The sequence below is a fragment of the Cryobacterium inferilacus genome, assembly GCF_019599185.1.
GTDB lineage: Bacteria > Actinomycetota > Actinomycetes > Actinomycetales > Microbacteriaceae > Cryobacterium > Cryobacterium inferilacus.
In genome coordinates this window covers 1-56,857 of record NZ_JAIEUL010000002.1, presented here as the reverse complement: position 1 = coordinate 56,857, position 56,857 = coordinate 1, and the positions used below count along the sequence as shown (strand labels likewise).

Here is a 56,857-nt window from a genome sequence, read left to right as displayed (position 1 = left end):
ACCGGGCTCGTCGACCTGCAGACCATGGGCTGGCCGGCGCTCACCGTCACGGCCGACGGGCTCGAGATCGCCGCGACCTGCACCCTCGCCGAGCTCTCCCGGATGCCCGCCGAGCCCGGCTGGGTCGCCCACCCCGTCTTCCACCAGGCCTGCACGGCCCTGTTCGGCTCGTTCAAGATCTGGAACGTCGCCACGGTCGGCGGCAACCTGTGCACCGCGCTGCCCGCCGGACCGATGATCTGCCTGACCGCCGCGCTCGACGCCGAGGTGCTGATCTGGCGCGCAGACGGCACCGATGAGCGCATGCGCGCGGTGGACTTCGTCACCGGCAACACCACCACGGTGCTGCACCCCGGTGACGTGCTGCGCTCCATCCACGTACCCGCCGCGGCGATGGCCGCCCGCACGGCGTACCGCAAGATCGCTCTGTCCCCGCTCGGCCGCTCCGGCGCGGTGCTGATCGGCCGGCTCGACACCGACGGCGCCGTCGTTCTCACCGTCACCGGCGGTACCGTGCGGCCGGTGCAGTTGCGGTACCCCGCGCTGCCGGAGGCGGCCGTGCTGGCCGCAGACATCGACGCCATCGACGCCTGGTTCACGGATGCGCACGGCGCGGCCGATTGGCGCCGCGCGGTGAGCGGGCTGCTCGCGGAGGAGATCCGTCTGGAGCTGGCCGAACCCGCGGACCCACCCCGGGGCTCGAGCGGTAACGGACCCGCGAACCCGACCCAGGACGGGAGCCGGGCATGAGACTCACCGTGAACGGCAGCCAGGTCGACGCGCCCGCCGCGGCCGGCCAGGCCCTGCGTACCTATCTGCGCGAGCAGGAGCACTTCGAGGTGAAGAAGGGCTGCGACACCGGCGACTGCGGGGCCTGCTCGGTGCTCGTGGACGGCACCCCTGTGCACTCCTGCATCTACCCGGCGTACCGGGCCGCGGATCGCGAGGTCACCACGGCGACCGGCATCGGCTCCCCTGCGAACCTGGCCCCGATCCAGCAACGCTTCATCGATGCCGCCGGGTTCCAGTGCGGTTTCTGTACGCCCGGCATGATCGTGACGGCGTCGACCATCCAGGAGCACCAGCTGCACGACCTGCCCCGCCTGCTCAAGGGCAACCTCTGCCGATGCACGGGCTACCGGGCCATCGACGACGCCATCCGCGACCGGCACACCCCGGCCGAAGGCTGCGGGCACGACCATGACCACAATCCCGACCAGACGGTCGGGGCTGCGGATGCGCCGGCACCGGTCTCCGGCCTGGGCCCGGTGCGACCCACCCGGCCGCGCGCGCCCCGCACCTCTGCCGTCGACGGCCGCGTCGGCGGGTCCCTGCGCGCGCCAGCGGCCGCCAGGGTGGTGAGCGGCCAGGAGCCGTACACGCTCGACGTGGCGGTGCCGGGTCTGCTGCACCTGTCGGTGCTCCGCAGCCCGCACGCGCACGCCCGCATCACGGCCATCGACGACAGCGCCGCCCTGGCCTTGCCCGGGGTGCACGCCGTGCTCAGCCACCTCGACTCCCCCGGCACCCTGTTCTCCTCGGCCAGGCACGAGAGCCGGCTCGACGACCCGGACGACAGCCTGGTCTTCGACACCGTGCTGCGGCACCGCGGCCAGCGGGTCGCGGCCGTGGTCGCCGATTCCGTCGCCATCGCCGAGCACGCCTGCCGGCTGCTCGAGGTGCAGTACGAGCTGCTGCCCGCCGTGTTCGACCCGGCCGAGGCTCTCAAGCCCGGCGCGCCCCTCGTGCACGGCGACAAGGATGCGGCCGCGAGCCGCCTGGCCGACCCCGGCCGTAACCTGGTCGCCGAGCTGCACGGCGAGTACGGCGACGTGACCGCGGGCCTCGCGGCCGCGGACACCGTGGTCACCGGCAGCTGGCAGACCCAGCGGGTGGCGCACACCCAGTTGGAGACCCACGCCACCATCGGCTGGCTCGAGGACGAGCGGCTCGTGCTGCGCACCAGCTCGCAGGTGCCGTTCCTGGTGCAGCGGGAGATCAGCCGCATCTTCGATCTCGATCTCGACGCGGTGCGCGTCTTCACCGCCAGGGTCGGCGGCGGCTTCGGCGGCAAGCAGGAGATCCTCACCGAGGACGTCGTCACCCTCGCCGTGCTCAGAACCGGGCGGCCGGTGCAGTACGAGTTCACCCGCACCGACGAGCTCGCCGCCTCCCCCGCCCGGCATCCGATGCGGGTGGGCGTCACCGTGGGCGCCACCGCCGACGGCCGGCTCACCGCCCTGGCCGTCGACGTGCTCTCCGACACCGGCTCGTACGGCAACCACGCCCCCGGCGTCATGTTCCACGGCACCAGCGAGTCCGTGGCCCTGTACAACGTGCCCAACAAGCGGGTGGATGCGCAGGCCGTGTACACGAACAACCCGCCCTCCGGTGCCTTCCGCGGGTACGGTCTGGGGCAGGTCATCTACGGCATCGAGTGCGCCCTCGATGAACTCGCGCACGAGCTGGGCCTGAACCCGTTCGACATTCGCCGGATCAACTCGGTGCGCCCCGGAGACCCGCTCGTGGTGACCCACGAGGAGGGCGATGACATCGGCTTCGCCAGCTACGGCCTTGACCAGTGCCTCGACCTGGCCCAGGACGCCCTGGCCAGGGGCAACGGCGTGCACGCACCGGTGGGCGACGAGTGGCGGGTGGGCGAGGGCATGGCGTCGGCCATGATCGCCACGATCCCGCCGCGCGGTCACTTCTCGCAGGCGACCATCACCGTGCACGGCGACGGGCGCTACCTGGTGCGGGTGGGCACCGCCGAATTCGGCAACGGCACCACCACCGTGCACACCCAGATCGCCGCGACGGCGCTGAACACCAGCCCGGCCAACATCGAGATCCGGCAGTCGGACACCGACGCGGCCGCCTACGACACCGGCGCGTTCGGCTCGGCCGGCGTGGTGGTGGCCGGCAAGGCCGTGCACGGCGCGGCACTCGACCTGGCCACTCAGCTGCGCGAGGCGGCCGCCCGGCGCTCCGGCCTGCCGGCGGCGGACTTCACGCTGGAGTCCGCAGGGCTCCGCGCCGGCGAGCTCTTCCTGCCGCTGGCCGAGCTGGTCGGCCAGGCGGGCCTGACCGGCACCGGCCGCCAGGACGGGTCCCGCCGCTCCCTGGCCTTCAACGTGCACGCCTTCAGGGTGGCGGTGAACACCGCCACCGGTGAGGTGCGGATGCTGCAATCGATCCAGTCGGCGGATGCCGGTTTCGTGATGAACCCCGAGCAGTGCCGCGGCCAGATCGAGGGTGGTGTGGCGCAGGCCATCGGCACCGCGCTCTACGAGGAGCTGATCCTCGACGGTGCCGGTACGGTGCAGACCCGGGTACTGCGCAACTATCACATCCCCCAGTTGGCGGACCTGCCGGTGACCGAGGTCTACTTCGCCGACACCGCAGACGACCTGGGCCCGTACGGGGCCAAGTCGATGAGCGAGTCGCCGTACAACCCGGTCGCACCGGCGCTGGCCAACGCGGTGCGCGCAGCCCTGGGCATCCGCTCGTATGAGCTGCCGATGTCGCGTGACCGGCTGTGGCGGCTGGCCAACGCTGCTCCGGGACACCCCCAGGGCACGCCCCCCGCGGTACCCGAGTTAGCCGCCCAGGCTCAGCCGTAGCGGCCTGGGCAGAGCGGACACCACGATGGCGTGCGAGTCCGCGATCAGTTCACGCACGTGGCCGCCGGGCACGGTGCCGTCCAGGCGCACCGTCACCCAGTGTTTTTTGCTCATGTGGTAGCCGGGGTCGATGCCGACGACGCTCCGGATGAGCCTGGGTACGTCTTCGGGTAGCGCCTTGACGGTGATCGACGCTGTCGGTTCGGTCAGCGACCGGTGCACCGGGGTGTTGTCGATGGCGAACACCTTGCCGGCCACCTTGAACACCCGGGCCTCAGGGCCGAAGGGATAGCTCTCTTCGGCCCCGTTGAGGTCGAGGAGGAAGGCGGTGAGGCCGCCCGCCGAGAGCGGCTCTGCCGCTGCGTCGTCGGGCAGCCGGTTCGTCATTCCTCGACAGTAGTAGCTCGCGACGCCGTCATCGGCTTCATCTCCTTGCCGTGTACGGTGACCGCCCAGATCACCAGCACGTCGATCGCGATCATCATCAACGACCAGAGCGGGTAGGCCCCGAGGAAGGCGATGTTCACGAGCGCGCTGCCGAAGGCGAGGATCACCGCGATCACGCGTGCCCACATCTGCCCGGCGAGGAGGGCGACACCGGCGAGCACGACGACGGTGCCGAGGACCAGGTGTACCCAGCCCCAGGTGGTGTAGTCGACCTGCACGACGAGTCCCTCTTCCGCGACGAGGTAGTAGGTGTCCTGGAACAGGGCGACGAGGCCTTGGATGGCGTGGAACGCGCCCATCATCAGCATCATCACGCCGGCGAAGACAATCCAGCCCGTCCAGCCGGAGGGTTCGTCGTAGCCCGAGTACTGTGACCCTCTGCTCGGCATCGTGGTGGTCCCGGATTGGGTGCGAGACGAACCTTGTGTGGCGGTCATGATGGTTCCTCCATTCGATCCATGAGATGGTCTCGACAGGAACGCTACTGCTGGGTGGGCACCGTTTCGTCGCCCGAATCGGGTGAGGAAGGGTGGTGGATCGGCCCGGTGCCCTGACGCAGTTCGGCAGCGGAGGAGCCCGTGCGGGTGGCCAGCACCTCGGCGAGGATCGACACCGCGGTTTCCTCCGGGGTGCTCGCGCCCAGGTCCAGGCCGATCGGCGAGTGCAGGCGGTCGAGCTGGGCCGCGCTGAGACCGGCATCCCGCAACCGGGGCAGGCGACGCTCGTGGGTGCGCCGGGATCCCATGGCGCCCACGTAGGCGACCGGCAGGGCGAGCGCGGTGGTCAGCAACGGAATGTCGAACTTCTCGTCGTGGGTGAGGACGCAGAGCACGGTGCGCGCATCCGTCGCGGTGTCGGCCAGATAGTCGCTCGGCCAGGCCACCACGACCTCTGCGGCGGTGGGGAACCGCTCGGCCGTGGCGAACACGGCGCGGGCGTCGCAGACGGTGACGCGGTAGCCGAGCAGGCTCGCGGCCGCCGAGAGCGCGGCGGCGAAGTCGACGGCGCCGAAGATGATGAACCGCGGCGGCGGGGCGGCGACGAGGAAGAGCACCCTGGCCTCGGCGGCAGCCGGGTCGACGGCGCCGCCGGCGCAAGCCACGGTGCCCAGCGCGGTCTGGCCGGCACTCATGCGGGCGCGCAGCTCGGAACGGATGCGCCGCACGCTGTCTGGGTCGAGCCCCTGCACAGCGTCGAGCCCGTGCACAGCGTCGAGCCCGTGCACAGCGTCGAGCCCGTGCACAGCGTCGAGCACCCCGTCGACGTCGTCGTGCGGGCCGACGACCAGACCGGCGCCGGGTCCGGCGACGATCACCGCGAGGCCGGCGGCCTTACCGGCGACGGCGGCGCGCAACTGCCGCAGGACCGGCTCCGGCACGGCATTGCGGGCGCCCGCCGGGGCCAGTTCGGTGAGGTAGACCTCGATGCTTCCGCCACAGCTGAGCCCCGCCGCGAAGGCGTCGTCGTCGGTCACGCCGAATTCGGTCACCTGACGCCGCCCGTCGGCGAGGACCTCCGTGGCGGCCTCGTACAGGGCGCCCTCCACACAGCCGCCGGAGATGCTCCCGATCACGGTGCCGGTGTCGGTCACGGCCATCGAGGTGCCCAGGGTGCGCGGCGCGCTGCCCAGCACCCGGGTGACCGTCGCGACCGCCAGCCGATGCCCCCGGTCGAGGGCATCGAGCAGCGACCCGGCGATTTCGAGCACGGTCAGCTGCCCGCGCTCTGGCCCATGCCCATCCGTCGCAGCACCAGGTTCTCGGCGAACTGCGCCACACCGTAGAGCACCATGGAGACGATCGTGATGACGACCACGGACGACCACACCTCGAAGTTCTTCACCTGGGCGACGGCAACGACGATGCCGTAGCCGAGACCCTGGCCGGTGGCGAGCCACTCGGCCAGCAGGGCACCGGTGATGGCGCCCGGGATGGAGATCTTGATGGCTGCGAAGAACGACGGCAGCGAGCTGGGCAGCGCCACCTTGCGGAGCGCCGTGAACGGGGTGCCGCCGTAGACCGCGATGACGTCGCTCACCTGGGGGGACGCCGACCGCAGCCCGAAGGCGATGTTCACCAGCGCCGGGAAGAGCACCACGATGGCTCCGGTGACCACGGCGATGCTGGGGCCGCGACCGGTGATGAGGATCAGTACCGGTACGAATGCCACCAGCGGCACGCTGCGCAGCAGCAGGGCGATGGGCATCAGGGCGTGCTCGATGCCCTTGGAGAGCGTGAACAGGGTGGCCAGGACCAGGGCGAGCACCATACCGGCGACGAAGCCGAGGAAAGCGTCGGTGAGGGTGATGCCGAGGTTGGTGAGGATCAGCGCCCGGTTCTCGGCGGCCGCCGGAACCGTGAAGAGCCAGTTGAAGACGTCCAGCGGACCCTTGGCGATGAACGGGGAGACACCGAGCGCCAGGATCAGGCCCTGCCAGGCCAGGAGCACGATCACCAGGGTCAGCAGACCCGTCGTCACCGCCCGGCCGACGTAGCCGCCGAGGCCGCGCACCTGCGCACCGGTGCTCTTGGTGCTCACTCCGGTGTGCACAACTACTGTTGGGGCGCTCACGAGGTGCTCCGTCCGGTGGTCCAGGGGGTGGCGAAGCGGGAGATCATGGCGAACAGCAGGTAGCCCAGGCCGGCGAGGAGGCCGGCCACCAGGGCCAGGCTCCACACCCGTTCCACGTTCGCGGCGTTGCCCGCGGCGAGCATGGCCAGGCCGAGGCCGCGCTCGGCGCCGCCGAGGTACTCGCCGAGGATGGCGCCGAGCAGGGCGGCCGGGGCCGCGATCTGCAGGGCGTTGAGCACGCTGGGCATGCCTGCGATGAGCCGGACCTTGCGCAGTTGAGTGAACTTGCTGCCGCCGTAGACGGTGACGAGGTCGAGGCTGGCGGCATCGGCGGCCTTGAGGCCGACCAGGGAGCCGACCACGGTGGTGAAGAACACCGACAGGGCGGCCAGGAAGACCGCGGTGCCGGAGGGGTCGCCGCGCGGCGGGCCGATCACGATGTAGGCGATCGGGCCGATGGCCACGATCGGCACGCAGTAGGTGATCACGGCGATCTGCAGGGCGATCTTCTCGATACGGGGCACGACCAGGACGAGACCGGCCAGCAGCAGGGCGAGGCCGTTGCCCCAGAGGAAGCCAATCGCGGCCTCGCTGAGGGTCATGGTGATGTGCGGCCAGTAGAAGCCCACACCGTCGTTGACGAATTGACCGACGACTTCGGCCGGGGTCGGAATGGCGCCGCCTGGCACTGACCCGGAATTCTGGAAGATGGTCAACGCGCTCACCCACCAGAGCGCGACCACGACGACGATGCCGATCAGGCCGGTCGCCCAGCCGGGCAGGCCCCTGGTGACCGGCATCAGTGTGCGCCGGCCGCGGCCGGGGTGTCGCTGCCGAAGAGCAGTTCGGAGGCGCGGTCGTGCAGGGCGTGGAACTCCGGGGTGCGCATCATCTCGGGCAGGCGCGGTCGGGGCAGGTCGATCTCGATGACCTCCTTGACGCGGCCGGGCCTGGGGCTCATCACGGCCACCTGGTCGCTGAGGAAGATGGCCTCGGAGATGCCGTGCGTGACCATCAGGGTGGTCGCGGGCTTCTCGGTCCAGATGCGCAGCAGTTCGATGTTGAGGCGCTGCCTGGTCATGTCGTCGAGCGCGCCGAACGGTTCGTCGAGCAGCAGGACCGACGGCTTGAGCACGAGGGAACGGGCGATCGATACGCGTTGGCGCATGCCACCGGACAGCTGCGCGGGCTTGGCCTTCTCAAAACCGGTGAGGCCGACGAGCTGGATGAGTTCGGTGACGTAGTCCTCGTCGACGGGCAGCCTGGCGACCTCGAAGGGCAACTTGATGTTGCTGCGCACGCTCCGCCACGGCAGCAGGGCCGAGTCCTGGAAGGCGATGCCGAGTTCGTGGCCGCTGCGCAGCTCCGTGGGGCTCTTGCCGTCCACCCGGGTGGTACCGCTGGTGGGGTTCTCGAGGCCGGCGAGGATGCGCAGGATGGTGGACTTGCCGCAGCCGGAGGGGCCGAGCAGGGAGAGGAAGCTGCCCTTGTCGGTGTGCAGGTTCGCGTTGTCGAGGGCGACGACCTCCTTGCGGCCCACCGTGAAGGTCTTGTGCAGCTCTGAGATGTGCAGGCCGGTCCCCGAGCTGGTGGCGGGTACAGCGGTGTCGATCGTGCTCACGTCGTACATTCCTTACTGGGCGTCGTCGGGTACCTGGTCCAGTATCGCCGACGGCACCCGCCTGTTCAGACGGGTGCCGCGGCGATGCCGATGGGTGGAGCGACGTGCGGGTGATGAGGTAGTGGGTTACTCGCCGTAGGCGACGAGGTCCGGGTTCTCTTCGTAGACCTCGGCCAGCAGGCTCATGTCGAACAGGGTCTCCGCGTCGATCTCGACACCGGCAGCGGCCAGGGTCTCGATGGACTGTTCCTGCAGTTCGTCGCTGATGGTGAAGAGGCCGTTTTCCTCGGTGTCGGAGCTGACGACGAGGTCGGTGGCCTGGATCTCCGCCTGGCGGGTCTCCTTCTCCATGGTCAGGCCGAGCTCGCTGCCGTAGGTGTCGACGGTGAGGGTGGCGGCGGCGGCGGGATCGTTGATCGCATCCGACCAGCCCTTGATCTCGGCGACCAGGAGGGCCTTGAGCATCTCGCGGTCGTTCGCGATGGCTTCGTCAGAGGCGGTGAAGGTCTCGGCGACGAACGGCAGGCCGTTGTCGGCCAGCGGCAGGTTGACCGGGTCGAGGCTGGCCAGTTCGGCGTCGATCGACTCGTTGGTGAGGTAGGCGAACCAGCCGTCGACCTCGCCGTTGAAGAGCGGGGTCGGGTCGTACTCGACGGGAACGACGGTGAGGCTGGCGGGGTCGATCTCGTTGACGGCGAGGAACGCCTCCCACAGGCTCTGGTTGCTGGCCTGCACACCGATGGTCTTGCCCGCGAGGTCGTCGAGGGTGGCGATGTTGCCGACGCCGGCCAGCGAGAGGATGGTGAACGGGTTCTTCTGGTAGGTCGCGCCGATGATCTTCAGCGGGGCGCCCTCCTCGGCGATGACGGTGCCGGTGGAGATGGCGTTGCCGATGCCCAGGTCGACGTTGCCGGAGAGCACGCCGGCCTCTGCCGATGCGGGACCGGGGATGAGGTCGACGGAGTCGAAGCCGGCCTCGGTGAAGTAGCCGGCGTCATCGGCGACGAACTCGCCCATGAACTCGGCGTTCTTGATCCAGGAGAGCTGGATGCTCGCGTCGCCGAACGAGGCGTCCTCGCCGGAGCCTGAGTCGGAGGAGCCGGCGTCGCCGGCGCAGGAGGACAGCACCAGGGTGAGGGCGGCGGCCACGGCGACGCCGGTACCGATCCTCTTCACCGATCGGCGGCTGAACGGGGAAAGTGGGGTCTGCGTCATGACGCTGGTCCTCTCGATGGTGCTCGGGGGTTGCCGTGGAACTCAACGGCGTGCTGGGGCGGATTGCCGGATTGCTGATCGAAAACGTGCTGTACTGCTGGGTGCTGTGCTGCTGGGTGATTGCGGTGTTTCAACACGTCGCATCCGCTGCAACGAATGTTCGATCTCTCGAACACTAGGTGCTCTGTGTGACGCCCCGAAGACCGAAACATTTCCGGCTCATTACGACCCGCACAGCGCGGCTGAAACGCGGGATTCCTCCCCGGCGGACCCGGAACCCTGGCGTGATAGCGTCACGGGGTCCACTCAGAAAGGAACCCCAATGTCTTCCGCTATCGTACCCACCGCCGCGTTCGTCAGCGGACTGCCGAAGGCAGAACTGCACCTGCACCTCGAAGGAACCCTCGAGCCCGAGCTCAAGCTCGAGCTGGCCAGGCGCAACGGCGTGGACATCGGCCAGGACACCGTGGACGAGGTGCGCGCCACCTACGCCTTCGACTCGCTCGCCAGTTTTCTCGCCGTGTACTACCCGGCGATGGACGTTCTGGTCACAGAGGCGGACTTCTACGACCTGGCCAGCGCCTATTTCCGTCGCGCCGCCGCCGACGGGGTGCGCAGGGTGGAGGCGTTCTTCGATCCGCAGGCGCACACCTCCCGCGGTGTTCCGATCGAGACCGTCATCGTGGGGTATCACCGGGCCGCGGTGGACGCGGCCGAGCTGGGCATCTCCGCCGAACTGATCCTCTGCTTTTTGCGCGATTTCTCGGCGGAGAGCGCGCTGGAGACCCTCACCGCCGCTCTGCCGTATCGCGACCGGTTCATCGGGGTGGGCCTGGACTCCGACGAGCGGGAGAACCCGCCGGCGAAGTTCGCCGAGGTCTTCGCGCTGGCTCGGGCGAACGGGCTCAAGCTCACCATGCACTGCGACATCGATCAGGTCGGCAGCATCGAGAACATCCGTCAGGTGCTCGAAGACATTCAGGTGGACCGGATCGACCACGGCACCAACATCGTGGAGAACCCCGAACTGGTCACGCTGGTGCGCGAGCGCGGTCTGGGCCTGACCTGCTGCCCGGTGTCGAACAGTTTTGTGACCGCGGACATGAAGGCCGTCGAGATGGTGGCTCTGATGAACTTCGGTGTGCTGGTCACGGTCAACTCCGACGACCCGGCCTATTTCGGCGCCTACGTGGCCGACAACTACCTGGCGCTGGCGGAGAAGGCCGGCCTCGACGCCGACGAGCTGGTGCTGCTGGCCAAGAACTCGTTCACGGCCTCCTGGCTGCCGGATGCCGAGAAGCAGGCTCAGCTGGACGCCATCGACGCCTACGTCGCCGGGTTCGCGTCCGAATAGCGGCTACTCGGTGCTCCGGGCGCCGACGGCCTCCCTCGAGGTTTCCCTGGCGGCCTGACGGATGAGGTCGGCCACGGCATCCGGCCTGGACACGGCGACGGCGTGGGAGGCATCGATCTCAACGGTGGTCGAGTTCGCGCGGGCGGCCATGAACCTCATCGACTCCGCCGGGATATTGAGGTCCTGCGTGGTGATCAGTGTCCACGACGGGATCGATGTCCACGCGGCCTTCTCCGCGCGGTCGTCCAGTGCGCTGGCGGTGATGGGTCGCTGTGTCGCGGCCATGAGTTCGGTCGTCGCGGCAGGGACGTCGGCGGCGAAGACCGCCCGGAACATGTCCTGCCGGATGTACAGGTCGGTTCCGCTGGCGGCACCGGTGGAGAACGGCACCGGGTTGAGAGCGGGGCCGAGTTCTCCACCCGGGTACTTCCCGGCGAGCTCGGCCGTGCTCTCCCCCACCTCGAGGAGGAAGCTGGCGATGTAGACCAGAGCCCGCACCTGGTCGGCGCCGTCGGCCGCCTCGCTCAGCACACTGCCGCCGTAGGAGTGACCGGCGAGAACGATCGGTCCGTCGACGCTGGCGATGACACTCGTTCCTTTCTCTGTTGGAGCGGCTCGGTGTCAGGCGACATCGTGGACGGCAACGGGTGCGCGCTGTGCAGCGCGTCCGAGACCGATCGACGAACACCGATACAGTGCAACGCCACCGGTGGACTGTCAAGATCCGTCGGCCCATCGAGACCGGCGGGGTGACACATCCGTGTTTCATCACGGCAGGTTTCGTGTGTCGGGCAGATTTCAGAACCCCGGAACAGGGCGCGAATGACTTCACTAGGGTGACAGATATGTCACCATACGAGGCCGCTCGAGCCGCCGGAACCGAGGAGGAGATCCCGATGTACGACCTGGTCATCCGCTCGTCCCGAGTGCTCATCGAGCACGGTGCGACGCCCGGCTTCGCACCCGCAGCGGTCGCGATCACCGCCGGTGTCATCCGGGCGATCGAGCCGCTGGATGCTGCGCTCGAGGCCACGCTCGACCTCACCCTGCCGGCCGACCAGGTGCTGCAGCCGGGCATCGTCGACACGCACGTGCACGTGAACGAACCAGGCCGCACCGACTGGGAGGGCTTTGCCAGCGCCACCCGCGCCGCCGCCGCCGGCGGGGTCACGACGATCATCGACATGCCGTTGAACAGCATCCCGCCCACCACCACGGCGGCCGCACTCGAGCTGAAGCGGGCCGCCGCAGGTCCCCAGGCCAGCGTGAACGTGGGGTTCTGGGGCGGGGCGATCCCGGCCAACCTCGGTGCGCTCCAGCCGCTGCACGACGCGGGTGCGTTCGGTTTCAAGGCCTTCCTCTCCCCCTCAGGGGTGGACGAGTTCCCGCACCTGACCCCGGAACAGCTCGAGGCCGCTGCCGCCGAGATCGCCGGCTTCGGCGGGCTGCTCGTGGTGCACGCCGAGGACCCGGCGGTGCTCGAGCGCTCACAGAACGCCGGCGGCACCGACTACCTGGACTTCGTGGCCAGCCGCCCTGATGCCGCGGAGGACGCCGCGATCGCCAGGGTGATCGACGTGGTGCGACGCACCGGGGTGCGCGCGCATATCCTGCACCTCTCCTCGGCGCAGGTGCTGCCCCGGCTGGCGGCCGCCCGTGCCGAGGGGCTGCCGATCACGGTGGAGACCTGCCCGCACTACCTGAGCTTCGCCGCCGAGAGCATCGCCGACGGCGCCACGGCGTTCAAGTGCTGCCCGCCGATCCGCGGTGAGGACAACCGCGACCTGCTCTGGCAGGGCCTGGTCGACGGCGTGATCGACCTGATCGCCTCCGACCACTCCCCCGCCACCCGCGAACTCAAGCTCGGTCACGGCGGCGACTTCGGCCTGGCCTGGGGCGGTATTTCCGGCCTGCAGCTGAGCCTGCCCGCGGTCTGGACCGCCGCCAGGGACCGTGGCATCAACCTCGCGCAGGTGCTGCACTGGATGGCCCGCGCCACGGCCGGCTTCGTCGGTCTGCCCGCCGGCGCCATCACGGTCGGCGCCGAGGCCGATCTGGTGGCCTTCGCCCCCGAAGAGCACTTCACCGTCACGGTCGACGCGCTGCGGCACAAGAACCGGGTGAGCGCCTTCGACGGCAGCACCCTGTTCGGCCGGGTGCACACCACCTGGCTGGCCGGCGTCGTGGTGTACGCGGCCGGTGATGACGCGGCCGGCGCGCCCGGCGCATCCGCCCGGCAACCCGCAGGGCGCCTTCTCAGCGCCCGCTGACCCTCGACGAGCACAGCATCATGCCTAACCAGAAGGAGCACCCCATGTCGATCGTTCTCGGACCCAACCGCTACGGCAAGGCGGAGAACCGCATCGTGCGCATCTACCGCGACACGCCTCGCCACGAAATCCACGACATCAGCGTCTCCACCGCCCTGCACGGCGACTTCGCTCAGGCCCACCTCGCCGGCGACCAACTGCAGGTGTTGCCCACCGATACCCAGAAGCAGACCGCGTACTCCTTCGCCAAGGAAAAGGGCCTGCTCTCGATCGAGAGCTACGGTCTCGACCTGGCTCGCCACTTCGTCGACCACATCAACTCGGTGGCCGGTGCCAGGGTGGAGATCGAGGAGTTCGCCTGGGAGCGGGTCGTCGTGGACGGCACGGAGCACGACCACACCTGGGTGCGGCGCGGCCAGGAGGTGCGCACCGCGGCGATCTCGGTGGAGGGCACCGGCGAGAACCAGCAGGTCTGGGTGGTCGGCGGTCTCAAGGATCTGATCCTGCTCAAGTCCACCGGGTCGGAGTTCTCCGGTTTCATGCAGGACCCGTACACGCTGCTGCAGCCCACCCACGACCGGGTGATGGCCACCTCGCTGACGGCGGGCTGGCGCTTCACCGACCACACCGACGTGGACTGGGAGGCCAGCTACGCCGGCATCGCCGCGATCCTCAAGACCCAGTTCGCCGTCGTGCACTCGCTCGCGCTGCAGCAGACCCTGTACAAGATGGGCGAGGCCGTGCTCGAGGCCTACCCGAACATCGCCGAAATCCGGCTCTCCGCACCCAACAAGCACCACTTCCTCTATGACCTGTCACCATTCGGTGTGGAGAACAACAACGAGGTCTATCACGCCGCCGACCGCCCATACGGGCTCATCCAGGCCACCGTGATGCACGATGACGCCACGGATGCCGGGCCCGCCTGGGATTCGTACACCGGGCTGGTCTGAGGGTGACGAGCACCCCGCCCGCCGGCTCACCCGGCAGTTCCGGCCTGGCCGGGGTCTACCTCGGCCACGTCTTCCACGTGGCCGGATCCCCCGCCCTGGCCGAGGCGCCGGCTCACCTGGTGTCGCTGCCGCAGGGCGCGCTGGTCACCGCCGGCGACGGCACCATCGCCTGGGTCGGCCGCGCGGTCGACCTGCCCGCCGGGTACTCCTCCCTGCCGGTCACCGACACCGGGGGCGGGTTCATCCTGCCCGGCTTCGTCGATACCCACGTGCACTTTCCGCAGACCTACTCCACGGATGCGTACGGCGGCGGCCAGCTGCTCGAATGGTTGGACAACTGCGTGTTCCCGGCCGAGACCCGGCTGCAGGACGACGAGTTCGCCGCGAACATCGCCCGCGACTTCACCCGGCGGCGCAGCATGGCCGGCACCACGAGCGCCCTGGTGTTCGGCTCGGCCTTCCCGCACGCCCAGGACGCGCTGTTCGCGGAGTCGGAACGGGCCGGGCTGCGCCTGGTCAGCGGGCGCGGCATCCAGACCGTCGGCCCGGACTCGGCCAGGGCCCTGGTCACCTCGGAGGCCGTGGCGCTGGAGCTGGTCAGCGACGAGATCTCCCGCTGGCACGCCCGCGACACCGGGGACTCGCGCACGGCGCTGCTGCAGGTGGCGGTCGTGCCCCGGTTCAGCCTGTCGGTGACGCCGCACAGTCTCGCCGCGCTCGGCGAACTCTACGACGGGGTGCGCGGCGACGGGGTCTACTTCCACAGTCACCTCAACGAGAACAACCGCCCGGAGACCGGCGAGATCGACGTGGTCAAGTCGATCTACCAGGTCGAGAACTACCTCGACACCTACGACGGCAAGTTCCTGCCTGGCTCGGCCGTCGGCGGGTCGAGTCTGCTCGGCCGGCGCAGCATCCTGGCGCACGCCGTGCACTGTGAGGATGGTGAGCTGGCTCGCCTGGCCGAGACCGGGTCGTCGATCGCGCACTGCCCCACCTCGCAGCAGTTCCTCGGCTCCGGCACCATGCCGTGGACCCGCACGACCGGTTTCGGCGCGAACGTGTCGCTCGGCTCCGACATCGGTGCGGGCGACGAGTGGCTGATGAGCCGGGTGCTCAACGACTGCTTCAAGGTGCACCTGTCAGAGCCGGGCGACGCCGGCCTGTCGATCAGCCCGGCCGAGCTGCTCTTCACGGCGACCCTGGCCGGTGCCAGGGCCCTGGACATGGAGGAGCGCTACGGCAATCTCGACGTGGGCAAGGACGCCGACTTCCTGCTGATCGAGCCAGACAAGTGGGAGCCGCTCGCGGCGGTGCTGGCCAACGGCATCCGTGCCGACGACGAGGCCATGGCCACCGACCAGACCCTGTTCGCCCTGCTGATGGCCCTGCGTCAGCCGGCGATCACCGGCGTCTTCGTGCGCGGACGCCGGGTCACCGCTCCCTAGCCACCCGCGATCGTCGGCCCGAACTGTTCCCCGTGCGGACACAGTTGCGGGCGCTTGCGGCGCGGGCGGTCAGGCAGGGCGGGTGGCCTGCAGCAGCCGGGCGGAGGCGGCGAAGCCGGCCCGCTCGTACGCGGTGACCGCGCCGGGGGTGGACTGCACGGTCACCCGTTCGAGGCCGGCCTCGAACGCGTGCGCCAGCACCGCGGCGATCATCCGCCCGCCGATGCCGGAGTCTCGCTCAGTGGGAACGACGTAGACACACTGCAGGTCGCCGGAGGCCCGTACGGGGGCGCGTGAACTCGGCACCCGGGGCACGGTGGCTAGCCAGGCCATGCCGATCACGGTCTCACCGCGGGTCACCACGGTGCAGTGGTGTGACGTGTCGTGGGCAGCAGCCCAGTCGGCGAAGATCGCCAGGAACTCGGCGTGGCCGACCGAGGGGGTGCCGTCGTTCTCCAGCACCCACTGCCAGCGGAGTTCTGCCACCGCCAGCAGGTCTGCCGGTTCGAGGTGACGGATGTGGATGGGGCGGTCCGATTCGGCGGTCATGAGTCGATTGTGCTGCACCCGGTCTGGTCAGGGTGCGGGCGACGCGGCTGTGGCGGTCATACTGGGACGCATGACTGCAGTGGCACCGGATGGCGGTAGCGGGGTACGCGACGAGCCATCGGTACGACCGGAGCCGGTGTTCTTCCCGGATCTCGTACCCGAGCTCCTGGTTGAAGATCTCGCCGCCAGCCTCGCCTTCTGGGTGGGACTCTGCGACTTCGAGGTGCTCTACGACCGGCCGGACGACGGCTTCGCGTACCTGCGGAGCGGCACCGCGCATCTGATGCTCGAACAGGTCGGCATCGGCCGCAACTGGATCCCCGCCGCCCTGGAGCGGCCGCTGGGTCGCGGCATCAACTTTCAGATCATGCTGCCCGACATCGCGCCGCTGCTCGGGCGACTGGCTGCCGCCGAGTGGCCACTCTTCATGCCCGCCGAAACCAAGTGGTACACCACCGGTGAGACGCGGGCCGGGGTCGCCCAGTTCCTGGTGCAGGACCCGGATGGGTATCTCGTACGGTTCTCGTCGCGGGTGGGCGCCGAGGACTGAACCCGGCATCCGCGTGACTCTGTCGCACGCGCGGAGTACTGTCGCCCTCATGTGCGGGAGATTTGCGATGAACGAAGATGTCGACGACCTGATCCAGGAGTTCGTCGCGGCCGGCGGCCGGCCAGGCGACTGGCGGCCCAGCTACAGCATCGCGCCCACGGACCCGGCGCCCATCGTGCGCGAATGGCGGCCGGAGGGAGCCGACTCCCCCACCCGGGAGGTGACGCTGGCCCGCTGGGACTGGCCGCAACCGGCCGGGACGCCGCGGCGCGGGCCGATCATCAACGCCAGGCTGGAGAAGCTCGACCAGCGCTTTTGGGTGGGCGCGTTCTCCAACGCCCGCTGCATCGTGCCCATGCTCGGCTACTACGAGTGGACCGGCGAGAAGGGCGCGAAGCAGCCGCACTTCATCCACGGCGACGGCCTGCTCGCGGCCGCCGGGGTCAGCTGGGCGTCGAAGGATGACGACGGCGAGTGGTCGCGGGTCTTCGCCGTCATCACCAGGGAGGCCAAGGATGCATCCGGCGAGGTACACGACCGGATGCCGGCCTTCCTCGAACCAGACACCTGGGCCACCTGGCTGAACCCGCAGTCCATCACCACCGACGACCCGACGGTGTCAGCCCGAAACCGCCGCGACATGATCGACCTGCTGGATGGCACGTCGACGGCCGTGGCGGCCACCATGCGCACCCGTCTGGTGGACCGCAGGGTGAACAGCGTGCGGGCGATCGACCCGCAGGATGCGACCCTGATCGAGCCGGTCACGGGGTAGCCGCCGCGCGACCGATTCGGCCCGGAGCACTCCTCCACAATCAGGCTGCGCACGGTCCTTTCCACACCTGACTTTTCCGGGCCTGGAGTGTCGGTGGTGGGTGCGACTATGAGGGTATGAGCAGCCCCGCAGAGCAGTTCTCAGAAGACCCGGACGACCAGCCCGGCGACCCGAACGCGTCCGCCCGGGAGCAGGTACACAGGCGGCGGCGGTCGCTGCAGGAACAGGCGCGGGCCACTCTGGCGAAAAAGATGGCCAGGGTGGCGAAGTCGCATCGGAAGATCGCGAGAGCGACCGCGCAACGTGCCCGGGACCTCGACGACCTACGGGAGTGGAGCTCGGACCCGGTGACGGCGAAACTGCTCAGCCCGGCCTACGCCGGCGACGACGGCGGTGGCGCGGCCGGGCCGGTGCTGACGGATGCCGACGCGAGCCCACGGAAGGTGGCGGCGTGGGAGGACCAGGAGATCGCCCGGCGCACCGTCATCAGCGAGGTCGCCTGCACCCTGCGACTGGCGGAGCGCACCGCGGAGGGCCTGATCGGGGAGGCGGCCATGTTCGCCGGGCCAATGACAGCCACGTTGACGGCGATGAGTCGTGGCGAGATCAGCTACCGGCACGGCCAGGTACTGATGGAGCAACTCAGCTTCCTGCCGTTGGAGGAGGTCGCGGACCTGGAAACCCAGCTGCTGCCGGTCGCGAAGGACCTCACCGTCGGCAAACTCGCGGCAAAGGCCCGCCGGATCCGGGAGCGGGCGCACCCGAAAACCATCACCAAGCGCGCCACCGAGGCGGTGAAGGAACGCGGCGTGTGGTGGGAGGGCCGCCCGGACGGGATGGGCACCCTGACCTGGTACGGCACCGCGCAACAGACGCAGGCCGCCCATGACCGGTTGACCAGCATCGCCGAAGCCACCCGCAGCCGCGAGTACCAGGTCGAGTCGATCCCGGAGGAGCAGCGGCGCACGATCGGTCAGATCTGCGCCGATGCGATCGCCGACCTGCTGCTGGACGGGGTCACCCCGACCGGCACCGGCGGCGGCATCCGCGGCAGCGTGATGGTCACCGTTCCGGTGCTCACCGCCATGGGAGCAAGCGACGCCCCCGGCTTTCTGGAGGGGTACGGGCCGATCCCGGCCGCAGCGGCCCGGGAGATCGCCGCGGGGGCGCCGAGCTTCACCCGGTTACTGACCAATCCCGAGACCGGGGTGGTGCTTTCCGTCGGCAGCGAGCAGTACAAAGTCCCCGCCGACCTCCGCCGGTGGCTGCGGTTGCGGGACGGCACCTGCCGGTTCCCCGGTTGTAACCGGCCCGCCTCCCGCAGCGATATCGACCACACCCGGCCCTGGGAAGACGGCGGACCGACGGACTACGACAATCTCGCGCACCTCTGCGCCGCCCACCACCGATTGAAACACCAATCGCACTGGGCGGTCGTGCAGGAACCCGGCGGCATCCTGGTCTGGACCTCCCCGGCCGGGCTGGTCCACCGCACCTACCCGGAAACCGCTCTCGGCCCACCTGTCACCCAGGCACCAGAGCCGGAATCAGCCCCGGCCCCGGCCGTCCCACGGCCGAGCGACCTGCCCGAAGACCCACCCTTCTGAGAGCCGCCCGCTATCGGGGCGTGGCGGCGTCCGGGATGCAGGGAGCCGGATACGGGGAGCGGGACTGCACAGCCGTGCGCGGTCAGTCGGCGGCAGGGGATGAGATCGCCCGGCGAGCCGCCTCCTGCAGCTCCAACCGGTCGAGACCCAACCGCCTGAACGCCAGGCTCACCGTGCCGTGCTCGACCTCCGACACCGCCCGGACCACGTGGGCCGCGCGGAGTGTGTGCCCCCGGCTCCCGCCTTCCTTCGACAGGGCGACGGCGCGTTGGAAGACCTCCTGCAATCCCCCGGTGCTCCGGTAGGGTCCGGTCGGCGCTGCCGCCGCCCCGGTACGATCTGCCCCAGCGCGATCCGCCAGGGTGGGATCGATTCCCACCGACTGGAGGGCCAGCGTGTGCGTGTCAGCGATGGCCGTCCGAACCTGTGCCGCCGTCACCCCGAACGTGGCGAACGCGCGTCGCCCGGAGTCATCCGGCCCGGCCAGCACGGCCAGCAGCAGGTGCTCGGCGCCCGGCAGCTCGTCGCCGAGCTCCGCGGCCTGCGCCTCGGCCGTGGTGAACAGCGAGTTCATCATGCGGATGTCTGTGATCGCCTGTCGAATTCCCATGTCAGTTGTCCTTCGTCGTTGTCGGTGGTGCGCGTCGGGAGGTTCTACGGTGCGGTGGGCGGAGCTCGCGGTGCTGGTGGTGCTGGTGGTGCTGGTGCTGGTGGTGCTGGTGGTGCTGGTGGTGCTAGTCGAGCAGCCCGCGACGGTGCGGCGCGAGTCGCTTGTGCGCGGCCTGGGCCGTCATGCCCAACGCCTGACCGATCTGGCTCCAGGTCCAGCCCTGCTCCAGCGCATGGTCCACCGCGGACCGCTCCAACCGAGCCGACAAGCGGCGCAGTGCGACGACGGCCGCGAAGGCCTCCTCAGGATGGTCCGGTGTCGGGATCTCGGTGGGCTCGAACATGCATCAACTTTAGTTGATGGCCGCACCGCCGTCAACAAAAGTTGATGCCCGATGCCGGACCGACCAAGACGCAGACCGTGAGGTCGGCACATCCGGCGACGTTCGCTCGGGCTCGCCCCGCTGTCGAGTCAGTGCTGATGACGACGCTCGAGTCACGGCCAGCGCGCGAGCCCGCCGGTCAGCCGACGCGGAACCGGCTCGGTCAGCTGCCGCGGTAGGTGGAGTACGCGTACGGGCTGAGCAGCAGCGGCACGTGGTAGTGGGCAGACTCGTCGTCCAGCTCGAAGACGATGGTGACGTGCGGGTAGAAGGTCGCTTGGCTGCGGGCGGCGAAGTAGGTGCCGGTATCGAAGGTGATGCGGTAGCGGCCGGCCGGCACGGCCTCGGGGCCGAGATCGCTCACTCGCCCGTCGGCATCCGTGCGGGCGGTCGCGATCTCGCGCCAGCTGCCGTGGATGTGGTGTTCGAGCACCACGCCGATGAGGGCTGCGGGGCGGCCGGTCACCGCATCGAGCACGTGCGTGGTGATGTGACTGCGCGCGCTCATCGCCGGGTGTCCTGCGCTGCGGTGGAGTCGGGGTCGGGGGAATCGTGCACCGGGTCATCCTGCCACTGCCGAGCCAGAACTCCCAAACGCAGCAGCGTGATGTCCCGTAGCTCCGAGCCGACGATCGCTGCCTCGGTGTCATCGTCGAGGGCGAGCCGACGCTGCAGTTCGGCGAGGATCTCGCGGCGACTGCGGCCGGCGGCACGGATGAGGAACACCCGGTCGAAGCGGGCTTCGTAAACCCGGTTACCCTCGGCCAGGGCCACAGCCAGGTCGGCATCATCGGCGTCGACCGAGTTCTGCTCCGAGCGGGAGAAGGTCGCGGCCTGCGAGGCGCCGGTGGGCCTGTCGCCGATCCGCGGATGCTCGGCCATGGCCGCATCGATCTCGGCCCGCGGCAGCGGCGTGGCGGCGGCACGGGCGGCGTCGATGAGGGACTCCGCCGAAGCGAATGGTGCCAGGGCGACCACCTCGTCGGCCCAGCGCGGCACGGCCAGGCAGGCCAGCAGCGCGGTGCGGAGGTCGTCACCGACGGGAATGGTGGTCATGGGGTCCTCCGGGTGGCTATCGACGATGTGGGCGGGTGGGCGGAAGCGAGTGGGGCAGCTGCCCGTACGATGGCTGGCATGCACTCCGACGACGTCGCCACGCCGGTAGCCTCGCCCCGGGTGGCCGGGCTGGTTCTGGCGGCCGGTGCGGGGAGCCGGTATGGCAGGCCGAAGGCAACCGTCGTGGACGCCGCCGGCGAACCGTGGCTGGTGCGCGCGGTCCTGGCTCTGGAGGCCGCCGGATGCGATCCGGTGCTGCTGGTGCTCGGTGCCGGCGCGGCCCAGGCCGAGACGCTGCTGCGCGCGGCGACCGACCGGTTCGAGCGGCCGGATCGGCTGTGCGTGGTGCATGCCGACGACTGGGCCACTGGGCTGTCGGCGTCGCTGGACGCGGGTCTGACCCGGTTGCAGGCCGACCCGGCGTTCGGCGACAACCTCGCCGCCGTGGCCGTGGTTCCGGTGGATGTGCCCGACCTCACCGCCGCCGCCGTGCGACGGGTCATCGCCGACGCAACCGTGGACTCGCTCCGGCAGGCACACTTCGACGGCCGGCCCGGGCATCCGGTGGTCATCGGCCGCGCGCACTGGGCGCCGCTGCGGGCCGGTCTGACCGGGGACACCGGGGCTCGCCCGTACCTGCTGGCGCACCGGGTGGTGCCGGTGGCCTGTGACGATCTGGGCACCGGGCTGGATGTCGACAGGGACGCCGAGGTGGATGTCGACGGGGACGCCGATCTGGACGTCGACGGGCAGGTCGACCGGCCGACGGCGGAGTGACCCGCGCCGGCCGCAGCCCGAACCGTGCCGCTCACCTGGCCGCTCACGGAGCCGCTCACCAGGGCGCTTCGAGCTCGTCGAGGTCTTCGTACACGCTGGTGATGGCCGCGATCCGGGTGCGGCTCTCGCGCACCTGCGCGCCCATCGCCCCGGTGGCGAGCAGATTGACCAGGCTCATGGCGGTGGCGTAGCTGTCGAAGGCCGACACCGAGTCCACCGGGCATTCCAGCCAGTTGGTGGCCTGGTCGGAGTATTTGCGGGCCGAGGAATCGGCGATGAGCACCAACGGGATCTCGCGGCGCCGGATGGCCGCGACGATGTCACCGAAGCCGGATACCCGGCGGCGGAAGCCCATCAGCACCACCACGTCCCGCGGACCGAGACCGGCCAGCTCCTCGCCGAGCGACTGGCCAGGCAGCGGGGCCAGGCGCACGTTGCCGCGCGCCTGCACCAGCTGTTGACGCAGGTGCAGTGCCAGCGGGTAGCTGTTGCGCAGCCCCACGATCACCACGTTCTGGGCCGACTGCACCAGCCGTGCCGCGACATCCAGCCGGCCGTCCTCCAGGGTGACCAGCAGGCGGCGCAGGTTCTCCTGTTCGGCCTCGGCGTGCGCGGCTAGCCGCGACGGGGTGCCGGCGGATGCTCCCGGCCCGCCGAGCGGTGCACCCAGGCTGCGAAGGGCCCTGGCGTGCTCGCGCACCTCCGCGGAGTCCTGGAAACCGAGCCGACGGAACAACCGGGACACCGTGGCCTTGGACACCCCGCTGAGCCGGGCGAGCTCGGACGCGTTGTAGACGGCGAGGTCGCTCATGTGGTCGAGGATGAAGTCGGCCGCGCGCTGTTCCTGCGGCGACAGCTCGCCGTAGCGGCCGTCGATGCGCTGGCCGATGTTCAGGGTCACGCCGAGTCCTCTGCTGCACGGTCTGCCGCGCTGCCTGCTGCGCTGCCTGCTGCCAGGGCGAGCACCGCGGCCTCGAACGCATCCAGCGCCTGGGCCACATCGGCCTCAGTGACGGACTCGTCTGGGTGGTGGCTCACTCCCCCGGCGCAGCGCACGAAGAGCATGCCGATCTCGGTGAGGTGCGCCACGGCCATGGCGTCGTGGCCGGCCATCGAGAGCAGCTCCACCGGCTCTGGCGCGGGGTCGGGCTCGTCGTCTTCGGCGGCACGGATGCTCGCAGCCTCCAGACCGGCCACCTCGATGCCCGCCGCGATCACGCCCCGCAGCCGGTCGCTGCAGTGTGCCGCCGGGGCGGCGTGGGTCTGGTGCACCGCCACGTGCAGGCCGCGCGCGGCGCAGATCTCCTCGAGCATGGCCTCGATCTGCTGCCACACGGCGTCACGGTCGGCATCAAAACGGCCGCGCAGGTCGAGGCTGAACTCGGCCCGGCCGGCGATCACGTTCACGGCATCGGGGAAGACCTCGAGGTGCCCGACCGTGGCGATCAGGTCGGCGTCGCGGGCGAGTCGCTCGATGGCCACGATGGCCTCGCTGGCGCCGGCGAGGGCGTCGCGGCGATGGCTCCACGGGGTACCGGAGTGGCCGGCCTTGCCCGTGATGGTGATCTGGAAACGCCGGGCGCCGGCGATCGAGGAGACGACGCCGAGCGGCAGGTCGCGCTCCTCGAGCACGGGTCCCTGCTCGATGTGCACCTCGAGGTAACCGACGAAGTCGTTGGAGCTGCGGGCCGCTGCCGTGATCGCGGCCGGGTCGAGACCGAAGTCGGTGAACGCGTCGTGCAGGGTGGTGCCGGCGTCATCGGTCAGTTCCCACCAGGCATCCAGCCAGGTGCCGGCCAGCGCCCGGCTGCCCAGCAGTGCGGTGCCGAACCTGGTGCCTTCCTCGTCACCGAAGGCGACGACCTCCAGTGCGAACGGCAACGAGCAACCGCCGGCGGCGATGCGCTCCACGACGGCGATGGCACTGAGCACCCCGAGGATGCCGTCGTACCGGCCGGCCGACGGCACGGTGTCCAGGTGCGAGCCGAGCAGCAGGGCGGGCAGGCCGGGGGTGGCGCCCTCGAGCCGGCCGCACTGGTTGCCCGCGGCATCCTGCCAGGTGGTCATGCCGGCGTCCCGCATCCAACCGGCGGCGAGGGCGTTCACCGCCGCGTGCTCCGGTGACAGGTAGACCCGTTCGATCAGGCCGTCGGGCGCGCTGCTGTGGGTGGCGAGCTCGTCGCACCGGTCGAGCACGGCGGATGCCGTGGTGCGGCCGCTCCCGGTCGTCTCAGCTGGCAGCGTCATGCGCCCGCGGCATCCTGATAGATCTCGTAGGCGGCACCGACGCCGCCCCCGCCGGTCACCCTCGCGCCGGCCCGACGCAGCACGGCCTCGAGCGCAGCCAGGGTGGTGAGCACGGTGTCCTTACGGGCGTTGTAGCCCATGGTGCCGATGCGCCAGACCTTGCCGTGCAGCGGACCGAAGGAGGTGCCGATCTCGATGCCGAAGTCGTTCAGCAGCTCTCCGCGCACCGCGTCGCCGGTGACACCGTCGGGGATGCGCACGGCGACGACGTTGTTCATCCGGTGGTCGAGGTCACCGAAAACGCTCAGGCCCAGACCCTGCACCCCGGCGAGCATGGCGGCGCCGTGCAGCCGGTGCCGTTCGACGGCCACGTCCATGCCCTCGTCGACAAGCAGCCGGGCGCACTCGCGGGCCCCGTAGAGCATGGTGGTGGCCTCGGTGTGGTGGTTGAGGCGCTTCGGGCCCCAGTAATCGAAGATCATCGACAGGTCGAAGTAGTTGGAACGGATCGGGTGCGCGTTCACGGCGTCACCGGCCTCGCGGATGCCCGCTTCGATGCTCTTGCGGGCATTGATCACCTCGACGGCGCGGGGCGAGAAGGTGGCCGGAGCAGAGCCGGAGGGGCCGCCCAGGCACTTCTGCAGCCCGGCGGTCACGGCATCCAGGCCCCAGGCATCCGCCTGAAAGGTGTTGCCGGCCAGCGACGCGGTGACGTCGGTGTAGAACAGCACGCCGTGCCTGGCGCAGATCTCGCCGAGCTCGTCGAGCGGCTGCGCCACGGTGGTGGAGGTGTCGCCGTGCACGATCGCCAGCAGGGCCGGCTTGGTCTCGCGGATGGCCTGTTCGATCTGCGCGGGGGTGAACACGGTGCCCCACTCGATCTCGCGCACGTGCACCTCGGCTCCCGCCCGCTCGGCGATCTCGCGCAGCAGGTGGCCGAAGCGGCCGAAGATGGGCACAAGCACCCGGTCGCCGGGGCTGATCAACGAGACCAGCGCCGCCTCGATGCCGGCCCTGGAGGTGCCGTCGATGAGCACGGTCTGCTCGTTCGCGGTCTCGAAGACACCGCGGTAGAGCTCCATGGTCTCGTTCATGTACGCCGTCATGGACGGGTCGTACTGGCCCACGAGCTGGGCGGACATGGCCCGCAGCACCCTCGGGTCGGCGTTGACCGGGCCGGGGCCCATCAGCAGGCGGGACGGCGGATTGATCGGCAGGCTGGAAATGACTGTTTCACCCTTCGGCATATCTGAACCATGTGTTTCAGATGCCCAGTGTACGCAACAGGTGTTTCAGTCGTGTTTCCAGCGGTCACCTCCCGGCGGCCAGCGATGTGCCGATGTCGACCAGGGCCAGGTCGGTGTGTCTCGGGCCGACCAGGCAGAGCCCGATGGGTGCCCCGTGCGACTCGAACAGCGGCACAGACAACGCCGGGTAGCCGCCGATGCCGGCCAGGCTGGTCAGGGTGAGCGTCGCGGTGCGGGTGGCGTCGATCTCCGCCGGGTTCGCGTGCCGGGACGGAGCCGTCGACGACGCCGACGGCAGCAGCAGGATGCGGCCGTCCAGCACCGCGTCCAGCCGGGCCCTGGCCGCGGCCAGGCTGGTGCGGGTCTCGGCCTCTGCGGCCGGGTCGGTTCCCGCGGCCGCGGCGAACCGGCTCGCCACCGCGGCACCGAGGGCGCCGGGGTGGGCGGTGACCCAGTCACCGTTGGCCCGCCAGGCCTCGATGGCCTGCACGGTGCGGAACAGGCGTAGCGCCTCGGCGAGATCGCCCACGTCCACGAGGTCGGGCTCCGGCAACAGGCCGGCCCTGGCAAGCCGATCCAGCCCGGTCACGAAGGCGCCCTGCACGGCGTCGTCGCAGGCGAAGATGAGGGCGGTCGACACGGCGAAGCGGGGCCGGGCATCCGCTGGCGCCGTCGTGTCAGTGCCGGTCGGGTCGGTGCCGGTCGGGTCGGTGCCGGTGCTGTCGGCAGTGCTGCGCTGCGGCACGGTGATCTGCCGGGTGGGGTCGAGCGAGGCGGCCGCGGCGGCGCGCAGCACATCCGGAGTGCGGGTGAGCCAGCCGACGGTGTCGAACGAGGGTGCCAGCGGCAGCAGGCCGGTGCGGTCGACGGCGCCGTGGGTGCTGCGCAGCCCCCACAGGCCCTGGTACGACGCGGGCACCCGGATGGACCCCGCGGTGTCGGTGGCCAGGCCGATGCTGGCCTGGCCGAGCGCCACGGCGGCAGCCGGCCCACTGGACGACCCGCCGGGCAGAGCACCGGGCACCCGCACGTTGGGCGGGGCGCCGTAGTGCTCGTTGTCGCCGGCGATGCTGTACGCGAATTCGTCGGTCTGGGCGATGCCGCGCACGCTGGCGCCGGCGCCGAGCAGGGCCGCGACGGCCGAGGCGGTGACGGTGGCGGGGGTGGCCTCACGCAGGTAGGCCGGGTTGCCGGCACCCACGGTGAAGCCGGCGATGTCGAAGAGGTCTTTCACGGCGATGGTCTCGCCGGCCAGGGCGTGCGGGGCGTCGTCGGCTGACCCCGGCTGCGGGGACGTCAGCTGCGAGGACGCCACCGACGGGGACGTCACCGGCGCAGCGGCCACCAGCGGGGTGCCCACCAGCCGCCAGACCGTGGGGTTGACCGCGGCCGATGGTGCGGCCACCTGGGCCACCTCCACCTGCCAGTCCCCCGCCGCCGACAACGCCCAGAGCTGGGTGACCAGGCCGGCGCCACCGGCATCCGGGGTGTTCACCGACACGATCACGGCGTGCCCGGGGTCGATCACGCGCACGTGCAGTGAACGGATGCCCCTGGCCACCGTGCCGGCTCTGGCGCCGCGGAAGCCGCTGATCGCGTCGTGGCCCACCAGGAGGCCGGTCGCGTCGCCGCGCAGGGTGTGCTCGCCCGGTGCGAAGTAGGCGTCGAGCGCGGCCAGGTCATTGGCGCCCAGCGCGTTCTCGTAGCCGGCGAAGGCCGCGAGCAGGCCATCGGGCAGCTCACCGGTGAGCGTGGTGGGGGTCGGCACAGCCAGCGGCTCAGGCATCGAAGTCCGCCACCCGGATGCGGGCGTGCACGCCGGCGACGAGGTCGACCACCTGGGAGATGTTGAAGTCGGTGGCGGCACTCAGGTAGGCGTAGGCGAGGGTGCGGTCCATGCCGTAGCGCGCGGCGAGCAGATCGATGGCGGCCCGCACACACTTGCGCACGGCCTCGTCGAGGTCGGCGTCCATGCCGGTGGGCACGAGGAACTCGCTCGTCTCGGCCAGCGGCCCGACCAGTTCGCCGAACGCGGCGATCGCGTCGGCCTGGCTGACCACGTCGAAGCGGATCGTCACCCGCAGCGACGCCTCCATGGCCGTGAGCGCCACCTCGCCGTCACCCTGGGCGAAGTGCGGGTCGCCCACGTAGGCCAGGGCGCCGTCGACCTGCACCGGCAGGTAGAGCGCAGAGCCCACGGTGAGCAGGTTGATGTCGATGTTGCCGCCGTGCGATCCGGGCGGCACGGAGTGCGGGCGCACCTCGCCGGCGACGGCGACGCCCATGATGCCCAGGAACGGTCGGAGCGGGAAGCGCACGCTGCGGGGGCCGCCAGGCACGAGCGGGAGGGTGCCGACCCGGCCGGCGGCGCTGTCTCCGGGCACTGTCTCTTCGAGCGCGGCGAAGACGCTGACGTTGCCCTCGCCGAGCGGGTACTCGCCTGGCAGGGCGCCGCGGCCGTGCCGGTTGGAGATCACGCCGTACGGCACCCGAGGGGTCGCCTCGAGAACGGTCATCTTGAGCAGGTCGCCCGGCTTCGCCCCGCGCACGTGGATCGGGCCGGTGACCAGGTGCGGCCCGTCCACCTGCGGATCGCGGGTGCTGTTCGACGCGGCCAGCAGCACGGCGTCGTCGAGCACCCCGGCCCGGTCGATGCCGTGGCCGGCGAAGAAGGCCACCGGGTCGCGGCCCTGGTCTTCGAGCACGCCCTCGTGGCTGATCGTGTCGATCGTGACCGCGGTGCCGGCGTCGATGACGAGCGCCGGCGCATCCGTGGCACAGGGCAAACGCCCCCAGAGCACGGTGGCCGGGGTGGCTGGCAGGTACTGCGCGGCGCGGATGGGCCCGCGGCCGGGCTGCAGGATGTCGAATGGCAGGACGTCGAATGGCATGGCTGCGCCTTTTCGGATCGTGGGGCGTGAACCGGATCGTCGCCGGCTTGGCGGCCGGCGCATCCCCGTTGGTCGAGAGTAGCGCCAGTTTTGCGACCGACACGACCAGCCGCTACCGTGACAATTCCCGAGCCGATAGGACCGCCAGTGCCCTCCACCCCCGTCATCCACCGTCTGCGCAGCAAGCCGGACCACCTGCACCTCGGCCTGATGCTGGCCCTCACCTTCTCCACCGGTGTGGCGGATGCGGTGGGTTACCTGGGCCTGGACAAGGTGTTCACCGGCAACATGACCGGCAACGTCGTCATCCTGGGTATGGCCATCGCCGGCGCCGATGACCTGCCGGTGGTGGGCCCGCTCATCGCCCTGTTCACCTTCATGGTCGGCGCCGCGATCGGCGGCCGGGTGCTTCGCCGCGTCAAGGTCGGCTGGACCACCGAATCGACGGCCCTGTTCGGGGCGGTCGGCGTGGTCATGGCCGTGCTGGCGATCTTCCTGTTCGCGGTGGACGGTGTGCCACCGGCCCCGTTCGACCTGATCGTGACCGGCCTGTTGGCCGCCGTGATGGGCCTGCAGGCCGCCGTGGCCCGGCACATCGCCGTGAAGGATGTCACCACCGTCGTGGTCACCTCCACCATCACCGGCTTCGCCGCGGACTCCCGTTTCGGCGGCGCCAAGAACCAGCCCTGGTTCCGCCGCTTCGCCGCGATCGTGCTGATTCTCGCCGGTGCCGGCGTCGGCGCCCTGCTGCTCATGGTGCACATCGGCTGGGGCATCGCCCTCACCGCCGCGATCACCCTGGTCGTCACTGCCATCGGCCACGCGGCCGGCCGCCCGCACCACGCCCCCGTTCCCGTTCCCGTTGCATAACTCCTGCTAGATTCCCGCAACCCGCCGGAAACCGGCCTCTCGGGGCCGGTCCGGCAAAAATTGCAGGAGTTATGCTCGCGTGGACTGTAGGAGGTGGGGACGGTGCCGGAGAACGACTAGCGGAACAGCGACACGAAGCCGAGCATGACCAGGGCCAGCACCGGGAAGATCCAGTTGGTGAGCACCAGGGCCAACCGAGCACCGCGGCCGCTGTCGACGGTCGGATCCCCGAGCGGGTTGATGATCTCGTCGTTGCTGCCGGGGCGGCGAGATCGCACGGTCTGCACGATCGCCAGCGCCACCATGACCACCGAGCAGCCGATCAACCACGGCAGCGGGTCCAGCGCCAACCAGGCATCCGCCGCGGTGGTCGGCGCGACGATCGAACTGAGCAACCCGGACAGGCCACAGGCCACGACGAGCACCACGACGACCCAGACGTGGCGCACGAGAGCGGCCAGGTAGAGCGGCAGGGCGGCCACGATGAACACCGGAGCGGCGAGCAGGATCAGCTGGGCCGGTGAGACCAGGAACGGTTCGGACTGGGTCCAGGCGGCGGCGGCCTGAGTGAACAGCAGGAGCGCGAGCAGGCTGACCATCGTGGGCCAGAGCGCCTGGCGCACCCACTCGAACCGGGGCGCACGGGGCAGGTCGAGCGAGGCGGCGTAGTCACGCGCCGAGCCGAACGCCTCCTGGGCGCTCTGCCCGGTGTCCGCGAGCAGCTCCCTGGCGCTGGCGACGGCGTCGCCGATCGCGCTGCCGTACACCTGCTGCAGGCGAAGCTCGAGCACGAACTCGTCGAACCATTTTTTGTCGGTGCCGGTGCTGATCATGTCTGCGTCTCCTTCGAGGGCCGTTCGGGGTCGAGATAGCGGATGCTGGTGTCGGCGAAGCTCTGCCAGTGTTCGCTGAGGCGCGCGAGTTCCTCGCGGCCGTGGTCGGTGAGGGCGAAGTACTTGCGTCCGGGGCCGCCGTCCCCCGCCCGCCATTCGGTGACTACGAGCCCGGCGGTCTCGTAGCGGGTGAGGAGCGGATACAGCGTTCCGCCCTTGATCGTGCCGAACCCGTGCGTCTCGAGGTCACCGATGATGGCGTAGCCGTAGGAGGGTCCGGCCGCCAGGGCTCGCAGGGCCAGGAAGCCCAGCGTCGCCCGCAGCCAGTCACTTGGCCAGTCGGAACTCGTGTCGGTCATGACTACATAGTCTCTCTAAGTAGTGAGACTGTCAAGCATCAAGCGGGGCAGGACTCCAGCACGGCCGACATGGCGGCCCTGTCCTCAGGGGTGACACCCAGCTCGTAGGCAACGAAGACCGGTACCAGCTTGTCGATATACCAGCACTGCAGACTGGTATCGGCCGGCAGGTCGTCCCACACCACGCGCTGGCCCAGGTCGTGCCGGTCGGAGATGTCTGGGTAGAAGCCGGGCAGCCATTCGCTCGGCAGCGAATCGGATTTCGACGAGTTCTCGGTGCCCTTGACGGCGAGCAGGTTGACCGGGTCGTTGGCCAGCGCCTCGCGCTTCTCGGCCGGCCAGGCCTCTCCCCCGGTGGCGTAGACGGCCTTCAACGGCAGCAGGTGATCGATCTGCACGTCGGCCGAGGTGTCCTGGCCGCGCACGAAATCGATGGTCTCACCCGTGTACGGGTCGGTGAGGATGCCCGTGTACACCCGGCAGGTGGCGGGGTCGATGTCGGTGGCAACGAGGTCACGGGCGAGGATGTCGTTGCGGGTGTCGCAACCGTTCTGGTCGAAGTCGAAGGACCAGGCATCCCCGAACAGCTCCTCGCGGTTGCCCGCGTAGCTGCCGTTGTCGGTGTAGACGGCATCCGGCAATGCGGCGACCAGCGCGAGGGCCTCGGTGCTGGTGAGCGCTGACTGGGGCACCGGAACCGGGGTGACCGGCGCTGTGCCCTGCGCTGTGTCCTGCTGTGGAGCGAGCTGGCCGGCCTGGCCGTTCGTGAGGGAGGTGACGCCGGCCACGACGAATGCCACCAGGAACAGGCTGAGCAGCAGACGGGGGCTCTGACCGTGGAGTCCGCGTCGCCTGGAACGGGAGGAACGGGTGGTGCTGCGGCGACTCACGCTGGTGTCTGACGGTGCGGGTTTCTCACGATCTCCCCATCCTGCCATGCCCCGAGGTGCCACCCGATGCCACCCGGTGGTGGCAGGATCGGCGCGGGCGTGTGAGGCTTAACCGGTGCCCCAGATCGATGAATCCACCCGTGTCCGAGAGGCGATCTCCCTCGATCGCCCCTGGGTGACCGTGGTGTGGGACGACCCGGTCAACCTGATGTCCTACGTGGCCTACGTCTTCCGCAGCTACTTCGGCGTGACCGCTGCCGAGGCCGAACGACTCATGCTGCAGGTGCACAACAATGGGCGGGCCATCGTGGCCACTGGCGACCGGGAATCGATGGAACGCCACGTCGAGGCCATGCACGGCTACGGCCTCTGGGCCACCCTGGACAGGGCCGAAGAATGACAGTGCAGGAGAGTGATCTTCATCCAATGAGGTTCAACCGTTGAGCGGGGCAGCATGATGGAATTCCGCCGGGACGACTCCGGCACGGTCTCGGCGATGTTCGAACCCGTCGAGGTCGACCTGTTGCGCCATGTCACCTCCCAGCTTCTGCAGCTGCTGGCCTCCGTCGACACCGAGGATGCGGCCATGCTCGCCCAGCCGGCGATCCACCGGCTGCTGCCGGCCGCCTACCCGGACGATCCGGAGGCCGCCGCCGAGTTCCGCCGGTTCACGGCCGACGGGCTGATCGAGGGCAAGCTCGCCAACGCCGGCGCTCTGCTCGCCGCGCTGGGTGACGACGAACCGTTCGCGGCATCCGACCCGGCGGATGCCTCGACCGATACCGGCACGGGTGACTCCGGATTGCCGGTGCACGACCCGCTGCCGGTGCCGATCGTGCTCGATGAACCGCAGGTGCAATCCTGGCTGCGTACTCTCACCGACCTGCGCCTCGTGGTGGCGGATCGCCTGCAGATCGACTCTTCTGGCACCCCGGGCCTGGACGACGAGGACTCCCGAGTGGTGAACGACATCTACAACTGGCTGGGCATGGTGCAGGAGTCCCTCGTCTACGCGATCGACGCCTAGCGCCCGCCCCGGCCTAACTGAGGGGCGGCCAGGCGCTTAGGCCGCCGGCCTGGCCGTGTTCGGCAGCTCCTGCAGCGCCGCGTAGGCCCGGCGCGGGCCGGCATCGTTCGCCAGCGACGCGCTGAGGGCGGTCAGCCGCGCCCGGGGTTCGCCGCCGAGCTCGAGCAGCGCCGCAGCCGCCTGCCGCAGCTCATCCGGGGTGGCGGTGTTCGGGTCGAGGGACAGCCCGAAACCGCAGTCGTCGAGCGCGGCGGCACCGGCGAACTGGTCGGTGGAGAACGGCAGCACCAGCAGCGGCACCCCGGCGGTCATGGCCTCGGTGACGGAGTTGTTGCCGCCGTGGGTGACGGCCAACGCGGACCGGCCCAGCAGCGCCACCTGGGGCAGGAACGATCGCACCAGCCAGGACTCGGGAATGGGGCCGAGCTCGCTCGCCTCGGTGGAACCGACGGCGATGGCCACGTTCACGTCGAGGCCGCGTAGGGCCTGGGCCACCCGGGCGAGCACGTCACCGCGCACCGACAGGAAGCTGCCGAAGCTGACGTAGACGAGGGGACGGTCATCGACCTCGGCCAGCCAGCGGATGACCGCTGGGTCATCGGCCTCTGTGCGCACCGCGGAGCCGAGGAAGGCGTGCTCGGGCAGCAGCGCCGTGCGCGCGGGATCGTGCAGCTCGGCCGGGTAGTTCAGCAGCAGAACGTCACCGGTCTCGGTGAACGCGTCACCGCTGGGCGGCGCGGCCGGGTCCAGCTGCAGGAGGGCGTCGTTCCACTGCAGGGTGAAGTCGTCGCGCACCCGCTCGCAGAGCAGCCGCAGCTGGGTGAGTTCGTCGGCATCCGGGGTGAATGCGACGGGCCACTGTACCGGCGAGCCGTACACCTCGTCACCAACGGGCAGGGCGGTCGGATGCCCGAGCACGACGTCGGCGTGCCGCACCCCTGCGCTGATCAGGGCCAGCCGTGCGCTGAAGGCGAGGTGATCCACGATCACCTGGTCCGGCTTCACCTCGGCGATGATGCGCTGCACCTCGCGGGCCACCACGACGGGGTTCCAGAGCAGGTCGCTGCTGCGGGCCTCTGCCTGGAACCTGAGCGTCTCGACGAGGCCGACCCGGGTGGCGTCGAAGAAACCGCGCAGGGCGTCGTCCTCTCCGGTGGGCTGGTCTTCGGCGCGGATCGTGCCGGGGTTGGACCCGCGGCCGAGCTGCAGATTCACGCGTTCAAAACCGAAGTCGGCGACGATCTGGGCCGTGGCGGGTCCGCTGGCCACCACCACACGCTCACCGGCCGCCTGCCAGGCGGTACCGAGGGTCGCGAGCGGGAACAGGTGGGACGCGTAGTCCGGGCTGATGATGAGGAGGGTCATGAGGCGCTCAACGCAAAGTTGAGGGCGGCCTGGGCTTCGGCGACCGAGCTGTAGACCTCGGCGAGGGTGCCGGCCATGGCCTGGATCGCGAAGGTGCCCGCGACCATGTCCGCGGCGCGCTGGGCGAACTCCGCACCGAACGGGCCGCCGGCCAGGTCGAGGGCGTCGGTGATCCCGCCGGCAAGACGGTCGGCATCCGCGGTGTTGACCAGGAATCCGGTAGTGCCGTCCTCGACATAGGTGGCCGGTCCGCCGGCGTTCGGGGCCACGACGGTGAGGCCGGTGGCCATGGCCTCGAGCAGGGCGATGCCGAATTCTTCCTTCATGCTCGCGCAGACGTACACACCGTTCGGGGCGGCCAGGCCAGGTCGGCCGTACCGGGCGGCGGCCAGCCAGCGGGCGACCGAATCGTTGGCCCGGTGGCCGGCCAGCAGCAGGCCGTGCTCGGCCGCGGTGTCCAGGGGAATCGCCGTGCCGATCAGGTCGAGCTGGCCGCGTTCGTCCTGCGTCGGGTGGGCGAGGTCTCCTCCGACGATGAGCAGGTTGCAGCGCTCGCGTAGTGCGGCGTCATCGGCCCAGGCGTGCACCAGGGTGGCCATGCCCTTCACCCGGTGCAGCCGACCCACGGTCACGGCCAGCGGCAGGTGACGGCGCTCGGCCGGCAGGGTCTGCAGCAGGGTGTCCAGGTCGGCGAACTCGCTCGAGTCCTCCGCGACCGCGGCGGCCACCGACCGGTCGATCACGCTGAGATCGATGCCCTCGGCCACGACCGAGTGGCGCTCGGGGTGCGCGGTGATGTCGATTCCGACCAGGGTGCGCATGTCCCGCTCCAGCTCGGGGCGGGGGAAGAGCACGGTGTGGGCGGCGTCGGCGGCCATCCGTTGCACCAGCCGGGCGCGGAACCAGAAGTGCTCGACCTCGTCGACGGCGCCGAAGTTGGCGCGGGTGAGCGAACCGGCCGCGTCCATGGCGTTGATGACGCTGTGCGGGTCTGGAGCGACCGTGAAGACCACCGGGATCTCCAGTTCGCGGGCGACGGTCGAGGCCGCCAGGGTGCCGACGTCGGCCATCCGCAGGTGCACGACGTCGACGGTGCCTGCGGCGCGCAGAATACGGCGGATGCCGCGCTGCACGGCCACCCGTCTCGGCCAGGAGTCGGCGGAGGAAATGGGTGCGCCGAGGAAGGGCACCGTCGCGAAGGCGTGGCCGGACAGGGTGGAGCTCACCTCGGGCAGGCAGGCCAGGGCATCCGCGGGGCCACCCCTGGAGAGGGTGAGCACCCGGTCGACGGCCGGCGACTCACCGGCGACGAGGGCGTCACCCAGGCGCACCAGCAGGGTGGCGATGCCGCCGTTGTCGCCGGAGCCGACCTGGCTGAGTGCACCATCGATGTCGGCGTGTAGGAAGAGCTGGGCCACGGTCTGGCCCTGACTCCACGGCGCCCGCGGGTAGGCGGGCACGGTGAGGTCGAGCAGGGCGAGCCTGGCCACCTCGGCCAGGTCGTCGTCGCCGCGGGCCAGATCGCTGACGAGCGTGATGGCGGCGTCTGTCGCCGGCCGGTCGCCCAGGGCGGCGACAGCGGCCGCTCGCGCGTCGAGCCCTTCCGCCGGGTCGGCCGCGATGCGGGCCAGCATCCGCTGTGGGATACGACCGGTGATGAGGCCGATGGTCTCGACGAGTCGGGCACGGGCGGCCGGATCGGCGACACCGAGCATGGCCCCCTCTGCGGCCAGGGCCACGTGTTCGGGAACGGATGATGCCCAGGTTTCGAGGGTGCGCTGGGCGATCATGCCGGCGAAGCCGCCGTCGACGACCATGCGGAACAGCCCGGCGATGGCGTCGAATCGAGGCAGCCTGGTGCCGAAGGCCCACGCGGCGTGCTCGCGGAGGAAGCCGGATTCGTGTTCGAGCAGCGTGGCCAGGACGTCATCGGCTGACTCGTCGAAAACCTGCGCCAGGGCGTGCACTGCGGCGATGGCGGTGACCTGGTCGGTGGGATCGAGCGCGGCCTGGGCGAGCAGGCGCACGGCCCGGTTGCCGCCGTCCCGGCTCGCGGCGATGGTCAGATCGTCTGCGTAGCGGATGCCGGCCAGGATGCCGTCGGCGTCCCTGATCGCATCCAGCGTTGTGTGGGTCCCCACGATGCCTCCCTCTCGGCGGATGCATCCGCCATCATTCCGCAACACGATCCCGCGACGCAGCCGCGCACAAGCGCTCCTCGCCGGTGTGACACCCCGGCCAGCAACGCTGCCAGCCACGGGTCTCCGTTAGTCGTTCGGAGCAACCCGGTGAACGGTTTGCCCCGAAGCGACATTCTGCCACCTCGATCGGTCCGGCTCGGAATGGTCGCGGTTTGGTCAGGGCATTGGCAGGTTGCCCGATTCAGCTGCGATCGCCCGGTCAGAAGACCAGGCCCGCGGATGCCGTCAGCCCGCCGTCGGCCGCGACGGTGATCCCGGTGACGTAGGAGGCCGCCGGAGAGAGCAGGAAGGCGATCACCTCGGCGATCTCGGCGGGCTCGGCCAACCGGCAGAGCGGGATGCGGCGGGAGAAATCCCGCCCGAAGGACTGGTCGGCCGGGTTGGGGTCGCCCGCGTCGGCGCGCACCAGCCCCGAGGCCACGTTGTTCACCCGGATCCCCCTCGCCGCGTAGGTGAGCGCAGACGAGCGCACCAGGTCGATCATGGCGATCTTCGACGCGTGGTAGGCCCAGTTGCCCGGGTCGGCGAGCAGGCCGGCCACGGAGGCCGTGGCGACGATGCTGCGGTGACCGTCGAGCGAGAGTCCGTTCACCGCAGACTGGATGCCCAGCGCGATGCTGTTGAGATTGCGCGCGAGCAGGCGCTCGCCCTCTGCGACGCTGCCGGGAACCCGCAACGAACGGGATGCACCGATGTCGGCGTGCAGCACGGCGGAGTCCAGCCGGCCGAAGGTGTCCAGGGCCTGCGTCACCGCGTGGTTGGAGTCCGCTTCGACGCCGACATCGCCCACCAGCACGAGGTGTTTCTCACTCAGGGGCTCGGTCTCCTGTACATCCACGCCGGCCACCGCGTAACCGTTGGCCAGGAGCCTGGCGACCACGGCGCGACCGATGATCGATCCGGCCCCGGTGACCAGCGCAACCGGAGCCGGCGGTGTCTCCACCGTGGAGTCGACGGGAGAGGTGTCCGGTTCCGCCGAACGCGCGGGCTGAGCCTCCACTTTGAGTGACATGTGTACCTCCAGGGGCCGGCGCAGTCGTGCCTGACGTCCCACTGAAATGCTACGCTCGCCCGGCCGAGATTGGAAAAGCGGGCCCTCCCGCTGGCGCCTGTCGGAGGAGTGACCTACACTTTCGAATATCGAACATTTGTTCGATCCCCTCGTTCGAAAGGCGCTCCATGCCCCAGATCATCGACACCGCGGTGCAGGTCGAACTCTCCGCAGACGGAGACCCGCTGGCATTCGTCTGGGACCGATTCGAGCACACCGTCATCGGTCAGCCCCAGGCCGTCTTCACCCGCACCCGCTGGTGGGAGGATGACGGCACGCCCACCCGCATCGACACCGAACTCTGGCGGGTGGATGCCGCGCGCGGCACCGAGGAACAGCACCGGTACGACCTGCGCCACGATGCCGACGGCACCTGGGTGCTCTCGCTCGATTGGGGCTGAGCCCGCCATGAGTTTCCCGCACCTGCACGTCGCCAGCGCATACTCCACCCACTTCGGTGTGAGCATGCCGGAGGCCCTCGCCGCGCAGGCGGCCGCCGACGGTGCGACCTTCCTGGCGATCACCGACAGGGACGGCCTCTACGGGGCCGTCAAGCACGTGCGGGCCTGCGTGGCCGAGGGCATCGCCGCCGGTCTCGGCGCCGATCTCGAGGTGCACGACGATGACGACCTGGCCTCCCTGGGACGGGTGGTCGTGCTGGCGCACGGCGGCACCGCCGGGCGCGGTTACGCGGCCCTGTGCCGGGCCGTCTCCAGCGCCCACGAGACCACGGTGCGGGTGCCAGGGCGGGCGCCGAGCATCCCGCGCTCACGCCTCGCCCAGCTGGCCGGCTTGAGCTCGCTGACGGTCCTGCTTGGACCGGCATCCGACGTGGGCATGGCCATCGAACGCCGCGACAACACTGCGGCGCGGGCGCACCTGGCCGACTGGCTGCGGCTGATGCCAGAGCAGTCCGTTGCCCTCGAGATCGTCTGCCACCTCGCCCAACCCGGCACCCCCGGCAGTGTCGCGCCGGCCACCCGCATGCTCGCGCTGGCCGAGCACGCGCAGCTTCCCGCGGTGCTCAGCAACGCCGTGCGCTACGGCACGCCGGGCGAGGCCGTCACCGCCGACCTGGCCGACGCGGCCAGGCACCTCACGCCGCTCGCTCAGCTGGAGCACCTGCAGGCCACCCGACTGCAGGCCATGCACCTGCAGGTGAACGGCCAGGCCTGGCTCAAACCGGCCGCCGCGATGCGGCAGGTGGCCCGCATGGTCGTCGATGCCGGGCAGCACAGCGACGGCGCCCTGGCCCTCCTGCTGCGCGACACCCAGGATCTGGCCGACCGGTGCGCGCTCGACCCGGCCACCGACATCGGGCTCGGCCGCCCACGGATGCCGGAGGCCGGCGTGATCGGGATCATCGGCGACCCGCTCACCGAGCTCTGGGCCCGCGCCAGGCACGGCGTCGACGACCGTTACACCCGGGTGGGCGCATCGGCCGTGCACGCGGCGCACGAACGGCTCGCCCACGAGATGGCCACCGTCGAGTCGCTCGGATTCGCCTCGTACTTCCTCACCGTGGCCAGGGTGGCCGACATCGTGCGCGGCATGGGCATCCGCATCCAGGCCCGCGGATCCGGTGTGGGTTCGGTGCTCAACTACGCCCTGCACACCTCCTCTGTCGAACCGATCTCCAACGGGCTGCTCTGGGAACGCTTCCTCTCCCCCGAACGGCAGACCCTGCCCGACATCGACCTCGACGTCGAATCCGCCAGACGGCACGACATTTACCGCACCATCTTCGACACCTTCGGCGGCGACCGGGTGTCGCTGATGTCGATGACCAACGCCTATCGCGGTCGCGGCGCCGTGCGCGATGCCGGCCTGGCCCTCGGCCTGCCGGACACGCAGGTGTCCACGATCGCCAAGCAGATGTGGCGTTTCAATGCCCGTGATTTCCGCGCCGCCCTGGCGGACAAGCCCGAGCTCGCCGATCTGGCCGCTGAGGTGGCCGGCTCAGCCCAGCTCGGGCAACTCGTGGACCTCACGGCCCGGTTGGACAGGCTGCCCAGGCACATCTCGGTGCACCCCTGCGGGGTCATCCTCTCCGACGCCTCCCTGCTCGACCGCACCCCCGTGCAGGCGTCAGGGATGGGCCTGCCGATGTCGCAGTTCGACAAACACGACATGGACCCGATGGGCCTGATCAAACTCGACATCCTGGGCGTGCGGATGCAGTCGGCGATGGCGCACGCTCTCGAGGAACACCATCGGCTCACCGGCGAGCAGATCGACCTCGACCGGGTGCCGCTCGACGACCCGGCGACCTACGAGCTGATCCGGTCCACCCGCACCCTGGGCATCTTCCAGCTCGAGTCCCCCGGCCAGATGGAACTGGTGGGCAAGCTGCAGCCCGAGGTGTTCAACGACCTCACCGTGGAGATCTCGCTCTTTCGGCCGGGCCCGATGCAGAACAACATGCCGCTCACCTATCTGCGGGCACGGCACGGTGAGGTCGCGCCGGACTACATCCACCCCCGCTTCGAGTCGATTCTGCGCGAGACCAAGGGGGTGGTGATCTTCCACGAACAGGTCATGCGCCTCTTCGACGAACTCACCGGCTGTGGCCTCGGTTACGCCGACGTGCTGCGCCGGCACCTGGGCAAGCCGGCCCAGCTGCCCGTCATCGAAGCGTATGTGCGCGAGCACGCGGCCCTGCGCGGCTTCGTCGCGGGCACCGTCGACCGCATCTGGACGGTCCTGGCCGGGTTCGGCAGCTTCGGTTTCGCCAAGGCCCACGGTGCGGCGTTCGCCCTGCCCACCTATCAGTCCGCCTGGCTCAAGACCCACCATCCGGCGCCGTTCCTCGCCGGGCTGCTCACGCACGACCCCGGGATGTGGCCCAAGGACCTGCTCGTGGCCGAGGCCAGGGTGCTCGGCGTGCCCGTGCTCGGCCTCGACGTGCAGAAGAGCGGCCTGGATTACCGGGTGGAGGCCGTCGGCGAGACCGGCCAGGGCATCCGGATGCCCCTGCTCGAGCTGAGCGGTTCCAGTGACGCCGAACGCGCCCGGATCGTGCGGCACCAGCCGTTCAGTTCGCTGCAGGATTTTCGCGACCGGGTGCATCCGCGCGGGCGTACCTTCGAGGCGCTGGCCCGGGTGGGGGCGCTGGACAGCTTCATCGGCCACGACCGCACCCGCCGGCACGAACTCCTCGCCCACATCCAGTCGCTGCGTGGCACCGCAGTGGTGATCAACGACGACCAGCTCGCCTTCGAGGTGCCGCTGCCCGTGCTCGACTACTCGGGCGCACGGTTCACGGCCGTCACCTCGCTGCAGTTGCGGGGCCGCACCCAATCGGATCTCGAGCTTCTCGACACCGGCCTGGCCGTGTCCGGCCATCGGATGCGCAAGTACTACCCGCTGTTCGCCGACCTCGGAGTTACCCCGGCGTCGGAGCTGGCCACCCTGCCCGGCGGCACCGAGGTGCTGCTGGCGGGTGTGCGCCGTGCCACGAACACCCCGCCGATGCGCGGCGGCCGGCGCGTGGTGTTCGTGAGCCTCGACGACGGCACCGGCCCGGTCTCCAATGTGGTCTTCTTCCACGACGCTCAGGAGCGCATCGGCGGCGGGATCTTCCAGACCGACCTGATGCTCGTGCGCGGCCGCACCCGTCGCTCCGGTGCCCGTGGGGTCTCGGTCACCGGTGAGGACATGTGGGATCTGGTGGCAGTGGCCAAGGAGCGCGCGAAGGCGCGAGCCCGAGCGGCCAAAGCTGCCAGGGCGGCCGCCCTGCTCGACCAGGAGGCCACAGAGCAGGAGGCGGCCGCTCAGGGCGCAGCCGTTCAGGGTGCGACAGGCGATGGCGTGCCAGGAACAGTCGTGGCCGGCCGGGACTCGCGCGCGGATCCGGCGACTGCCACCGGGCCGCATCCCCGCCGGCAGGTCGCTTCCGGAACGGCGGCATTCGATCTCTGGTCCACCAGGAGCGCCTGACCGGAGCTGCTCTCGCGCACTGCGCGGGCAGAGGCGCGACGATGCGCCGGGTGCCGCGCCACCGCGCGGGCGAGGCGCCCTCGCACCGGCGACCAGCGAACGGTGCGCGGGCACGGCGCCACATCGCGGGTGGCACGCCACCCGCGAATCGGCGCACGACCCGCGCGGCGCGCTGCGCGGGTGCCGCGCCGCCCAGCGGGTGCCACGCCGCCCAGCGGGTGCCACGCCACTGCGCGGTGCGCGATGGGGCGTTAGTCCTCGTCCTCGTCGGTCTCGTCGTTGTCGTTGCCGGCGTCGTTGCCGTTGCCGTTGCCGTTGCCGTTGTCGTCGTCGCCACCCTCGGGCCGCTCGACCGGGATCCCCTCGAGCATCTCGCCGCCGTACTTCTCATTGGCCACCGACATCACATCCGGCCACATCCGGTGACGCGCCGTGGCGACGGGGCCACTCGGGAATCGCATCGCACGCTGGTTGCCGTTGCCGGTCACGCTGACCACGCCCACGACCGTGGCGACCTCACTGCTCGCCCCGCTCATCCAGGTGTCCTTGGCGCCATCCGTCGTGCCGGTCTTGCCGATCACCGGCACCCTCGGTGCGGTGTCGGTGTATGACTGGGTCGCGGTGCCGCCGGTCATGACCCGGCTCAGCGCGGACACCATCTGGGCGGCGGTCTCCGGTCGTACCGATTCGGTGCACCGGGTGGAGGGAATCGGCACCTCCTCGCCGGAGGCATCGACCATCCGGTCGATCACGACCGGGCTGCAGGTGACCCCACGATTGGCGATGCCGGCGAAGGCGACCGCGATGCTCAGCGGGGCGACCTCGTTGGTGCCGATCACCGCTGCGGCGCTTTGGCTCAGTGGCTCGCCATCCGCCCGGTGCATGCCGAAGGACTCGGCCATCTTGCGGATGCCGCACAGGTCCAGCCGCTTCGCCATGCCGATGTACCCCGTGTTGATCGACCTGATCGTGGACTCGAGGGCGCTGTACCTGCCGCCGGACTCGTTGGCGTCGTTCTTCGGGCTCCACCCCTCCGAGTCGTAGTTCTGCGGGCCGAGGCAGCTGTCGTTGAAGGTACCCCAGCGGGACTTGGGGGCGGAGTCGACGCGCTCCTCCAGGCGGTGGCCGGTGTTCAACCACTCCGCGAGGGTGAAGACCTTGTAGGTCGACCCGGGTTGGAAGCCGCGGGAGCCGCCATCGGCGAAGTCGGTGTTGTAGTTCACGCTGGTCCAGTTGTTCCCGGTGGCCTGCACCTCGGGGTCCTGGCTGTAATCCTTGTTCTGAGCCATGGCGAGCACCCTGCCGGTGCCCACCTCGACGCTGGAGATGACACCGCCGACGTCCCAGCCTGGCCGGCTCTTGGGCACGTTGTCGTTCAGGGTGAGCACGGCCGCGCGCTGCAGGTCGAGGTCCAGGGTGGTGTACACGTCGTAACCACCGCTGCGGAAGTTCTTCAGCCTGGTCGCCTCGTCCGGACCGAAGACGGGGTCGCTGGCCAGCACCTGGGTGACGTAGTCACAGAAGAAGGCGTCGGCGAGGGCGGTCTGGCATCCGGTGCTGGGCTCGTTGATCACGGGTTCGATCGGGGTCGCGACGGCCTCGTCGTGCTCGGCCTGGGTGATCTTCTGGAACCGGAGCATTTCCCCCAGGATGTAGTCGCGGCGTTGCTTGTTGTCGCGGTAGCCGTTGGCGGCCCCGTTGGTTTCACTCTCCGGCCGGTCCAGGCGGAACTTGTCCGGGTTGTTCACGATGGCGGTGAGACTTGCGGCCTGCGCCGCCGTCAGGTTCGCCGCGGTGCTGTTGTAGTAGTAGTCCGCCGCCGCTTCGATGCCGTACACCCGGCCGCCGAAGCCGGCGATGTTGAGGTACTGGCGCAGAATGTCGTTCTTGGCATATTTCTTCTCCACCCCGATGGCGAGCCGCATCTCCTTGAGCTTGCGCACCACCGTCGTCTGGGTGGCCTCGTCGTAGCAGTCGGCGATCTCGGCGTCGGTGGGGAGCGTCTCGCACCGCTGCACGAGCACGTTCTTGACGTACTGCTGGGTGATCGACGAGCCACCCTGCACCGTGCCCCGAAGCGCTGTGGTCAGCGCTCCGCGAACCGTGCCCTTCACGTCGACACCGCCGTGTTCGTAGAACCGCGGGTCTTCACCGGCGATCGCGGCGTCCTTGACGTTCTGGCCGATGTCGTCCCAACCGACCTCGACCCGGTTCTGGTCGTAGAGGGTCGCCAACAGCACCGGGGTGCCGTCGGATCGAGTGGCGTAGATGTTGCTGCGCTGGGCGAGCGGTTCGATGGCCAGATAGTCCGGCAGGTTCGCGAAGGTGCCGATGGTGGTGCTGGCGGTGACGCCGGTGAGGGCCAAAACCGGGGTGAGGCTCACCGTGACGAGGAGGCCGGCCACGGCGCTCGTCGCGACCAGCCCGAGCAGGGCGCCGAGCACCCCTCCGGCCGATCGCGGCGGAGTGACCCCGGTGCCGTTCATCCCGTTCGTACCGTTGCTCACCATTGACTGCCCACCATCATCGACTGCCTACCATCGCTCTGAACTCGCCCTTCCCCCCACCTGCAGAGATCTCCACTCAATGCCGCAGGCACGGTTGTCGCTAGGGGCTTGCCGAAGCCCTCGAATGGGGGGAACATCCCGCCGCGGCCGGCGCCACGCTGGAGCCACAGAGAGTGCATCGCCGGAGCCGATGGGAGGGCAGAGGTTAGAGTGGCGTGTCACGTTCTCAGGAGGAAAAGATGGCCGGTCCGGCAATGCCCAATGTGCCCACCAGGCGCAACGTCAAGGTTCTGACCGACGCGATTGCGTCGCTCGAGTCCGGCAGCAGCGTGAGCGCGGTGTTCCTCACCAAGCGTTACGGGGCCTTCACCATCGCGGGTACGGCGTTCATCTCGGAGTCGGTCAAGACCCTCACCGTTGGCGGCCGCTCCATCGAACAGAACCTCAAGCCGCACAAGTCACTGCAGGCCCTGAACCTGGACGCCGCTCCGCACGATCCCGCCACCGGCGAGGACGGGTCGGCTGCAATGATGCCGCGGGTGCAGCACGGCGACCTGGTGTCGGCACGGTTCGTCGACTCGGCCTACGGTCCGTTCACGGTGACCGGGGTGAGTGTCGCCTCCACCGTCGGTGACGTGGTGCTCGTGGGCGGCTGGTTCGTGAGCCAGGCCGGTTCGGCTGCGCCGCGGCTCGTGGCTGTGGAGGTGCTGGCCGAGAACGGCAGCCACGAATACCCGCTGCCGCCGCGCATCATCAGCTGGGGCGACGACGCCGAGGGCGCCACCGAGTACTGAGAAGTCGACATGCTGGGCCGTTGACGTACTGGGCCGTTGACACACTGGGCCGTTGACACACTGGGCCGTTGACATACTGAGCCGTCAACGCGCGACGCCCCCGCTGGGCTATTTTGTGCTGAACCCGAGGCGGGGAGCCGACGGGGCTCCGCTGCCCGACACCTGCACTCCGGCGCGCACGGTCTGGCCGGCAGCGACAGGGCCGGCCCAACCCGTTCCGGTGCAGCTGACCGAGGTCTTCACCTTCACCGTGCAGGTCATCCCCCAGGCGTTGACGATGCCGGTGGCCGTCGTGTCCGGCCAGGTGGCGCTCCACCCCTTGACCCCGGTGGTGCCGGTGACGAGCACCTCGGCGACGTAGCCCGCACCCCAGGAGCTCTGCAGGTTCCAGATGGCGGTGGCGCCCCGACCGCTGACCGGCGTGGGCTTGGGTGTGCTCGGCTTCGGCGTCGGCTTCGGTGCGGCCGTCGCCTTCGGCGTGGGTTTCGGCGTCGGCTTCGGTGCGACCGTCGCCTTCGGCGTGGGTTTGGGCGTGCTGGGCTTGGGCGTCGCCGCCGGCGGCACCGTGCCGGCCAGCAGCGGTCTGATCGCGGTCAGCTTCGCCGCCTGCGGGGTCACCCAGTCGTCGGCGACGATTCCGCCGGTGTCCCCGCTGTTGGGGTTGAACGACCAGTACGCGAAGCTCATTTTGTTGGCGCCGAGGTACCGCACCAGTGCCCCCAGCCACTGGGCATCCGAGCGGGTTTCGAGCTTGCTGCCGAACTCGCCCAACAGTACGGGGGCGATGCCGCGCTTGCTGATGTAGCCCCAGTTCGCATCCCACACCGCGGTGAGGTTGGCCGGGTAGGTGGCGGCACTGAACCACTTCTGCGGGTAGACGGATGCCGGATAGTCGTGTGGCGAGTAGACCACGCGGTTCGCCACGGCCAGTTTCACGGGCTTCTTCGCGACTCCGCTCAGCCCGCCACCCCACCAGGTGGTGCTGCCGCCGGGTTGGGTTTCCACGCCCTCGACCAGGATCAGCAGCTTGGGGTTGACGGCCAGCACGGCATTGCCGGCGCGGGTCGCGGCCGCGTGCCAGTCGGTGGCGGGGTCGCCGCAGCCCCAACAGGCCGGTCCGTGCGGTTCGTTGTGCAGGTCGACACCGATCACGGTCGGGTTGTTCTTGTACCGGCCGGCCAGCGCCGTCCAGTCGGCGATCCAGCGTTTCTCGCTGTACTCGGCGGTGTACCAGAGCTCGGACTGCGCGGCAGAGCCGGGCCGGTGCCGGTCGAGAATGACCGTGAGCCCGGCAGCGGCGGCCTTCGTGACGACGGCGTCGAGCACCTGCTGCGGCGTCTTGCCGGCCAGGTCGGGATTGACCGCGTAGTTGATCGAACTTGTCGATGTCGCGGCCAGGCACTCGTTGGAGAACGGCACGCGCACGGTGGTGAAGCCCATCGACCTGATCTTGGCCAGCCCGGCGGCCAGGGAGATGGTCCAGAGGCCGTGGGGTGCGCAGTTACTGGTTTCCAGGCCGAACCAGGACACTCCCTTGACCAGGTATGGCGCACCGGCGGCGGTCACGATGCTGCCGCCCGAGGTGTGCAGCCACCCGGGCAGAGCAGGTGCCGCTGCAGCGGGCACGGCGGCGGGCTGGGCTGCTGCTGGCACGGCTGCCGCGCTACTGCAGAGCAGGGCGGCCAGCGCCAGCGCCAGCGCGGCACGACGGGTGCGAAAGCGGTGCGCGCTCATGTGTCCCCCAGGGTGAAAAATCCGCCGCGTTCGAGCGCGGCATCCGCGGATGCACCGCAGAGTAGGTCGGCCCCCGAACGAGGGCTCTCGCTCAGAGTAGGTGCTGCGCGCGCCGCGTGCACGATTCGGCCGACTTCGTTACCGGCCGGAAACACCGAACGCCCCGTCCAGCGAGGCTGGACGGGGCGTTCGAGGTGATGCGGAGCGCTTACGCGTTCTTCTTGGGCCAGGCCGGAGCGAGGGTCAGGATGGCGTAGCCGAAGAGGCCGGACAGGATGCCCATGCCGATGGCGAAGGCCGAGACGCCGAACGAGACGACCGAGGTGAAGAGCGAGGTGCGCAGGAACGAGGCGTTCATGACCGTCGCACGCAGCGGGTCTTCCTTGTCCAACTCGGCGTAGGTGTTGCCACCGGCCATGTCGGTTGCGTGGTGGTTGATGATGTCGGCCTGCGCCAGTGCGGAGAACGGGCCGACAACGGGGGCGCCGGCGAGGAACGAGGCGTCCTCGGCGACGGTGATCTTTTCGGCGGCAAGCTGCGAGCTGACGACGCCCCAGACCACTCCACCGCCGATGATCATGACGACGGCGCCGAGGATTCCGGCCCAACCGATGAGCTTGAGGACCTTGACCTTGGTGGCGCCGAGGGTGGTGGCCGGAACGGTTGCTGTTGACACGGTGTTGCCTTTCGTTGTGATTCTGAAGATATTCACAGTCTGGCAGCTTGCGATTTTCCCGGTCAGGGCACAAAGTCCCGGTGCTTCGAAGTCGTAACACTTAAAAAGCTGGTCAGAAGCATAATTAAGTCCGGCAAATTTCTATGCGAAAGGCCGATATTTTCGGTGCGGGCTAGAAAACGGTCAGTCCCCTGGCCTCGAACTGACCCTTCACACGCGCGAGCAGGTCGTTCTCCGGCGGGTGCACGCCGTGCAGCGGGTACGGGATGCTCAGGCGATCCCATTTGTCTTCGCCCATCTGGTGGAAGGGCAGCACCTCGACGCGCTGCACGTTGGGCCAGCTCTTGACGATGTCCACGACGGCCTCGACGTTGTCGACGGCGTCGGTGAGTCCGGGAACGAGCACGAAGCGAACCCAGACCGGGATGTTGCGCTCGGCGAGGCGATCACCGAACGCGATCGTCGGCGCGAGTTCCCGGCCGGTGACCTTCTTGTAGGTCTCCGGCAGGCCGGACTTCACGTCGAGCAGCACGAGGTCGATGTTGTCGAGCATCTCGTCCGAGGCGCTCTTACCGAGGTAGCCGGAGGTGTCCAGGGTGGTGTGCACGCCGAGGGCATGCGCCTCCTTGAACATCCGCTTGACAAACGCGGGCTGCATCAGCGGCTCTCCGCCGGAGATGGTGAGGCCGCCGTTGGTGGCCTTGAAGACGCCGAGGTAGCGGGTCATCCTGGCGACCAGTTCGTCGATGGGCGTGACGAGACCGTCACGCATCTTCCAGGTGTCCGGGTTGTGGCAGTACTGGCAGCGCAGCAGGCAGCCGGAGAGGAACAGGGTCATGCGGGTGCCGGGGCCGTCCACGGCCGTCACGAGCTCCCAGGAGTGCACACTGGCGACGGTGCCCTCGCGGATCGCCTTCATTTCCAGCGTGTGCAGCTCGGCCTTGCGGTCGGCGTCGGTGAGGGCGCTGACGTCATCGGAGACGGGCGCCGACAGGTCGACGTGCTCTCCGGAAAGTTCTACTACAGGACAGGCAACGCTAGGGAAGCCGAGGTTGATCGCGGTCATGGTCTCGTCCTACCTAGCGTTGCCGGTCATGTGTGGGGTGTTTCTTTAGTGCGAGTGGAACGTGCGGCTGATGACATCCATCTGCTGCTCGCGGGTGAGGCGAACGAAGTTCACGGCGTAGCCGGAAACTCGGATGGTCAGCTGCGGGTAGTTCTCCGGGTGCAGCATCGCGTCTTCGAGCGTCTCTTTATTGAGCACGTTGACGTTCAGGTGGTAACCGGTGGCCGACGTGAACGCGTCGAGCAGGCCGACCAGGCTGGTGATCTGCTCGTCCTTGGTGTGGCCCAGGCCGCTCGGAACAACCGTGTTGGTCAGCGAGATGCCGTCCTGCGCTTCGCTGTACGGAAGCTTGGCGACACTGAGTGCCGACGCGAGCATGCCGTGCGTGTCGCGGCCGTTCATCGGGTTGGCACCCGGTGCGAACGGCTCACCCTTGCGGCGACCATCGGGCGTGTTGCCGGTGGCCTTGCCGTAGACCACGTTGGACGTGATCGTCAGGATCGACTGGGTGTGGATGGCGTCACGGTAGGTCGGGTGCTTGCGAATCATCGTCATGAAGCGTTCCATGACGTCGACCGCGATGGCGTCGACCTTGTCGTCGTCGTTACCGAAGGTGGGGAATTCGCCTTCGACGGTGTAGTCGACGACCAGGCCGGTCTCGTCGCGAACCGGGCGCACCTTGGCGTACTTGATGGCGGACAGCGAGTCGGCAACCACGCTCAGGCCGGCGATGCCGCAGGCGAGGGTGCGGATGATTTCCTTGTCGTGCAGTGCCATCTCGAGACGCTCGTACGCGTACTTGTCGTGCATGTAGTGAATGCAGTTCAGTGCGGTGACGTAGGTCTCTGCAAGCCACTCGAGGGTCTCGAGGTAGGCCGGGAAGACGGTCTCGTAGTCGAGGATCTCGTCGGTGTTCGGCGCGGTGGCCGGCGCGATCTGCTTACCGGACACCTCGTCCTTACCGCCGTTGATCGAGTACAGCAGCGCCTTGACGGCGTTGACGCGGGCTCCGAAGAACTGCATCTGCTTGCCGACCCGCATCGGGGAGACGCAGCACGCGATGGCGGCGTCGTCACCCATCTCGTTGCGGATGAGCTCGTCGGACTCGTACTGGATGGCGGACGTGTCGATCGAGACCTGGGCGCAGAAACGCTTGAAGCCCTCGGGGAGCTTGTCGCTCCACAGCACGGTCAGGTTCGGCTCGGGTGCGGGGCCCACGTTGTACAGGGTCTGCAGGAAGCGGAACGCGGTCTTGGTGACGAGCGGGCGACCGTCTTCACCGATGCCGGCGAGCGACTCGGTGACCCAGGTGGGGTCTCCGGCGAAGATCTCGTCGTACTCCGGGGTGCGGAGGAACCGCACGATGCGCAGCTTGATGACCAGGTCGTCGATGAGCTCCTGGGCGCCCTCTTCCGTCAGGGTGCCTGCGGCGAGGTCGCGCTCGATGTAGGCGTCGAGGAAGGCCGCGTTGCGGCCGAACGACATTGCCGCACCGTTCTGCTCCTTGACCGCACCGAGGTAGGCGAAGTACAGCCACTGGATGGCTTCCTTGGCCGTGTTGGCCGGCTTGGAGATGTCGAAGCCGTAGCTGGCGGCCATCTGAGCGAGTTCCTTGAGGGCCCGGATCTGCTCCGAGTTCTCCTCGCGGGCACGGATGATGTCCTCGGTCGAGGGCTCCATGTCCAGCTCGGCGCGGTCGTTCTTCTTGCCGGCAATCAGGGCGTCGATGCCGTAGAGGGCAACACGACGGTAGTCACCGATGATGCGGCCACGGCCGTAGGCATCCGGCAGGCCGGTGATCAGGTGGCTGCTGCGCGCACGGCGCACGCCGGGAGGGTAGACGTCGAAGACCGCGGTGTTGTGGGTCTTGCGGTAGTCGGTGAAGATCGTTTCGAGTTCGGGCGACACGGGGTAGCCGTAGGTCTCGAGGGAGGTGGCGACCATGCGCCAGCCGCCGAAGGGCATGATCGCGCGCTTGAGCGGCGCGTCGGTCTGGAGGCCGACGATGACCTCGTTGTCCTTGTCGATGTAGCCGGGCTTGTGCGCGGTGATGGACGACGGGGTCGTCGCGTCGATGTCGTAGACACCCTTCTCGCGCTCCACGGGGAACATCGCGGACAGCTTGGCCCAGACGCCGGTGGTGCGCTCGGTGGCGCCGGCGAGGAAGCTCGCGTCGCCCAGGTACGGGGTGTAGTTGCGCTGGATGAAGTCGCGCAGGTTGATCGAGTCCTGCCACGGGCCGCTGACGAATTCGGCGGGGCCGCTTTCTGCGGGTCCACGCTGGTCGCTTCTGATGCCATCTGTGACGGTCATATGGTTCGCTCTCCTTTTAGGATCGAGGCTTTCCCGCTGATCTGGGTGTATCACCCAGCAGTCGGGCCACGAGAGCAGATCCACGGGGTCCCGGGTGGTGCGACGGAACCGGTGGCTCGCCCTCTGTTCTGAACACTACTCTCGGGCTAAGCCGGAAAACCGGGACCAAAGTCCCGTATTCCCCCGCGGGCATGGGCCGTTTTCTCGGCCTGATCAGGGCCGCCCACCCGGCTCGATCGAGAGCATCTCGAACTGCCGCACCGGCCGCGCCGTGGTGGCCGCGCAGGTGCTGAGTAACGGCGGGGAGAGGGTCTCCGCCAAGCGAACCGCGACGGGTTCGCCGCCGTGGGTGAAGAGCACGGTGTGCACCGACCCTGACTCGGTCCAGGAGGCGAACTGGAAGGCGTGCAGCTGGTTGTCACCGCGGTCGGCCCTGGCGAATGCCTCGGCCGCCTGCACCACATTGGGCAGGGCGCTGCGGCCCCTGAACCAGCGCGGCTCGATGAGACCGTGACGGTAGGCGTCGACGAGACCTGGCGCATCCGCCCCGGTCACCCTGCCGTAGTACAGGCCGTGCGGGAACAGGATCAGGGTGGCGGCGAACCGGTCGCCGCCCAGATGCGAGCACTCCCAGGTGGCGCGTCGATGCTCCCGAGCGAGCGCGGTGACCACCGGGCGCCCCTTCACGGCGCAACACTGATCATGGCGGGCGTGGGTGCAGACGCAGATCACCGGCTCGGTCGACAACTCGCCGGTGGATCCGTCCAGCGGCACCGTCATCAGGTCGGCGGGGTCATCGACCGATCCCCAGTGCACGGACTCGTGCCCCGGCCTGGCGTCCACGGCCGCCCACCGCCAGGTCGATTGATTACGCCGCTGGTCTGCCGTGCGTCCGGTACGGCGAATCGCCAACGGGCGGATGCCCGCACCCTCGATGCGCCGGACCAGTCGGCGTCCGAGTGCCGGATCGAGCTGGGACTGCAGGAAGGCGTGGGCGCCCCAGGCCCCGTCGATCTCGACGAGGAACCAGCGTTCGCCGTAGCCGGCGGTGCCCTCGAGGGGATCGTCGCGCTCGACCGAGCGGTCGCTGCACGGCAGCCACCCCGGGGCCGGGCCGTCTGGCGGGTGCGCGCCGGTCACCGCACGACCAGTACGCCCTCGCGCACCAGGCGCCGAGCCACGACGAGGGCGGAGGCGGGATCGAGGCCGGGCAGGTCCCCGGCCCGCACGGTGTCGCCGGTGAGCACGGCGGTCAGGGCGTCTCGCGCTTCGGCGGGCAGCTCGACCGTCTTGCCCGGCAGCATCAGCCGCACTCGGGAGCCGTCGTCGACCAGCCGGGCGGAGAGCCCGTGGCGCAGGCTCAGGGTGGTCGCCTCGTGCAGCGCGGCGGCGCTGTTGACGGTGGCCAGGGGCGCGATCGGCTCCGGGCGGGTCGAGTCACGCACCCGGCTGGCCAGCCGGGCCGCGACAGTCGTGGCCTGTCCGGGGTCTGACCGACTGAACTCCGCCAGATCGTTCACGGCCTCGGCGACCAGAGCGGCGACGACGGTGGGATCGGCCAGGTCGATGCCGAGCGGCAGAGCGGTGCGCAGGGTGTCGGCGGTCTCTGCCCGCGCCAACACCTCGCGCAACACGTCGTGGCGGGTGAGCGCGGCGACGCCGATGGTGAGGTGGATCGAGGTGCCACCGAGAGCGGTTGCCGAGTGGATCCAGCCGCGCGGCAGGTAGAGCACGTCACCCGGGCTGAAGGTCTCCTCGATCTGCGGGCGCTGCTCGGCGGCCAGGGCGACCTCGGCGCGGTGGTCGTCCCAGGGTTGGCTGCGGAGCGGGTCGGTGTGCACGGGCGGGTGGATGCGCCAGCGTTTCTGGCCGGCGATCTGGATCACGAAGACGTCGTGCACGTCGTAGTGCGGGTCGAAGCCGCGCGCTGACGCCGGGGTGATGTATGCGTTCACCTGCACCGGGTGGCCCAGGTCGGCCACCAGTTGCCGGGTGAATTCGGCCAGCGGGGTCCAGGTGCGGTGCAGGCCCTGCAGCACCAGGGTGGCCCCAGCGGCGAATTCGTCGAGCACCTTGTCCGCGCTCACCTGGTCGCCGATCTCGGCGCCGAAACCACCGGGGGCGGTGTACCTGGCGGCGTTCAGCACCGAGCCCTCGTTGGCCATCCGCACGAACGGGGTGCGCAGGCCGCGCCGGGTGACGAGCTCGTCGACGGCGTCGGCGGTGAACAGGTCGGTGAATCCGCCTGGCAGCTCGGCCGCCCTGGCGAACAGGGCGCTGTTCGCCCAGTTCTCGGTGGCGAAGTCCTGCGGCGAACCGGCGAGCAGGCGCGCGAGCGCGGGTCGGTCAGCCGACCCGCGCTCGTCGCCCGGCATCAGGCCGATCCGTCGGCGCCGCCGTCGTGCCCGTCGGCGTTCGCGCCGCCGTCGGCGACGCCCTCCTCCGACGCCGAGCCGTCTGCTCCGCCGTCGTGGCCCTCGGGGTTGGCGCCCCCGTCTGCGGTGCCTTCACCGGCGTCGGCGGCGCCGTCGGCACCGCCGTCGTGTCCGTCGGGGTTGGCCCCGCCGTCAGCGGTACCCTCGCCGGGAACCTGCGCGTCTGTCGTGATGTCGTCGTCGTTGATGCCCACTTCGTACCTCCGTAGCCGTTCTCAGGCGTCGGCTGGCGCCTACTGGCGATAGTACGTGGCCCCGGCCGAAAAGTCAGTGCCGTCGGGGGTGAACACCCCGGTCACCCGGCGTTGAGCGCCGCCGAGCCGGAACAACTGTTACCGCTGCGGACAATTGCGTCCGGTGTACCGGGACCATTTGTCCGGTTCGGGAACAGTTGGGCGGCGAAACCCTAGAGCTTCTTGCCGGGGTTGAGCAGGGTGTGCGGGTCGAAGGCCAGCTTGACCCTGCGCTGCAGGTCGCGCAGGACCGGGCCGAGTTCGTCGTCGAGGTGCGCCCGCTTGAGCACGCCGATGCCGTGCTCCCCCGAGGCAGAGCCGTCCAGTGAGATCGCCAGGTCGATGACCCGGGCGAAGGCGGCGTGGGCGGCATCGATCTCGGCCGGCACCGCCGGGTCGTAACCGATCACCGGGTGCAGGTTGCCGTCGCCGATGTGGCCGCCGGTACTGATCGGAACGTCCAGTTCCAGGGCGATCTCGGCCAGGCCGAGCAGCAGCGCGGGCAGCTGGGAACGCGGCACCGTGACGTCCTCGTTCAGCGCACCCCCACGCACCGCCTGCACCGCCGGGTGCAGCAGGCGTCTGGCGCTCATCAGCCGAGCGAGCGACTCGGCGTCGTGCGCGATCGTGACGTCGCCTGCTCCCCCGGCCCGGAGCACCGCGGCGTACGCTTCGACATCGTCGTGCGCCCGGCCGATCTCATCGGACTGCACCAGGAGCAGCGCGCCGGCGCCCGCCGGCAGCATCGAGGTCGGGTCGAACGCGTTGATCGCCGCGATGCAGGCACCGTCGAGGAATTCGAGCACGCTGGGCCGCTGCGCGCCGGCGACGATCGTATTGGCCGCGTCGAGGGCATCCGCCACCGTGTCGAAGGTGGCCGCGACGCCGGACGGACTACCGGGCTTGGGCAGCAGCCCCACCGTGATCTCGGTGATGATGCCCAGGGTGCCCTCCGAACCCACCAACAGCGCGGTGAGGTTGTAACCGGCGACGCCCTTGATGGTGCGCTGACCGGTGCGCACGATCGACCCGTCGGCGAGCACCACCGTGAGCTGACGCACGAAGTTGCCGGTGACGCCGTACTTCACACAGAGCATCCCGCCGGCGTTGGTGGCCACGTTGCCGCCGATGGTGGACGCCCGCCAGGAACCGGGGTCCGGCGGGTAGAACAGGTCGACGGCCTCGGCGGCGCGGGCCAGGGCGATCGTGCGCACGCCGGCCTGCACGGTGGCGGTCTGGTTCGCGGTGTCGATCGCGAGGATCTTCTTGAGCCGGGTGGTGCTCAGCACGATGGCCCCGTCGATGGCGTTCGCGCCGCCGGCCAGTCCGGTGCGGGCGCCCTGCGGAACGATCGGGATGCGGTGGGCGGCCGCGATGGTGACCACGGCGGCGACCTCGGCGGTGCTGGCCGGAAAGACCACGGCCAGCGGCACGCCGCTCAGGGTGCCCTCGGATTGGTCCCGACGGTTGCCGTCGGCCCGCACGCCGGTGGCGATCTGGGCGTCGGAGAGCACGGCGGCCAACTCGGTGAGAACTGTGGACGCGACGTGGGTCTCGGTCATGATTACCTCTGCTGGAGATGCGCCCCCTGGGGGTGCGGGCACGACGCGTGCGACTCGTCGAACGGCGTCCGGGGCCACAATTCTATGCACCGGGTACGGGGGCGATCGGTGCCGTTACCCAGGTTGCGGGGCATTTGGCCGGTTCGATTCACCGTTTACATATCCCACTGCCCGCGTCGGCGCTAGGGGCATTGTGCGGGCATTCTCACACCCCGAGCTCGGCGCGCAGGGTCCACGCGTTCCGCACGGCGAAACCACCGCCGTCGTTGTTGAAGTAGGCGAACACCGCCAGGCCCTGCGCCTGCCATTCGCGGATGCGGTCCGCCCACCAACGCAGGTCGGCATCGGAATACGACCCGCCGTAGAGGTGATCGTGGTCGGGGCCGTGCAGCCGCAGGTAGACGAACGGTGCGGTGGCCCGCAGCAGGCAGGGCAGCCCGGCGCCGCTGAGCACGCAGTACCCGGCGCCGTGGCGCTCGAGGATGGCGAGCACGTCGTCGACGTGCCAGCTGGGGTGGCGGAACTCCACCGCCACCCTGATCCACGGTGGCAGCGCGCCGAGGAAGTAGTCCAGCCGGGCATCGTCGCGTTCGTGGCCGGGGTGTAGTTGCACCAACAGGATGGCCCGGCGGTCGCCGAGCTCGTGCCAGCCGGCGCTGATCCGGTCGGCCCACACCTCGGGGGCGTAGAGCCTCTTGGCGTGGGTGAGTCCGCGCGGGGCCTTCGCCGAGAGCAGGAACCCCGGCGGCAGTCGTCGGTGCCAGCCGGCGAAGGTGGCCGGTCGGGGCCAGCGGTAGAAGCTGGCGTTCAGTTCCACGGTGTCGAAGGCCTCCACGTAGCGCGCCAGCCTCTTCGCGGCCGGCAGCCCGGCCGGATAGAGCACGTTCTCCCAGTGGTCGTAGCTCCAGCCCGACGTCCCGATGTGCACCGGCGGGTCGGGGTGGGTCGGAGTGCTCATGCTGGTCAGTGTGGCCCACGCCGAACGAATCCGTCCAGATGCTCCGCCGGCCCCGCCGATACCCCACAGTTTGCCTGCCCGAAACACGGGGTCGGTAGGATTCTGGGAAACGCGCGGGCCACTCCGGGCGGGCAGGGCAGGGGGCACGGATGACCGAGGACGTCGGGCGAGCGGGGCGAGCCCGCATCCGTCGTGCCCGCATCCGCCCTGCGCGGCCCGACCGGGCTGCACGGCCCGCACGCACCCGCATGATCGCCGGCGCGAGCGTCGTGGGCCTGGTTCTGGTCGGCGCGCTCGGAGTGCACGTCGCCACGCTGTCGGCGGCGCGCGGCGACTACAACGCGGCCGCCGCGGCCTTCCGCACGCAGCAGTCCGCCGCCGTACAGACCGTCACCGCCGGCGAGAGCGCCCTCGACGCCGCCGTCGCCACGCTCGCCGACAGCGCGGGCAAGGTGCTCAGCGAGCAGCCGCGCACCGACCTGGCGGATGCCATCAGCTCGGCCACCGCCCGGCTGAGCGCCGCCGCTCAGGAGCTCACGGCGGCCGAAAGCACCGCCGATTCGACCGCCGACACCGGCACGCTCCTGCAGCTGGGCACCGGCGTACGCGAGAACGCCCTGGCGCTGTCCACGGTCAGCTTCGACGTCTCGGCCGGTGTCGACGGTGTCGCCGCCGAGCTGGCCGAACCGGTGGCGGCCGTGACGCGGGCGATGGCCGAGTGGCAGGCCCAGCAGGACCGCATCCTGGCCGAGCGGTACACCAACAATGTGCACGCGATCGGGTGGAACCCCGAACTCGACCAGTGCATCGGCTCGGTGGACGTGACCGCGCACTACGACGAGGTGCCCACCATCGCCGAACACTGGTCGTGCGGCGGCAAGGACTTTCCCGATGAGGCCGGCACCCTGATCACCCTCACCGGGGTGCACGCCGGCACCTACCGGGTGGACGGCATCGTGGCCATGCTCAGCGCGTCCAGGCACAGCACCGCCGATGTGCCCCGCGGGCACGACCTGCTCTACCAGACCTGCCAGAACGGCCAGTCGGCCACGATGTCCTTCACGGCGCTCACCCGGGTCGCCTGACCCGCCCGGCCAGACCCGAGCCGGAACTGTTCCCGAACGGGCGATGTCAAGCTGAGTGGAGTCACTTGGGTTAGATATTGACGGTTTCTTTGGGGATGTTGATGCCGACTGTGCCGGCGGGTGCGGGTGTTGTCGGTCGGGCGCGGAATCGTTCAGGGTGCTTGCGGTGATAGCGCTGCAGGGCGCGGTCGCGGATGCGGTGCGTGTGGCGCCAGGTGCCGTCGTGGACTTGCTGGGGTGAGAACAACGCGATGCCGGAGTGCCGGTGGTTCGTGTTGTACCAGGGCACGTAGTCGGCGAGGTGCTCGCGTGCGGCTTCGAGTGTCTCGAAGGTGCCGGGGTAGTTGGGCCGGTACTTCATGGTGCGGAACTCGGACTCGGAGAACGGGTTGTCGTTAGAGACGTAGGGCCGGTTGTGGGTCTTGGCGACCTTATGTGCCACGAGGAGATCGGCGAGTTTGTTGGAGCGCATCGCGGATCCGTTGTCCGCGTGGACGAACTCAGGCCTGCCGTGGAGTTCGAATGCGGTCTTGAACATGTCCACCGCGAAGTCGTCACTCTCGCGGTCCTCGACGCGGGAGCCCATGATCTTGCGGGAGTAAATGTCGATGATCGAGTACGCCTTGAATGCTTTGCCCCGCCACGGGCAGCGCAGGTCGGTGATGTCCCACGACCACACCTGGCCCGGGCCGGTCGCGATCAGCACCGGAGTGTCCCGGGGCGTTCGCGCTCCGCGCTTGGTGGGAACGACCGGGCGGGCGCTCTG

53 protein-coding genes (1 of these 53 cut by a window edge) are annotated in these 56,857 nt (G+C 69.7%); 18 read left to right on the top strand and 35 right to left on the bottom strand.

All coding sequences use genetic code 11. The features are described 5' to 3' along the window. Positions 1-750 carry the 3' portion of an FAD binding domain-containing protein gene (locus tag K2F54_RS02160; RefSeq protein WP_255576614.1) on the top strand. Its footprint begins 144 nt before the window's first position, so 750 of the gene's 894 nt are visible here — the last part of the coding sequence; its start codon lies beyond the left edge, outside the window; its stop codon occupies positions 748-750. After that, complete coding sequence (locus K2F54_RS02155) at positions 747-3,623, top strand: molybdopterin-dependent oxidoreductase (protein ID WP_220604203.1); 2,877 nt, start codon at positions 747-749, stop codon at positions 3,621-3,623. The genes K2F54_RS02160 and K2F54_RS02155 overlap by 4 nt, the downstream gene beginning before the upstream one ends. Here the strand turns inward: K2F54_RS02155 and K2F54_RS02150 are convergent. The 7 genes from K2F54_RS02150 to K2F54_RS02120 form a co-directional block, all read right to left on the bottom strand. Further along, positions 3,600-4,010 (bottom strand): MmcQ/YjbR family DNA-binding protein, encoded by a 411-nt coding sequence (locus tag K2F54_RS02150; RefSeq protein WP_220604202.1) that lies wholly within the window; start codon positions 4,008-4,010, stop codon positions 3,600-3,602. The genes K2F54_RS02155 and K2F54_RS02150 overlap by 24 nt on opposite strands. Then, on the bottom strand, positions 4,007-4,507 hold the full coding sequence (locus K2F54_RS02145) for a DUF7144 family membrane protein (RefSeq protein ID WP_255576613.1): 501 nt from the start codon (positions 4,505-4,507) through the stop codon (positions 4,007-4,009). The genes K2F54_RS02150 and K2F54_RS02145 overlap by 4 nt, the downstream gene beginning before the upstream one ends. A 44-nt stretch (positions 4,508-4,551) precedes the next feature. Further along, positions 4,552-5,778: an XdhC family protein gene (locus K2F54_RS02140; protein WP_220604201.1), complete on the bottom strand. Its 1,227-nt coding sequence runs from the start codon at positions 5,776-5,778 to the stop codon at positions 4,552-4,554. A 2-nt stretch (positions 5,779-5,780) separates the two neighbouring features. Next, positions 5,781-6,641 (bottom strand): ABC transporter permease, encoded by an 861-nt coding sequence (locus tag K2F54_RS19480; RefSeq protein WP_308287469.1) that lies wholly within the window; start codon positions 6,639-6,641, stop codon positions 5,781-5,783. Further along, a complete protein-coding gene (locus K2F54_RS02130; RefSeq protein ID WP_220604200.1) occupies positions 6,638-7,441 on the bottom strand; it encodes an ABC transporter permease in 804 nt (267 codons plus the stop codon). The genes K2F54_RS19480 and K2F54_RS02130 overlap by 4 nt, the downstream gene beginning before the upstream one ends. Continuing rightward, positions 7,441-8,262, bottom strand: a complete 822-nt coding sequence (locus tag K2F54_RS02125) for an ABC transporter ATP-binding protein (RefSeq protein WP_308287468.1) — start codon at positions 8,260-8,262, stop codon at positions 7,441-7,443. The genes K2F54_RS02130 and K2F54_RS02125 overlap by 1 nt, the downstream gene beginning before the upstream one ends. Before the next feature lie 126 nt (positions 8,263-8,388). Continuing rightward, positions 8,389-9,477: an ABC transporter substrate-binding protein gene (locus K2F54_RS02120; RefSeq protein WP_220604198.1), complete on the bottom strand. Its 1,089-nt coding sequence runs from the start codon at positions 9,475-9,477 to the stop codon at positions 8,389-8,391. 35 nt (positions 9,478-9,512) lie between these two features. Here K2F54_RS02120 and K2F54_RS02115 point away from each other — a divergent pair, with 35 nt between their 5' ends. After that, entirely contained in the window at positions 9,513-9,656 is a 144-nt protein-coding gene (locus K2F54_RS02115; protein WP_220604197.1) for a hypothetical protein, read from the top strand. A 143-nt stretch (positions 9,657-9,799) separates the two neighbouring features. Next, positions 9,800-10,831, top strand: coding sequence for an adenosine deaminase (add, locus tag K2F54_RS02110; protein ID WP_220604196.1), 1,032 nt, complete (start codon positions 9,800-9,802; stop codon positions 10,829-10,831). A 3-nt stretch (positions 10,832-10,834) separates the two neighbouring features. On the opposite strand, the gene K2F54_RS02105 is transcribed toward add, so the two are convergent. Next, positions 10,835-11,416 (bottom strand): alpha/beta hydrolase, encoded by a 582-nt coding sequence (locus tag K2F54_RS02105; RefSeq protein WP_220604407.1) that lies wholly within the window; start codon positions 11,414-11,416, stop codon positions 10,835-10,837. Between the two features lie 260 nt (positions 11,417-11,676). Between K2F54_RS02105 and allB the strand changes: the two genes are divergently transcribed. From allB to K2F54_RS02090, 3 genes are read left to right on the top strand one after another with little or no spacing between them, the layout of a single operon-like run. Beyond that, positions 11,677-13,101: an allantoinase AllB gene (gene allB / locus K2F54_RS02100; protein ID WP_255576612.1), complete on the top strand. Its 1,425-nt coding sequence runs from the start codon at positions 11,677-11,679 to the stop codon at positions 13,099-13,101. A 44-nt stretch (positions 13,102-13,145) separates the two neighbouring features. Further along, entirely contained in the window at positions 13,146-14,054 is a 909-nt protein-coding gene (gene pucL / locus K2F54_RS02095) for a factor-independent urate hydroxylase (RefSeq protein WP_220604195.1), read from the top strand. Positions 14,055-14,056: 2 nt separating this feature from the next. Then, on the top strand, positions 14,057-15,502 hold the full coding sequence (locus K2F54_RS02090) for an amidohydrolase family protein (protein WP_308287467.1): 1,446 nt from the start codon (positions 14,057-14,059) through the stop codon (positions 15,500-15,502). A 69-nt stretch (positions 15,503-15,571) separates the two neighbouring features. On the opposite strand, the gene K2F54_RS02085 is transcribed toward K2F54_RS02090, so the two are convergent. Then, the gene (locus K2F54_RS02085; protein WP_220604194.1) at positions 15,572-16,051 is read right to left on the bottom strand and encodes a GNAT family N-acetyltransferase; all 480 of its coding nucleotides are present in this window, start codon (positions 16,049-16,051) and stop codon (positions 15,572-15,574) included. 70 nt (positions 16,052-16,121) lie between these two features. Between K2F54_RS02085 and K2F54_RS02080 the strand changes: the two genes are divergently transcribed. The 3 genes from K2F54_RS02080 (at position 16,122) to K2F54_RS02070 (ending at position 18,983) form a co-directional block, all read left to right on the top strand. Continuing rightward, positions 16,122-16,601 carry a bleomycin resistance protein gene (locus tag K2F54_RS02080; RefSeq protein WP_220604193.1) on the top strand — a complete coding sequence of 160 codons (480 nt, stop codon included), beginning with the start codon at positions 16,122-16,124 and terminating at the stop codon, positions 16,599-16,601. Further along, entirely contained in the window at positions 16,555-17,376 is an 822-nt protein-coding gene (locus K2F54_RS02075) for an SOS response-associated peptidase (RefSeq protein WP_308287466.1), read from the top strand. The genes K2F54_RS02080 and K2F54_RS02075 overlap by 47 nt, the downstream gene beginning before the upstream one ends. Before the next feature lie 116 nt (positions 17,377-17,492). Next, entirely contained in the window at positions 17,493-18,983 is a 1,491-nt protein-coding gene (locus K2F54_RS02070) for an HNH endonuclease signature motif containing protein (protein WP_220604191.1), read from the top strand. 82 nt (positions 18,984-19,065) lie between these two features. Here the strand turns inward: K2F54_RS02070 and K2F54_RS02065 are convergent, their stop codons facing one another. The 4 genes from K2F54_RS02065 to uraD all read right to left on the bottom strand — a co-directional run bounded on the left by K2F54_RS02065 (position 19,066) and on the right by uraD (position 21,031). Beyond that, a complete protein-coding gene (locus K2F54_RS02065) occupies positions 19,066-19,593 on the bottom strand; it encodes a Clp protease N-terminal domain-containing protein (protein ID WP_220604190.1) in 528 nt (175 codons plus the stop codon). Positions 19,594-19,717: 124 nt separating this feature from the next. Beyond that, positions 19,718-19,936: an RNA polymerase subunit sigma-70 gene (locus K2F54_RS02060; protein ID WP_220604189.1), complete on the bottom strand. Its 219-nt coding sequence runs from the start codon at positions 19,934-19,936 to the stop codon at positions 19,718-19,720. 202 nt (positions 19,937-20,138) lie between these two features. Then, positions 20,139-20,483, bottom strand: a complete 345-nt coding sequence (gene uraH / locus K2F54_RS02055; protein ID WP_220604188.1) for a hydroxyisourate hydrolase — start codon at positions 20,481-20,483, stop codon at positions 20,139-20,141. Continuing rightward, complete coding sequence (gene uraD / locus K2F54_RS02050) at positions 20,480-21,031, bottom strand: 2-oxo-4-hydroxy-4-carboxy-5-ureidoimidazoline decarboxylase (RefSeq protein ID WP_220604187.1); 552 nt, start codon at positions 21,029-21,031, stop codon at positions 20,480-20,482. Before uraD ends, uraH begins: the two co-directional genes overlap by 4 nt. Positions 21,032-21,109: 78 nt before the next feature. Here uraD and K2F54_RS02045 point away from each other — a divergent pair, with 78 nt between their 5' ends. Then, entirely contained in the window at positions 21,110-21,808 is a 699-nt protein-coding gene (locus K2F54_RS02045) for a nucleotidyltransferase family protein (RefSeq protein WP_255576610.1), read from the top strand. Between the two features lie 55 nt (positions 21,809-21,863). Here the strand turns inward: K2F54_RS02045 and K2F54_RS02040 are convergent, their stop codons facing one another. The 5 genes from K2F54_RS02040 to K2F54_RS02020 form a co-directional block, all read right to left on the bottom strand. Beyond that, on the bottom strand, positions 21,864-22,709 hold the full coding sequence (locus K2F54_RS02040) for a MurR/RpiR family transcriptional regulator (protein ID WP_308287465.1): 846 nt from the start codon (positions 22,707-22,709) through the stop codon (positions 21,864-21,866). After that, positions 22,706-24,055: an allantoate amidohydrolase gene (locus K2F54_RS02035; protein WP_220604185.1), complete on the bottom strand. Its 1,350-nt coding sequence runs from the start codon at positions 24,053-24,055 to the stop codon at positions 22,706-22,708. The genes K2F54_RS02040 and K2F54_RS02035 overlap by 4 nt, the downstream gene beginning before the upstream one ends. Further along, entirely contained in the window at positions 24,052-25,302 is a 1,251-nt protein-coding gene (locus K2F54_RS02030; protein WP_255576609.1) for a pyridoxal-phosphate-dependent aminotransferase family protein, read from the bottom strand. The genes K2F54_RS02035 and K2F54_RS02030 overlap by 4 nt, the downstream gene beginning before the upstream one ends. 64 nt (positions 25,303-25,366) lie before the next feature. Beyond that, positions 25,367-27,088, bottom strand: a complete 1,722-nt coding sequence (locus K2F54_RS02025; RefSeq protein ID WP_220604184.1) for an AtzH-like domain-containing protein — start codon at positions 27,086-27,088, stop codon at positions 25,367-25,369. Beyond that, on the bottom strand, positions 27,081-28,193 hold the full coding sequence (locus K2F54_RS02020) for an acetamidase/formamidase family protein (protein ID WP_220604183.1): 1,113 nt from the start codon (positions 28,191-28,193) through the stop codon (positions 27,081-27,083). Before K2F54_RS02020 ends, K2F54_RS02025 begins: the two co-directional genes overlap by 8 nt. Before the next feature lie 147 nt (positions 28,194-28,340). On the opposite strand from K2F54_RS02020, the gene K2F54_RS02015 reads away from it, so the two are divergent. Further along, positions 28,341-29,063, top strand: coding sequence for a YoaK family protein (locus K2F54_RS02015; protein WP_308287464.1), 723 nt, complete (start codon positions 28,341-28,343; stop codon positions 29,061-29,063). A gap of 116 nt (positions 29,064-29,179) precedes the next feature. On the opposite strand, the gene K2F54_RS02010 is transcribed toward K2F54_RS02015, so the two are convergent. The 3 genes from K2F54_RS02010 to K2F54_RS02000 are packed head-to-tail and all read right to left on the bottom strand — an operon-like array spanning position 29,180 to position 31,145. Then, positions 29,180-29,896, bottom strand: coding sequence for a hypothetical protein (locus K2F54_RS02010; RefSeq protein WP_220604182.1), 717 nt, complete (start codon positions 29,894-29,896; stop codon positions 29,180-29,182). After that, positions 29,893-30,255, bottom strand: coding sequence for a PadR family transcriptional regulator (locus tag K2F54_RS02005; RefSeq protein ID WP_220604181.1), 363 nt, complete (start codon positions 30,253-30,255; stop codon positions 29,893-29,895). Before K2F54_RS02005 ends, K2F54_RS02010 begins: the two co-directional genes overlap by 4 nt. Before the next feature lie 38 nt (positions 30,256-30,293). Beyond that, positions 30,294-31,145 (bottom strand): HNH endonuclease family protein, encoded by an 852-nt coding sequence (locus K2F54_RS02000; RefSeq protein ID WP_308287463.1) that lies wholly within the window; start codon positions 31,143-31,145, stop codon positions 30,294-30,296. A 115-nt stretch (positions 31,146-31,260) separates the two neighbouring features. Between K2F54_RS02000 and clpS the strand changes: the two genes are divergently transcribed. Continuing rightward, entirely contained in the window at positions 31,261-31,545 is a 285-nt protein-coding gene (clpS, locus tag K2F54_RS01995) for an ATP-dependent Clp protease adapter ClpS (protein ID WP_088455946.1), read from the top strand. Positions 31,546-31,599: 54 nt separating this feature from the next. Next, the gene (locus tag K2F54_RS01990; RefSeq protein WP_220604179.1) at positions 31,600-32,172 is read left to right on the top strand and encodes a DUF2017 family protein; all 573 of its coding nucleotides are present in this window, start codon (positions 31,600-31,602) and stop codon (positions 32,170-32,172) included. Positions 32,173-32,208: 36 nt separating this feature from the next. On the opposite strand, the gene K2F54_RS01985 is transcribed toward K2F54_RS01990, so the two are convergent. The 3 genes from K2F54_RS01985 to K2F54_RS01975 form a co-directional block, all read right to left on the bottom strand. Beyond that, the gene (locus tag K2F54_RS01985; protein ID WP_220604178.1) at positions 32,209-33,537 is read right to left on the bottom strand and encodes a nucleotide disphospho-sugar-binding domain-containing protein; all 1,329 of its coding nucleotides are present in this window, start codon (positions 33,535-33,537) and stop codon (positions 32,209-32,211) included. Beyond that, a complete protein-coding gene (locus tag K2F54_RS01980) occupies positions 33,534-35,678 on the bottom strand; it encodes a glycosyltransferase (protein ID WP_220604177.1) in 2,145 nt (714 codons plus the stop codon). The genes K2F54_RS01985 and K2F54_RS01980 overlap by 4 nt, the downstream gene beginning before the upstream one ends. A 259-nt stretch (positions 35,679-35,937) precedes the next feature. Beyond that, positions 35,938-36,750, bottom strand: coding sequence for an SDR family NAD(P)-dependent oxidoreductase (locus tag K2F54_RS01975; RefSeq protein ID WP_220604176.1), 813 nt, complete (start codon positions 36,748-36,750; stop codon positions 35,938-35,940). Positions 36,751-36,917: 167 nt separating this feature from the next. On the opposite strand from K2F54_RS01975, the gene K2F54_RS01970 reads away from it, so the two are divergent. Then, positions 36,918-37,190, top strand: a complete 273-nt coding sequence (locus tag K2F54_RS01970; protein WP_220604175.1) for a hypothetical protein — start codon at positions 36,918-36,920, stop codon at positions 37,188-37,190. A 7-nt stretch (positions 37,191-37,197) separates the two neighbouring features. Further along, positions 37,198-40,728, top strand: coding sequence for a DNA polymerase III subunit alpha (locus K2F54_RS01965; RefSeq protein WP_220604174.1), 3,531 nt, complete (start codon positions 37,198-37,200; stop codon positions 40,726-40,728). Between the two features lie 251 nt (positions 40,729-40,979). Here the strand turns inward: K2F54_RS01965 and K2F54_RS01960 are convergent, their stop codons facing one another. Further along, positions 40,980-43,238 carry a transglycosylase domain-containing protein gene (locus tag K2F54_RS01960; protein WP_220604173.1) on the bottom strand — a complete coding sequence of 753 codons (2,259 nt, stop codon included), beginning with the start codon at positions 43,236-43,238 and terminating at the stop codon, positions 40,980-40,982. A gap of 236 nt (positions 43,239-43,474) precedes the next feature. On the opposite strand from K2F54_RS01960, the gene K2F54_RS01955 reads away from it, so the two are divergent. Beyond that, positions 43,475-44,029 (top strand): hypothetical protein, encoded by a 555-nt coding sequence (locus K2F54_RS01955; protein WP_220604172.1) that lies wholly within the window; start codon positions 43,475-43,477, stop codon positions 44,027-44,029. A gap of 108 nt (positions 44,030-44,137) precedes the next feature. On the opposite strand, the gene K2F54_RS01950 is transcribed toward K2F54_RS01955, so the two are convergent. The 9 genes from K2F54_RS01950 to K2F54_RS01910 form a co-directional block, all read right to left on the bottom strand. Next, positions 44,138-45,763, bottom strand: a complete 1,626-nt coding sequence (locus tag K2F54_RS01950; RefSeq protein WP_220604171.1) for a cellulase family glycosylhydrolase — start codon at positions 45,761-45,763, stop codon at positions 44,138-44,140. A gap of 208 nt (positions 45,764-45,971) precedes the next feature. Further along, positions 45,972-46,439, bottom strand: coding sequence for an aromatic ring-opening dioxygenase LigA (locus tag K2F54_RS01945; RefSeq protein ID WP_220604170.1), 468 nt, complete (start codon positions 46,437-46,439; stop codon positions 45,972-45,974). Positions 46,440-46,611: 172 nt separating this feature from the next. Further along, a complete protein-coding gene (pflA, locus tag K2F54_RS01940; RefSeq protein ID WP_220604169.1) occupies positions 46,612-47,505 on the bottom strand; it encodes a pyruvate formate-lyase-activating protein in 894 nt (297 codons plus the stop codon). A gap of 45 nt (positions 47,506-47,550) precedes the next feature. Further along, the gene (pflB, locus tag K2F54_RS01935) at positions 47,551-49,818 is read right to left on the bottom strand and encodes a formate C-acetyltransferase (protein WP_220604168.1); all 2,268 of its coding nucleotides are present in this window, start codon (positions 49,816-49,818) and stop codon (positions 47,551-47,553) included. 213 nt (positions 49,819-50,031) lie between these two features. Then, a complete protein-coding gene (locus K2F54_RS01930; protein ID WP_308287461.1) occupies positions 50,032-50,958 on the bottom strand; it encodes a ferredoxin family protein in 927 nt (308 codons plus the stop codon). After that, the gene (locus K2F54_RS01925) at positions 50,955-52,193 is read right to left on the bottom strand and encodes a cupin domain-containing protein (RefSeq protein ID WP_255576608.1); all 1,239 of its coding nucleotides are present in this window, start codon (positions 52,191-52,193) and stop codon (positions 50,955-50,957) included. The genes K2F54_RS01930 and K2F54_RS01925 overlap by 4 nt, the downstream gene beginning before the upstream one ends. Further along, a complete protein-coding gene (locus K2F54_RS01920; protein ID WP_255576607.1) occupies positions 52,193-52,447 on the bottom strand; it encodes a BatC protein in 255 nt (84 codons plus the stop codon). Before K2F54_RS01920 ends, K2F54_RS01925 begins: the two co-directional genes overlap by 1 nt. A 212-nt stretch (positions 52,448-52,659) precedes the next feature. Then, complete coding sequence (locus K2F54_RS01915; protein WP_220604166.1) at positions 52,660-54,048, bottom strand: FAD-binding oxidoreductase; 1,389 nt, start codon at positions 54,046-54,048, stop codon at positions 52,660-52,662. 205 nt (positions 54,049-54,253) lie between these two features. Beyond that, positions 54,254-55,006 carry a DUF72 domain-containing protein gene (locus tag K2F54_RS01910; protein ID WP_220604165.1) on the bottom strand — a complete coding sequence of 251 codons (753 nt, stop codon included), beginning with the start codon at positions 55,004-55,006 and terminating at the stop codon, positions 54,254-54,256. Positions 55,007-55,155: 149 nt separating this feature from the next. On the opposite strand from K2F54_RS01910, the gene K2F54_RS01905 reads away from it, so the two are divergent. After that, positions 55,156-56,091, top strand: a complete 936-nt coding sequence (locus K2F54_RS01905; RefSeq protein WP_220604164.1) for a hypothetical protein — start codon at positions 55,156-55,158, stop codon at positions 56,089-56,091. A 70-nt stretch (positions 56,092-56,161) separates the two neighbouring features. Here K2F54_RS01905 and K2F54_RS01900 read toward each other — a convergent pair. Further along, a partial coding sequence (locus K2F54_RS01900; RefSeq protein WP_220604163.1) for a DDE-type integrase/transposase/recombinase occupies positions 56,162-56,857 on the bottom strand: 696 nt, incomplete at its 5' end.

Coding starts and splice junctions, on each gene's coding strand:
- K2F54_RS02155 (WP_220604203.1), top strand. CDS start 747: ATGAGACTCACCGTGAACGGCAGCCAGGTCGACGCGCCCGCCGCGGCC.
- K2F54_RS02150 (WP_220604202.1), bottom strand. CDS start 4,010: ATGACGAACCGGCTGCCCGACGACGCAGCGGCAGAGCCGCTCTCGGCG.
- K2F54_RS02145 (WP_255576613.1), bottom strand. CDS start 4,507: ATGACCGCCACACAAGGTTCGTCTCGCACCCAATCCGGGACCACCACG.
- K2F54_RS02130 (WP_220604200.1), bottom strand. CDS start 7,441: ATGCCGGTCACCAGGGGCCTGCCCGGCTGGGCGACCGGCCTGATCGGC.
- K2F54_RS02120 (WP_220604198.1), bottom strand. CDS start 9,477: ATGACGCAGACCCCACTTTCCCCGTTCAGCCGCCGATCGGTGAAGAGG.
- add (WP_220604196.1), top strand. CDS start 9,800: ATGTCTTCCGCTATCGTACCCACCGCCGCGTTCGTCAGCGGACTGCCG.
- allB (WP_255576612.1), top strand. CDS start 11,677: ATGTCACCATACGAGGCCGCTCGAGCCGCCGGAACCGAGGAGGAGATC.
- pucL (WP_220604195.1), top strand. CDS start 13,146: ATGTCGATCGTTCTCGGACCCAACCGCTACGGCAAGGCGGAGAACCGC.
- K2F54_RS02085 (WP_220604194.1), bottom strand. CDS start 16,051: ATGACCGCCGAATCGGACCGCCCCATCCACATCCGTCACCTCGAACCG.
- K2F54_RS02080 (WP_220604193.1), top strand. CDS start 16,122: ATGACTGCAGTGGCACCGGATGGCGGTAGCGGGGTACGCGACGAGCCA.
- K2F54_RS02075 (WP_308287466.1), top strand. CDS start 16,555: ATGGGTATCTCGTACGGTTCTCGTCGCGGGTGGGCGCCGAGGACTGAA.
- K2F54_RS02070 (WP_220604191.1), top strand. CDS start 17,493: ATGAGCAGCCCCGCAGAGCAGTTCTCAGAAGACCCGGACGACCAGCCC.
- K2F54_RS02065 (WP_220604190.1), bottom strand. CDS start 19,593: ATGGGAATTCGACAGGCGATCACAGACATCCGCATGATGAACTCGCTG.
- K2F54_RS02060 (WP_220604189.1), bottom strand. CDS start 19,936: ATGTTCGAGCCCACCGAGATCCCGACACCGGACCATCCTGAGGAGGCC.
- uraH (WP_220604188.1), bottom strand. CDS start 20,483: ATGAGCGCGCGCAGTCACATCACCACGCACGTGCTCGATGCGGTGACC.
- uraD (WP_220604187.1), bottom strand. CDS start 21,031: ATGACCACCATTCCCGTCGGTGACGACCTCCGCACCGCGCTGCTGGCC.
- K2F54_RS02045 (WP_255576610.1), top strand. CDS start 21,110: ATGCACTCCGACGACGTCGCCACGCCGGTAGCCTCGCCCCGGGTGGCC.
- K2F54_RS02035 (WP_220604185.1), bottom strand. CDS start 24,055: ATGACGCTGCCAGCTGAGACGACCGGGAGCGGCCGCACCACGGCATCC.
- K2F54_RS02030 (WP_255576609.1), bottom strand. CDS start 25,302: ATGCCGAAGGGTGAAACAGTCATTTCCAGCCTGCCGATCAATCCGCCG.
- K2F54_RS02025 (WP_220604184.1), bottom strand. CDS start 27,088: ATGCCTGAGCCGCTGGCTGTGCCGACCCCCACCACGCTCACCGGTGAG.
- K2F54_RS02020 (WP_220604183.1), bottom strand. CDS start 28,193: ATGCCATTCGACGTCCTGCCATTCGACATCCTGCAGCCCGGCCGCGGG.
- K2F54_RS02010 (WP_220604182.1), bottom strand. CDS start 29,896: ATGATCAGCACCGGCACCGACAAAAAATGGTTCGACGAGTTCGTGCTC.
- K2F54_RS02005 (WP_220604181.1), bottom strand. CDS start 30,255: ATGACCGACACGAGTTCCGACTGGCCAAGTGACTGGCTGCGGGCGACG.
- K2F54_RS01990 (WP_220604179.1), top strand. CDS start 31,600: ATGATGGAATTCCGCCGGGACGACTCCGGCACGGTCTCGGCGATGTTC.
- K2F54_RS01985 (WP_220604178.1), bottom strand. CDS start 33,537: ATGACCCTCCTCATCATCAGCCCGGACTACGCGTCCCACCTGTTCCCG.
- K2F54_RS01975 (WP_220604176.1), bottom strand. CDS start 36,750: ATGTCACTCAAAGTGGAGGCTCAGCCCGCGCGTTCGGCGGAACCGGAC.
- K2F54_RS01970 (WP_220604175.1), top strand. CDS start 36,918: ATGCCCCAGATCATCGACACCGCGGTGCAGGTCGAACTCTCCGCAGAC.
- K2F54_RS01965 (WP_220604174.1), top strand. CDS start 37,198: ATGAGTTTCCCGCACCTGCACGTCGCCAGCGCATACTCCACCCACTTC.
- K2F54_RS01960 (WP_220604173.1), bottom strand. CDS start 43,238: ATGGTGAGCAACGGTACGAACGGGATGAACGGCACCGGGGTCACTCCG.
- K2F54_RS01955 (WP_220604172.1), top strand. CDS start 43,475: ATGGCCGGTCCGGCAATGCCCAATGTGCCCACCAGGCGCAACGTCAAG.
- K2F54_RS01950 (WP_220604171.1), bottom strand. CDS start 45,763: ATGAGCGCGCACCGCTTTCGCACCCGTCGTGCCGCGCTGGCGCTGGCG.
- pflA (WP_220604169.1), bottom strand. CDS start 47,505: ATGACCGCGATCAACCTCGGCTTCCCTAGCGTTGCCTGTCCTGTAGTA.
- pflB (WP_220604168.1), bottom strand. CDS start 49,818: ATGACCGTCACAGATGGCATCAGAAGCGACCAGCGTGGACCCGCAGAA.
- K2F54_RS01925 (WP_255576608.1), bottom strand. CDS start 52,193: ATGCCGGGCGACGAGCGCGGGTCGGCTGACCGACCCGCGCTCGCGCGC.
- K2F54_RS01915 (WP_220604166.1), bottom strand. CDS start 54,048: ATGACCGAGACCCACGTCGCGTCCACAGTTCTCACCGAGTTGGCCGCC.
- K2F54_RS01910 (WP_220604165.1), bottom strand. CDS start 55,006: ATGAGCACTCCGACCCACCCCGACCCGCCGGTGCACATCGGGACGTCG.
- K2F54_RS01905 (WP_220604164.1), top strand. CDS start 55,156: ATGACCGAGGACGTCGGGCGAGCGGGGCGAGCCCGCATCCGTCGTGCC.